The organism is Serratia silvae (genome assembly GCF_023282985.1).
GTDB lineage: Bacteria > Pseudomonadota > Gammaproteobacteria > Enterobacterales > Enterobacteriaceae > Chania > Chania silvae.
Genome location: NZ_JAGQDC010000007.1, coordinates 57,672 through 115,003, shown reverse-complemented (window position 1 = coordinate 115,003; position 57,332 = coordinate 57,672). Strand labels below are relative to the sequence as shown.

The 57,332-nt window shown below is 53.7% G+C and carries 54 protein-coding genes and 1 CRISPR repeat array (1 of these 55 only partly in view); of the genes, 26 read left to right on the top strand and 28 right to left on the bottom strand.

The features are described from left to right. Together mfd and KAJ71_RS10935 are read right to left on the bottom strand one after the other, a co-directional pair. Positions 1–1,949, bottom strand: the 5' portion of a protein-coding gene (gene mfd / locus KAJ71_RS10940) for a transcription-repair coupling factor (protein ID WP_248945740.1). It extends 1,528 nt beyond the left edge of the window; 1,949 of the gene's 3,477 nt are visible here — the first part of the coding sequence; the start codon lies at positions 1,947–1,949; its stop codon lies off the left edge, out of view. Between the two features lie 356 nt (positions 1,950–2,305). After that, complete coding sequence (locus KAJ71_RS10935; protein ID WP_248945739.1) at positions 2,306–3,286, bottom strand: threo-3-hydroxy-L-aspartate ammonia-lyase; 981 nt, start codon at positions 3,284–3,286, stop codon at positions 2,306–2,308. A gap of 233 nt (positions 3,287–3,519) precedes the next feature. Here KAJ71_RS10935 and lolC point away from each other — a divergent pair, with 233 nt between their 5' ends. Genes lolC through cobB form a run of 5 tightly spaced genes read left to right on the top strand, consistent with a single transcriptional unit; the run spans position 3,520 to position 8,485 of the window. Further along, positions 3,520–4,722 carry a lipoprotein-releasing ABC transporter permease subunit LolC gene (gene lolC / locus KAJ71_RS10930; protein WP_248945738.1) on the top strand — a complete coding sequence of 401 codons (1,203 nt, stop codon included), beginning with the start codon at positions 3,520–3,522 and terminating at the stop codon, positions 4,720–4,722. Beyond that, positions 4,715–5,419, top strand: coding sequence for a lipoprotein-releasing ABC transporter ATP-binding protein LolD (lolD, locus tag KAJ71_RS10925; RefSeq protein WP_248945737.1), 705 nt, complete (start codon positions 4,715–4,717; stop codon positions 5,417–5,419). The genes lolC and lolD overlap by 8 nt, the downstream gene beginning before the upstream one ends. Further along, on the top strand, positions 5,419–6,666 hold the full coding sequence (lolE, locus tag KAJ71_RS10920; protein WP_248945735.1) for a lipoprotein-releasing ABC transporter permease subunit LolE: 1,248 nt from the start codon (positions 5,419–5,421) through the stop codon (positions 6,664–6,666). The genes lolD and lolE overlap by 1 nt, the downstream gene beginning before the upstream one ends. 52 nt (positions 6,667–6,718) lie before the next feature. Continuing rightward, positions 6,719–7,636, top strand: a complete 918-nt coding sequence (gene nagK / locus KAJ71_RS10915; RefSeq protein ID WP_248945733.1) for an N-acetylglucosamine kinase — start codon at positions 6,719–6,721, stop codon at positions 7,634–7,636. Between the two features lie 9 nt (positions 7,637–7,645). After that, positions 7,646–8,485, top strand: coding sequence for a Sir2 family NAD+-dependent deacetylase (gene cobB / locus KAJ71_RS10910; protein WP_248945732.1), 840 nt, complete (start codon positions 7,646–7,648; stop codon positions 8,483–8,485). Between the two features lie 40 nt (positions 8,486–8,525). Here cobB and potD read toward each other — a convergent pair whose 3' ends face one another. The 4 genes from potD to potA form a co-directional block, all read right to left on the bottom strand. Beyond that, a complete protein-coding gene (potD, locus tag KAJ71_RS10905) occupies positions 8,526–9,572 on the bottom strand; it encodes a spermidine/putrescine ABC transporter substrate-binding protein PotD (RefSeq protein ID WP_248945731.1) in 1,047 nt (348 codons plus the stop codon). Positions 9,573–9,690: 118 nt separating this feature from the next. Further along, a complete protein-coding gene (potC, locus tag KAJ71_RS10900; protein ID WP_248945730.1) occupies positions 9,691–10,467 on the bottom strand; it encodes a spermidine/putrescine ABC transporter permease PotC in 777 nt (258 codons plus the stop codon). Continuing rightward, complete coding sequence (gene potB / locus KAJ71_RS10895) at positions 10,464–11,324, bottom strand: spermidine/putrescine ABC transporter permease PotB (RefSeq protein WP_248945729.1); 861 nt, start codon at positions 11,322–11,324, stop codon at positions 10,464–10,466. Before potB ends, potC begins: the two co-directional genes overlap by 4 nt. Beyond that, complete coding sequence (potA, locus tag KAJ71_RS10890) at positions 11,308–12,414, bottom strand: spermidine/putrescine ABC transporter ATP-binding protein PotA (protein WP_248945728.1); 1,107 nt, start codon at positions 12,412–12,414, stop codon at positions 11,308–11,310. The genes potB and potA overlap by 17 nt, the downstream gene beginning before the upstream one ends. Before the next feature lie 333 nt (positions 12,415–12,747). Between potA and pepT the strand changes: the two genes are divergently transcribed. Then, positions 12,748–13,980 carry a peptidase T gene (gene pepT / locus KAJ71_RS10885; protein ID WP_248945727.1) on the top strand — a complete coding sequence of 411 codons (1,233 nt, stop codon included), beginning with the start codon at positions 12,748–12,750 and terminating at the stop codon, positions 13,978–13,980. A 53-nt stretch (positions 13,981–14,033) separates the two neighbouring features. Here pepT and KAJ71_RS10880 read toward each other — a convergent pair whose 3' ends face one another. From KAJ71_RS10880 to phoP, 3 genes are all read right to left on the bottom strand, one after another. Then, positions 14,034–15,155 carry a ribosomal protein uL16 3-hydroxylase gene (locus tag KAJ71_RS10880; protein WP_248945726.1) on the bottom strand — a complete coding sequence of 374 codons (1,122 nt, stop codon included), beginning with the start codon at positions 15,153–15,155 and terminating at the stop codon, positions 14,034–14,036. 80 nt (positions 15,156–15,235) lie between these two features. Continuing rightward, complete coding sequence (gene phoQ, locus KAJ71_RS10875) at positions 15,236–16,693, bottom strand: two-component system sensor histidine kinase PhoQ (protein ID WP_248945858.1); 1,458 nt, start codon at positions 16,691–16,693, stop codon at positions 15,236–15,238. A gap of 5 nt (positions 16,694–16,698) precedes the next feature. Further along, positions 16,699–17,370: a two-component system response regulator PhoP gene (phoP, locus tag KAJ71_RS10870; protein WP_248945725.1), complete on the bottom strand. Its 672-nt coding sequence runs from the start codon at positions 17,368–17,370 to the stop codon at positions 16,699–16,701. A 481-nt stretch (positions 17,371–17,851) separates the two neighbouring features. On the opposite strand from phoP, the gene KAJ71_RS10865 reads away from it, so the two are divergent. Then, positions 17,852–18,553: a GNAT family N-acetyltransferase gene (locus KAJ71_RS10865; protein WP_248945724.1), complete on the top strand. Its 702-nt coding sequence runs from the start codon at positions 17,852–17,854 to the stop codon at positions 18,551–18,553. Positions 18,554–18,712: 159 nt separating this feature from the next. Here KAJ71_RS10865 and purB read toward each other — a convergent pair whose 3' ends face one another. The 5 genes from purB to rluE all read right to left on the bottom strand — a co-directional run bounded on the left by purB (position 18,713) and on the right by rluE (position 23,016). After that, positions 18,713–20,083: an adenylosuccinate lyase gene (gene purB, locus KAJ71_RS10860; protein ID WP_248945722.1), complete on the bottom strand. Its 1,371-nt coding sequence runs from the start codon at positions 20,081–20,083 to the stop codon at positions 18,713–18,715. A gap of 21 nt (positions 20,084–20,104) precedes the next feature. After that, positions 20,105–20,731, bottom strand: coding sequence for a high frequency lysogenization protein HflD (gene hflD / locus KAJ71_RS10855; protein ID WP_021804670.1), 627 nt, complete (start codon positions 20,729–20,731; stop codon positions 20,105–20,107). 2 nt (positions 20,732–20,733) lie between these two features. Beyond that, entirely contained in the window at positions 20,734–21,837 is a 1,104-nt protein-coding gene (gene mnmA / locus KAJ71_RS10850; protein ID WP_021178255.1) for a tRNA 2-thiouridine(34) synthase MnmA, read from the bottom strand. A 96-nt stretch (positions 21,838–21,933) separates the two neighbouring features. Continuing rightward, on the bottom strand, positions 21,934–22,380 hold the full coding sequence (locus KAJ71_RS10845) for an NUDIX hydrolase (protein ID WP_248945721.1): 447 nt from the start codon (positions 22,378–22,380) through the stop codon (positions 21,934–21,936). 9 nt (positions 22,381–22,389) lie between these two features. Further along, positions 22,390–23,016, bottom strand: coding sequence for a 23S rRNA pseudouridine(2457) synthase RluE (gene rluE / locus KAJ71_RS10840; RefSeq protein WP_248945720.1), 627 nt, complete (start codon positions 23,014–23,016; stop codon positions 22,390–22,392). Between the two features lie 139 nt (positions 23,017–23,155). Here rluE and icd point away from each other — a divergent pair, with 139 nt between their 5' ends. The 8 genes from icd (at position 23,156) to tolA (ending at position 34,765) form a co-directional block, all read left to right on the top strand. Next, positions 23,156–24,409, top strand: a complete 1,254-nt coding sequence (gene icd / locus KAJ71_RS10835) for an NADP-dependent isocitrate dehydrogenase (protein ID WP_248945719.1) — start codon at positions 23,156–23,158, stop codon at positions 24,407–24,409. Positions 24,410–24,838: 429 nt separating this feature from the next. Then, positions 24,839–25,766: a CRISPR direct-repeat array (repeat unit 28 nt; unit sequence GTTCACTGCCGTACAGGCAGCTTAGAAA). Between the two features lie 203 nt (positions 25,767–25,969). Continuing rightward, entirely contained in the window at positions 25,970–26,950 is a 981-nt protein-coding gene (cas1f, locus tag KAJ71_RS10830) for a type I-F CRISPR-associated endonuclease Cas1f (protein WP_248945718.1), read from the top strand. Continuing rightward, positions 26,947–30,213: a type I-F CRISPR-associated helicase Cas3f gene (gene cas3f / locus KAJ71_RS10825; protein ID WP_248945717.1), complete on the top strand. Its 3,267-nt coding sequence runs from the start codon at positions 26,947–26,949 to the stop codon at positions 30,211–30,213. The genes cas1f and cas3f overlap by 4 nt, the downstream gene beginning before the upstream one ends. 31 nt (positions 30,214–30,244) lie before the next feature. Continuing rightward, positions 30,245–31,594 carry a type I-F CRISPR-associated protein Csy1 gene (csy1, locus tag KAJ71_RS10820; protein WP_248945716.1) on the top strand — a complete coding sequence of 450 codons (1,350 nt, stop codon included), beginning with the start codon at positions 30,245–30,247 and terminating at the stop codon, positions 31,592–31,594. After that, entirely contained in the window at positions 31,591–32,514 is a 924-nt protein-coding gene (gene csy2 / locus KAJ71_RS10815; RefSeq protein ID WP_248945715.1) for a type I-F CRISPR-associated protein Csy2, read from the top strand. Before csy1 ends, csy2 begins: the two co-directional genes overlap by 4 nt. A gap of 11 nt (positions 32,515–32,525) precedes the next feature. Continuing rightward, complete coding sequence (csy3, locus tag KAJ71_RS10810) at positions 32,526–33,527, top strand: type I-F CRISPR-associated protein Csy3 (RefSeq protein WP_248945857.1); 1,002 nt, start codon at positions 32,526–32,528, stop codon at positions 33,525–33,527. Positions 33,528–33,538: 11 nt separating this feature from the next. Next, entirely contained in the window at positions 33,539–34,093 is a 555-nt protein-coding gene (cas6f, locus tag KAJ71_RS10805) for a type I-F CRISPR-associated endoribonuclease Cas6/Csy4 (protein ID WP_248945714.1), read from the top strand. 288 nt (positions 34,094–34,381) lie between these two features. Beyond that, the gene (gene tolA / locus KAJ71_RS10800) at positions 34,382–34,765 is read left to right on the top strand and encodes a cell envelope integrity protein TolA (RefSeq protein ID WP_248945713.1); all 384 of its coding nucleotides are present in this window, start codon (positions 34,382–34,384) and stop codon (positions 34,763–34,765) included. 225 nt (positions 34,766–34,990) lie between these two features. On the opposite strand, the gene KAJ71_RS10795 is transcribed toward tolA, so the two are convergent. Beyond that, positions 34,991–35,152, bottom strand: coding sequence for a YnfU family zinc-binding protein (locus KAJ71_RS10795; RefSeq protein WP_021178250.1), 162 nt, complete (start codon positions 35,150–35,152; stop codon positions 34,991–34,993). Next, positions 35,139–35,414: a hypothetical protein gene (locus KAJ71_RS10790; RefSeq protein ID WP_248945712.1), complete on the bottom strand. Its 276-nt coding sequence runs from the start codon at positions 35,412–35,414 to the stop codon at positions 35,139–35,141. Before KAJ71_RS10790 ends, KAJ71_RS10795 begins: the two co-directional genes overlap by 14 nt. Before the next feature lie 273 nt (positions 35,415–35,687). On the opposite strand from KAJ71_RS10790, the gene KAJ71_RS10785 reads away from it, so the two are divergent. Further along, positions 35,688–36,317, top strand: a complete 630-nt coding sequence (locus KAJ71_RS10785) for a LysE family translocator (protein WP_248945711.1) — start codon at positions 35,688–35,690, stop codon at positions 36,315–36,317. Positions 36,318–36,363: 46 nt separating this feature from the next. Here the strand turns inward: KAJ71_RS10785 and KAJ71_RS10780 are convergent, their stop codons facing one another. From KAJ71_RS10780 to puuD, 5 genes are all read right to left on the bottom strand, one after another. After that, complete coding sequence (locus KAJ71_RS10780) at positions 36,364–37,011, bottom strand: winged helix-turn-helix domain-containing protein (RefSeq protein ID WP_248945710.1); 648 nt, start codon at positions 37,009–37,011, stop codon at positions 36,364–36,366. Positions 37,012–37,351: 340 nt separating this feature from the next. Continuing rightward, a complete protein-coding gene (locus tag KAJ71_RS10775) occupies positions 37,352–38,632 on the bottom strand; it encodes an NAD(P)/FAD-dependent oxidoreductase (protein ID WP_248945856.1) in 1,281 nt (426 codons plus the stop codon). A 10-nt stretch (positions 38,633–38,642) separates the two neighbouring features. After that, on the bottom strand, positions 38,643–40,139 hold the full coding sequence (gene puuC / locus KAJ71_RS10770) for an aldehyde dehydrogenase PuuC (protein ID WP_248945709.1): 1,497 nt from the start codon (positions 40,137–40,139) through the stop codon (positions 38,643–38,645). A 15-nt stretch (positions 40,140–40,154) separates the two neighbouring features. Continuing rightward, entirely contained in the window at positions 40,155–40,712 is a 558-nt protein-coding gene (gene puuR / locus KAJ71_RS10765; RefSeq protein ID WP_024529961.1) for an HTH-type transcriptional regulator PuuR, read from the bottom strand. Continuing rightward, positions 40,709–41,470 (bottom strand): gamma-glutamyl-gamma-aminobutyrate hydrolase, encoded by a 762-nt coding sequence (gene puuD / locus KAJ71_RS10760; RefSeq protein ID WP_248945708.1) that lies wholly within the window; start codon positions 41,468–41,470, stop codon positions 40,709–40,711. Before puuD ends, puuR begins: the two co-directional genes overlap by 4 nt. 236 nt (positions 41,471–41,706) lie before the next feature. Between puuD and KAJ71_RS10755 the strand changes: the two genes are divergently transcribed. From KAJ71_RS10755 to KAJ71_RS10735, 5 genes are all read left to right on the top strand, one after another. Continuing rightward, positions 41,707–43,125: a glutamine synthetase family protein gene (locus KAJ71_RS10755; protein ID WP_248945707.1), complete on the top strand. Its 1,419-nt coding sequence runs from the start codon at positions 41,707–41,709 to the stop codon at positions 43,123–43,125. A 127-nt stretch (positions 43,126–43,252) separates the two neighbouring features. Continuing rightward, positions 43,253–44,623 carry an APC family permease gene (locus KAJ71_RS10750; RefSeq protein WP_248945705.1) on the top strand — a complete coding sequence of 457 codons (1,371 nt, stop codon included), beginning with the start codon at positions 43,253–43,255 and terminating at the stop codon, positions 44,621–44,623. Between the two features lie 93 nt (positions 44,624–44,716). Then, positions 44,717–45,610, top strand: a complete 894-nt coding sequence (gene yddG / locus KAJ71_RS10745) for an aromatic amino acid DMT transporter YddG (RefSeq protein WP_248945704.1) — start codon at positions 44,717–44,719, stop codon at positions 45,608–45,610. 85 nt (positions 45,611–45,695) lie between these two features. After that, complete coding sequence (locus KAJ71_RS10740) at positions 45,696–45,968, top strand: hypothetical protein (protein WP_248945703.1); 273 nt, start codon at positions 45,696–45,698, stop codon at positions 45,966–45,968. A 388-nt stretch (positions 45,969–46,356) separates the two neighbouring features. Next, complete coding sequence (locus KAJ71_RS10735) at positions 46,357–47,235, top strand: nucleoside-specific channel-forming protein Tsx (protein WP_248945702.1); 879 nt, start codon at positions 46,357–46,359, stop codon at positions 47,233–47,235. 54 nt (positions 47,236–47,289) lie between these two features. Here KAJ71_RS10735 and KAJ71_RS10730 read toward each other — a convergent pair whose 3' ends face one another. From KAJ71_RS10730 to hutC, 5 genes are all read right to left on the bottom strand, one after another. Then, entirely contained in the window at positions 47,290–47,472 is a 183-nt protein-coding gene (locus KAJ71_RS10730) for a hypothetical protein (protein WP_248945701.1), read from the bottom strand. Between the two features lie 487 nt (positions 47,473–47,959). Next, complete coding sequence (locus KAJ71_RS10725; RefSeq protein WP_248945700.1) at positions 47,960–49,501, bottom strand: serine hydrolase domain-containing protein; 1,542 nt, start codon at positions 49,499–49,501, stop codon at positions 47,960–47,962. A 358-nt stretch (positions 49,502–49,859) separates the two neighbouring features. After that, positions 49,860–50,660 carry an N-formylglutamate deformylase gene (gene hutG, locus KAJ71_RS10720; RefSeq protein ID WP_248945699.1) on the bottom strand — a complete coding sequence of 267 codons (801 nt, stop codon included), beginning with the start codon at positions 50,658–50,660 and terminating at the stop codon, positions 49,860–49,862. Next, positions 50,660–51,877, bottom strand: a complete 1,218-nt coding sequence (gene hutI, locus KAJ71_RS10715; RefSeq protein WP_248945698.1) for an imidazolonepropionase — start codon at positions 51,875–51,877, stop codon at positions 50,660–50,662. The genes hutG and hutI overlap by 1 nt, the downstream gene beginning before the upstream one ends. 196 nt (positions 51,878–52,073) lie before the next feature. After that, entirely contained in the window at positions 52,074–52,829 is a 756-nt protein-coding gene (gene hutC / locus KAJ71_RS10710; protein WP_248945697.1) for a histidine utilization transcriptional repressor HutC, read from the bottom strand. A gap of 183 nt (positions 52,830–53,012) precedes the next feature. On the opposite strand from hutC, the gene KAJ71_RS10705 reads away from it, so the two are divergent. From KAJ71_RS10705 to KAJ71_RS10695, 3 genes are all read left to right on the top strand, one after another. After that, positions 53,013–54,383 (top strand): formimidoylglutamate deiminase, encoded by a 1,371-nt coding sequence (locus tag KAJ71_RS10705; protein WP_248945696.1) that lies wholly within the window; start codon positions 53,013–53,015, stop codon positions 54,381–54,383. Next, complete coding sequence (locus tag KAJ71_RS10700; protein ID WP_248945695.1) at positions 54,383–54,955, top strand: HutD/Ves family protein; 573 nt, start codon at positions 54,383–54,385, stop codon at positions 54,953–54,955. Before KAJ71_RS10705 ends, KAJ71_RS10700 begins: the two co-directional genes overlap by 1 nt. Before the next feature lie 291 nt (positions 54,956–55,246). After that, a complete protein-coding gene (locus KAJ71_RS10695; protein WP_248945694.1) occupies positions 55,247–55,435 on the top strand; it encodes a hypothetical protein in 189 nt (62 codons plus the stop codon). On the opposite strand, the gene yniD is transcribed toward KAJ71_RS10695, so the two are convergent. Then, positions 55,432–55,539, bottom strand: coding sequence for a small membrane protein YniD (gene yniD, locus KAJ71_RS10690; protein WP_248945693.1), 108 nt, complete (start codon positions 55,537–55,539; stop codon positions 55,432–55,434). The genes KAJ71_RS10695 and yniD overlap by 4 nt on opposite strands. Positions 55,540–55,876: 337 nt before the next feature. Between yniD and KAJ71_RS10685 the strand changes: the two genes are divergently transcribed. Continuing rightward, entirely contained in the window at positions 55,877–56,263 is a 387-nt protein-coding gene (locus tag KAJ71_RS10685; protein WP_021178228.1) for an ASCH domain-containing protein, read from the top strand. Positions 56,264–56,266: 3 nt separating this feature from the next. Continuing rightward, positions 56,267–56,872, top strand: a complete 606-nt coding sequence (locus tag KAJ71_RS10680) for a cysteine peptidase family C39 domain-containing protein (RefSeq protein WP_248945692.1) — start codon at positions 56,267–56,269, stop codon at positions 56,870–56,872. A 53-nt stretch (positions 56,873–56,925) separates the two neighbouring features. Here the strand turns inward: KAJ71_RS10680 and KAJ71_RS10675 are convergent, their stop codons facing one another. Then, entirely contained in the window at positions 56,926–57,174 is a 249-nt protein-coding gene (locus KAJ71_RS10675) for a DUF1480 family protein (protein ID WP_248945691.1), read from the bottom strand. Positions 57,175–57,332: the final 158 nt, after the last annotated feature.

The window sequence follows — 57,332 nt, the reverse complement described above, 5'->3', positions numbered from 1 at the left end:
GCACGCATCGCGACTTCGGTTTTACCAAAGCCGACGTCGCCGCACACCAGACGATCCATTGCCAACGGTTGGCACATATCGCTCAGCACCGCGTTGATGGCCTGTTCCTGATCCGGCGTGGTCTCAAACGGGAAAGTCTGGCAGAACAGCTGATACTGATCACGATTATGCTTGAACGCAAAACCGCTCTTGGCGGCGCGTTGGGCGTAGATGTCCAACAGCTCGGCGGCCACGTCACGTACGCGTTCGGCAGCTTTCTGCCTGGCTCGCGACCACACATCCCCACCAAGACGGTGCAGCGGGGCGTTTTCATCGGCCCCCCCTGCATAGCGGCTGATCAGATGCAGGGAAGAGACCGGCACGTACAGCTTGTCTTCACCGGCGTAGGCGAGGATCAGATATTCCGCTTTGATGCCCCCGGCTTCCAGCGTCGTCAGGCCAACGTAGCGGCCAACGCCGTGTTCCAGATGTACCACCGGCTGCCCAGGGTGCAGCTCTGCCAGGTTGCGGATCAGGGTATCGGTATTGATGGTGCGGCGATTATCCTGCCGACGGCGGCTGACGCGTTCACCGAGCAGATCGCTTTCGCAGATCAACGCCCGATCACGCAGCGTATCCAGGAAGCCATGCTCGGAGGCGCCGACCATAATGTAACGTCCCGGCGATACAACCTCATCCAGATGATGGATCAGGCTGGTACTGAGCTTGATACGGCCAAGCAGGTCTTGCAGGGTTTCGCGGCGGCCTTCACTCTCTACCGAGAAGACCACGCCGCCGGTGAAGCTTTCAATAAAGCGCCGCAGATTATCCAGTGGGGCTTTCTGCTGGGCCTGGACGGCCAGATCCGGCAGGGTTTGATAACCCAGGTTGGTGCAACCGGCTTTGGCTGGCAGCTCCTCGGTTTTCAACGCCATTCGCGGCCAGGCTTTCAGTTCGGAAAATAGCGCATCGACCCGCAACCAAAGGGTATCCGGGGCCAGCAGCGGTCGCATGGGGTCGATCCGCCGGTTCTCATAGCGTTGATTGACATCGAGCCAGAAACGTTCGGCGGCGCCTTCCAGGTTACCGGTATTGACGAGCAGCGTATTGGCAGGCAGATAGCTGAACAGCGAGGGTAGCGGCTGGCTGAAGAACAGCGGTTGCCAGTATTCGATACCGGCAGGCCAGGTGCCTTTACTCACTTGCTGATAAATATGTTCGGCGTCGCGACGCACTTCAAACTGTTCACGCCACTGGCTGCGGAACAGCTCAATGGCGGCCTTATCCGTTGGGAACTCGTGCGCAGGTAGCAGATTGATGGCTTCAACTTCACTCAGCGTGCGTTGGTTATCCACATCAAAGGTGCGCAGGCTGTCGATCTCGTCGTCGAAAAAGTCGATGCGATAAGGTTCTTCGCTGCCCATGGGATACAGATCCAGCAATGCGCCGCGCGTGGCAAATTCGCCGTGCTCCATCACCTGATCGACGCTGCGGTAACCTGCCTGTTCCAACTGTGCCCGCAGCAGATCCCGCGATAGCCGCTGGCCCTTCTTCATCACCAACGCATGGCCATGCAGGAACTCATGCGGGCAGACGCGTTGCATCAGCGTATTCACCGGCAAAATGATGATGCCGCGTGCCATGTTCGGCAGGTGATACAGGCTGGAAAGCCGCGCCGAGATGATTTCCTGATGAGGCGAAAAGCTGTCGTATGGCAGCGTTTCCCAGTCGGAAAGGGTGGTCACCATCTGGTCGGTAAACTGCTGGATTTCGTCACGCAGCCGCAACGCATTTTGCATATCCGGGGCGATCAGCATCACCGGGCCGGGATGGCGTTCGGCGATTTCGGCGCATTCAACGGCACAGGCAGAACCGGTGAGCTGCCCTAGCTGGCGTAAATCGCCCGCGCGGTCAGGAAGAGAGTAACGGTAGGAGGATGCGGAGCTGCGGCTTTTATCAGAAATGCTCATTCAGTTATCTTTAATCAATGAATTGAATAACAGTTTTTGTGGTGTTCACCGTGGCGCTTGACGCGTGAATACCACAAAATCCTGTTTGCTTGTCACAAAGAATTACTCATTCCTTATACCCTATGGATTTCAAGTTGGCCGCTCTTGCGCATCCATGCGCTCGCGGCATTCCACAGCTAGGCGCCAAGCTATCTCATCCCCAGGAGCTTACTTTTGTAAGTGACTGGGGTGAGAGAGTGCAGGTAACAACGCTGCAGCTTGAAAGACGACGAGTATACCTTGGTTATACTAGCCCAGCGGCGTATAAACTAACACCGGTAAAAGCGCGAGCAAGCTTCCCGTTGGCGGTAATTTAATCAATCCTGCGCCATGGCGAGGTACTGGCCGATTTTATCGACGTCCACGTTGCCACCGCTGACGATCACCCCGACTTTTTTGCCCCGTAGATCGATGACCTGATTCATCGCCGCCGCAGCAGCCAGGCAACCGGTCGGTTCGACTACCATCTTCATCCGCTCCATAAAGAAACGCATTTGCTGGCATAGCTGTTGGTCGGTCACCGTCAGAATATCTTCCACATAGTGTTGAATGATCGGGAAGGTGAGATTGCCCACCTGCTGGGTTTGCGCGCCGTCGGCAATGGTTTTTGGTACCGGTATCCACACTTTTTCACCGCTTCGGAACGCCTGTTGCACATCGTTGCCCGCTTCGGGTTCGACGCCAAATACCCGGCAACCGGGCGACCAGTGATGTGCTGCAATGGCGCAGCCGGAGAGCAGCCCGCCGCCGCCGGTGCAAACCAGCAAAATATCCAGCGGGCCAACTTCTTCGATCAGCTCTTTAGCTGCGGTGCCTTGGCCAGCTATCACTTGCGGATAATCGTAAGGTGGGATCATCGTTAAGCCGTGTTCCGCCGCTAACCGTTGGGTGATGGCTTCCCGGTCTTCGGTTTGCCGCTGGTAGATCACCACGTTAGCTCCATAGCCGCGCGTTGCCGCTAGCTTGGCGGCAGGGGCGTCATGTGGCATTACGATGGTGACCTTCACCCCAAGCTCACGGGCCGCCAACGCCATGGCCTGCGCATGGTTTCCGGATGAGAAGGCTATCACTCCGGCCTGACGTTGGGCTGGGGTGAGCTGGCTGATGGCGTTATAGGCCCCACGGAATTTAAAGGCCCCAATACGCTGGAAGTTCTCGCACTTGAAAAAGAGTTGGGCACCGGCGATCTCATCCGCCTGACGGGAAGTCATTACCGGCGTGCGGATCGCGTGGTTTTGCAGGATTTCGGCCGCTTTGGCAATATCGGCGGCGGTGATGCTGTGGGACGTAACGGTCATGGCTACCTCATATGGTTGGCATTGATTCGTTCAGTCTATTAATTTGCCCGTTGTAAACGGATTGTCAAACGGTTAAGCGGAACAACCGTGCCATCAGGAAGGTCAAAATCCGGCATTTTCTGTAAAGCCGTGCAAACATGATGAATAAAACCGGCCGGGTGGTTCCATAAACCAGGTAGAGCCTTTATTATCCTTGATCACTTTGCTTAAGCTACGGCAACAAAACGGATTTCATGTATCAACCTGTCGCGTTATTTATTGGCCTGCGTTATATGCGCGGGCGAGCCTCAGACCGCTTTGGGCGGTTTGTTTCCTGGTTATCCACCATTGGCATTACGCTGGGGGTGATGGCGTTGGTGACGGTGCTTTCAGTGATGAATGGCTTCGAGAAAGATCTCGAAAACAACATCCTGGGGCTCATGCCGCAGGCGCTGATCACCAGCAAACAGGGCTCTATCAACCCTGAACAGCTGCCAGCCTCTGCCGTGCAAAACCTGCATGGCGTCACCCGAGTCTCCCCGCTGACTACCGGCGATGTGGTGCTGCAAAGCGCTCGCAGCGTGGCCGTTGGCGTCATGTTGGGGGTTGACCCCCAACAGCCCGATCCGCTGACGCCTTATCTGGTCAACGTTAAACAGCAACAGCTGCAACCGGGCGAGTACAACCTGATTATCGGTGAGCAGCTTGCCGGGCAGTTGGGCGTCAAGCGTGGTGATCGGCTGCGTCTGATGGTGCCGAGCGCCAGCCAGTTCACCCTGATGGGCCGCATCCCGAGCCAACGTCTGTTCACCGTGATTGGCACCTTCCACGCCAATAGCGAAGTGGACGGCTATCAACTGCTGGCGAACCAGCAAGATGCCTCACGTCTGATGCGTTACCCGGCGGGTAATATCACCGGCTGGCGTCTGTTCCTGCAACAGCCGTTGACCGTGGACACCCTAAGCCAGCAAACGCTGCCGGAAGGCACCCAGTGGAAAGACTGGCGCGAGCGCAAAGGCGAGCTGTTCCAGGCGGTGCGCATGGAGAAAAACATGATGGGGCTGCTGCTTAGCCTGATCGTGGCGGTAGCCGCATTCAATATCATTACCTCGCTGGGCCTGTTGGTGATGGAGAAGCAGGGTGAAGTGGCCATTCTACAAACCTTGGGCCTGACGCGGCGGCAGATCATGTCGGTGTTTATGGTGCAGGGGGCCAGCGCCGGGATTATCGGCTCGTTGCTGGGCACGCTGTTAGGCGTTCTGCTTGCCACCAATCTGAACAACCTGATGCCAATCCTTGGCGCGTTGATCGACGGGGCTTCTCTGCCGGTGGCGGTTGACCCTATCCAGGTGACGATCATTGCCGTAGTGGCGATGGCGGTCTCGCTGTTATCCACGCTTTACCCTTCATGGCGCGCTGCCGCCGTACAACCCGCTGAGGCTTTACGTTATGAGTAACCATCCTTTATTGCAGTGTGAGCGCCTGTGTAAAACCTATCAGGAAGGCAACCTGCATACCGACGTGCTGCGCAATGTCAGTTTTGCCATGCAACCGGGCGAGATGATGGCGATCGTCGGCAGCTCGGGTTCCGGTAAAAGTACTTTGCTGCACCTACTGGGGGGGCTGGATTCGCCTACCTCCGGTGAGGTGATCTACAAAGGGCAGTCGTTGAACAAGCTTTCTTCCACTGCCAAAGCGGAGTTGCGCAACCGCCAGCTCGGCTTTATCTATCAGTTTCACCACCTGTTACCGGATTTCACCGCACTGGAAAATGCGGCGATGCCGCTGCTGATCGGCGGCATGAAACCGGCGCTGGCGAAGGAAAAGTCGCTGGAGATGCTGGCGGCCGTGGGGTTGGATAAGCGTAGCAAACATCGCCCGTCCGAGCTTTCCGGCGGCGAGCGTCAGCGCGTGGCGATTGCTCGTGCGTTGGTGAACAACCCTTCTCTGGTATTGGCGGATGAGCCTACCGGCAACCTGGATAAACGCACCGCAGACAGCATCTTCGATCTGCTGGGCGAATTGAACGTACGCCAGGGCACCGCATTTTTGGTGGTCACCCACGATCTCCAACTTGCTAAACGCCTGAGCCGCCAGTTGGAAATGGCAGACGGCCATCTACAGGCACAGCTGACCCTGATGGGGGCCGAGTAATGAGCGCTTCGCCACTTTCATTGCTGATGGCGCTGCGCTTCAGCCGTGGCCGGCGGCGCGGCGGCATGGTTTCGCTGATTTCGGTGATCTCCACCATCGGCATCGCGCTGGGCGTTGCGGTACTGATCGTCGGGCTAAGCGCGATGAACGGCTTCGAACGTGAATTGCAAAACCGTATTCTGGCGGTGGTGCCACACGGCGAGATCGAACCGGTCAAACAACCGTTCACCGGCTGGCCAGAGATCTTGCAACGGGTCGAAAAGGTACCGGGCATTTTGGCTGCGGCGCCCTATATCAACTTTACCGGGCTGATGGAAAATGGCGCTCAGCTACGCGCTGTGCAGGTGAAAGGTGTCGATCCTGCGCAGGAGAGTGAGCTTAGCGCGTTGCCAAAATATGTGCAGGGTGATGCCTGGACCAATTTCAAAAGTGGCGAGCAGCAGGTGATCCTGGGTAAGGGCGTGGCTGAAGCGCTGGGCGTGAAGCAGGGTTCTTACGTCACTGTGATGATCCCCAACAGTGACCCTGAGATGAAACTGTTGCAGCCGAAGCGTATTCGCCTGCATGTCACCGGCATTTTGCAACTAAGCGGCCAGCTCGATCACAGCCTGGCTATGGTGCCGTTGGCGGATGCCCAGCAATATCTGGATATGAGTGACAGTGTCACTGGCATTGCCATCAAGGTCAACGACGTGTTTGCCGCCAACAAGCTGGTACGTGACGCCGGGGAAGTCGCCGATGCTACCGTCTATATCAAGAGCTGGATTGGCACCTACGGCTTTATGTATCGCGACATTCAGATGATCCGCGCCATCATGTATCTGGCGATGGTGCTGGTGATCGGTGTGGCCTGTTTCAACATCGTTTCCACCCTGGTGATGGCGGTGAAGGACAAGAGCGGCGACATTGCCGTGCTGCGTACACTGGGAGCCAAAGACGGCTTTATCCGCGCTATCTTTGTCTGGTATGGCCTGCTGGCCGGGCTGGTGGGTAGCCTTAGCGGCGTAGTGGTTGGGGTGATCGCCTCGCTACAGCTGACCAATATCATCAAGGGCATCGAAAAGCTGATGGGCCACTCTTTCCTGTCTGGCGACATCTACTTTATCGATTTCCTGCCGTCCGAGCTGCACTGGCAAGATGTAGTGATCGTACTGGCTACGGCAATCGTGCTTAGCCTGCTGGCCAGTTGGTATCCGGCCAGGCGTGCCAGCCGCATCGATCCGGCCCGCGTATTGAGCGGGCAGTAATAAAAACCTGGGGCCAGCAATGCGCCCCATTTTTTTACTCTGAGGGCGAGTTATGTACTACGGTTTCGATATGGGCGGCACCAAGATTGAACTTGGGGTGTTCGACGCCAACCTGCAACGCATCTGGCAAAAGCGAGTGCCGACGCCGCGTGACGACTATCGGCAACTGTTGACGGTATTGCGCGATCTCACCCATGAGGCTGATGCCGTTTGTGGCACGCCAGGGCGGGTGGGTATTGGCATTCCTGGGTTGCCAAATGAAGATGGCACCTTGTTTACTGCCAACGTTCCGGCCGCGATGGGGCAGCCGCTGCCGCGCGATCTGAGCGCCTTGATTGGCCGCGAGGTCAAGGTTGATAACGACGCCAACTGCTTCACGCTATCAGAGGCCTGGGACGAAGAGTTCCGCCATTACCCGACGGTGCTGGGCATTATCCTGGGCACCGGAGTTGGCGGTGGTTTTATCGTTAATGGTAAAGTAGTTTCCGGGCGTAACTTTATCACCGGAGAGTTCGGCCATTTCCGCTTGCCGGTGGATGCATTGGAGGTGCTCGGGCGTGATATTCCTCGCGTTGCCTGTGGCTGTGGCCATGACGGTTGCATCGAGAATTACATCTCGGGCCGCGGATTTGAATGGATGTACGCGCATTTTTATCAACAACAGTTGCCAGCGCAGCAAATCATTGCGCATTATCAGGTCGGTGAGCCACAGGCCGTAGCACACGTAGAACGTTTTCTGGATGTCCTGGCCATTTGCCTGGGCAACCTGCTGACCATCATCGACCCCCACCTGGTGGTGATTGGCGGCGGCTTATCGAATTTTGCCGCAATTTATCAGGCGTTGCCCCAGCGTTTGCCTGCCCATTTGTTACGGGTTGCCAAACTGCCGCGCATCGAGAAGGCACGCTATGGCGATGCTGGCGGTGTTCGTGGGGCAGCGTTCCTCAATTTGGTGGAAAGTCATAAATAAGGAGAGTTCATGCACACTCGCCATCGGTTGTGTCAGTTTCGCAAGAGTAAGCATGTGCGGCATCAGCGTTTTCGCTCGCGGATATTCCAGCGCGATACCATGGCGGCGGCAGAGCTGAAAAAGCCGTTTGTCGTGGTGCTGACGGGGGCAGGGGTATCTGCCGAGTCCGGCATCCGTACTTTCCGCGCTGCCGATGGGCTGTGGGAAGAGCACAAGGTGGAAGATGTCGCTACCTTGGACGGCTATCAGCGCGATCCTGCCTTGGTGCAGGCGTTTTATAATGCGCGTCGCCGGCAGCTACAGCAAACGGATATCGGCCCTAATGCGGCTCATCGTGCGCTGGCCGATTTGGAACAGTGGTTGGGGGAGGAGAACTTCCTGCTGGTCACGCAGAATATCGACAATCTGCACGAGCGGGCCGGTAGCAAGCAGGTGCTGCATATGCACGGCGAACTGCTGAAGGTGCGCTGCACCAGCTCTGGGCAGGTGGTGGAATGGTTGGGAGACCTGAGCGTGGATGAACGTTGCCACTGCTGCCAGTTCCCAGCGCCTCTGCGGCCCCACGTGGTGTGGTTTGGTGAAATGCCATTGGGGATGGATGAGATTTACGCCGCGTTGGCCAAGGCCGATTTCTTTATCGCGATTGGCACCTCCGGCAATGTTTACCCGGCGGCAGGGTTTGTGCACGAGGCACGGTTGGGCGGGGCTTATACCATGGAGCTGAACCTGGAGCCGAGCCTGGTGGAAAGTCAGTTCGAAGAGAAGCATTACGGCCCGGCCAGCGAAGTGGTGCCACGCTTTGTGCACAAATTCCTGATGGGTAAGGTCGAGCGGGCGGATAAGCCTTAATCGAATAGGGCGAGGGGCAATATAGTTGCCCCTCCCTAGGTCAGCGCCCGGCTTTTAGCTGCTGAAAGTAGGTTTCATACAGCGTACTGGTATCGCCCACATCGTTTTGCCACTCACCGTTCTCAATTACCGCCTCATCCGGATACAGCGACTTGTCGTTGGCGATCTCTTTCGGCAACAGCTTTCTCGCGGCCAGATTGGGGGTGGGGTAACCGATGGTTTCCGCCACCTGTACCGCGATCTCCGGGCGAAGCAGGAAGTCGATCAGCTTCAACGCTCCCTCGACATTTTTGGCGTTAGCCGGAATGGCCAGGCTATCCATCCAGAAAATGCCGCCTTCTTTCGGCCAGACGATCTCCAGTGGGGTACCAGCCTGGCGTGCGACATAGGCCGAACCATTCCACACCATGCCCAGATCGACTTCGCCTTCCATATACGGATTACCAGGGTTATCGGAGTTGAACGCCAGCACGTTTGGCATGAGCTTCTTCAACTCGTTATAGGCAGCCTCAATCTGTTTAGGGTCGGTGGTATTGCCTGAATAGCCCAACTTACGCAGCGCGACCTGGAACACTTCGCGTGCATCGTCGGTGAGCAGCACGCGGCCTTTGTATTCCGGTTTCCACAAATCGGCCCAGGCGGTTACGGTGTTGGCATCAATGGCATCCGTATTGACGCCAATGGCGGTTGCGCCCCAGATATAGGGAATGGAGTAATCGTTGTTGGGATCGAACGGCTTGTGTAACAGGTTAGGATCGAGATCGTTAAAGTGGCTGAGTTTGCTTTTATCGATTTTTTGCAGCATCCCTTCCTTGCTCATCTTGGCGATGAAATAGGTGGAGGGCACCACCAGATCGTACGCGCCGTCCCGGTAGGTTTTCAGCTTGGCGTACATGCTTTCGTTGGATTCATAGGTGGAGTAAATCACCTTGATACCGGTTTCTTTGGTGAACTGTTCCAGCAGCCCCGGCGGGACATACTCGGTCCAGTTGTAGAAATAGAGCGTTTTGCCGTCGTCTGCGGCGTTTGCCGAGCCAAGGCTCAGTGCCATCATCCCGGCTGCGAACAGATGTGACCACTTTTTCATGGTGCGGATCCTTTAGCAGTGAGTGTTTTTACAGTATAGCCTGATGCGCCATACCCCAGAGAGCGGCCATTATAGGTGGCGTGCCCGGTGGGGTAAAGACGCTTATCCCGTTGGCAAATCAGTGTTTTTGCCGATCGCGCAACAGCAGTTGGCTGGTTAGCACCAGGGCTAGCGATAACACCAGCAGAATGGTCGCCAAGGCGTTGACCTCAGGCGAAACGCCGACCTTCACCATCGAATAGATCTTCAATGGCAAAATCTCGTAGCTTGGCCCGGTCACGAACGAAGAAACCACGACATCATCCATCGACAGCGTGAAGCTCAGCAGCCAACTGGCGGCGACGGCAGGCATCGCTAACGGCAAGATGATTTTGCGCAGGATCACCATTTCGCTGGCACCCAGATCGCGTGCGGCCTCCAGCATCTTGACGTCAAAGCCCTTCAGGCGTGCATAGACGGTGACCACCACAAAGGGCAGGCAGAAGGTGATATGCGAAAATAACAGCGACCAGAAGCCTAACGAGACACCTAGCAGCATAAACAGCACCAGCAGTGAGATGGCCATGACGATATCCGGCGACATCATCACCACAAACAGCATGCCACCGACGAAGGGTTTCCCGCGAAAACGGTAGCGGTACAACGCCACCGCCGCCAACGAGCCGATCATGGTCGCAAAGCTGGCGGAAAGCACCGCCATAGTCAGCGAATGCCCAGCGGCCTGCAACAGACTGTCGTTGTTCATCAACATGCTGTACCAGTGGGTGGTAAACCCCCGCCAGTTGATGCCAAATCGTGCGGTGTTGAATGAGTTAACGATCAGGATCACGATGGGAATATAGAGATAGGCGTAAATCAGGCTCATAAAGCCACCGCGTAACAAGCGTCCGATCATTCCAGCTCCCCCTTTTTGTTCAGCAGCTTGGCGGCCCGGTAATAGATCCACAGCATCAGCCCCATCACCAGCGTCAGGCAAATACTGGTGGCGGCACCAAATGGCCAGTCACGGATATTGAGGAACTGGCTCTTGATGACGTTACCGATCAGCAGGTTTTTGGCTCCGCCCATCAGGTCGGCCACGTAGAACAGGCCCATGGCGGGCAGCAGCACCAACAGGCAACCGGCGATAATGCCTGGCATAGTCAGCGGAATGATGATGCGGATAAAGGTTTGCAGCTTGCTGGCACCGAGATCGCGGGCCGCTTCCAGGCAGGATTTATCCAGCTTTTCCAGGCTGGAGTAGAGCGGCATCACCATAAATGGCAGCAAGATGTAGACCAGCCCCAGCACCACGGCACCAGAGGTATACATAATGCGTAACGGCGTATCGATGATCCCGACCCACAGCAGGAACTCGTTCAGATAGCCGCGGGTGCTGAGAAACAGTTTCAGACCATAGATGCGGATCAGCGAGTTGGTCCAGAAGGGCACTATCAGCAGGAACAGCAGCAGCGGACGCACCCTTTGCGGCAGGCGAGCCAGAATAAAGGCGAAGGGATAACCCAGCAGCAGGCAGCACAAGGTGGCGATCGCCGCCATGTTCAGCGAGTGCAGCATCACCTGGCCATACAGGGGATCAAACAGCCGGGTGTAATTATCCAGAGTGAACACCATCTGCACCAGATTGGCGTCGTCACGGGTGAGGAAACTGGTGCCGATGATCATCAGATTCGGCAGAAAAACAAATAGCACCAGCCAGCCAACGGTGCCGCTGATCACCAGATTTTGCAGCAGATTACGCGATTTCTTCATCGGCCAGCACCACCTCCCAGCTTGCAACCCAGGTTATCGCCATCTTCTGGTTTAACGAGTGGTCAAAGTCCGGATCGTCTTCATTGAAGAACTCGCTGACCATCACCGTCTTGCCGTTTTCCAGTTCAACCACAGACTCCAGCGTCATGCCTTTATAGTTACGTTCGCGCACGTAGCCGATCAGGCCATCTATCTGCTCGCTGTCGTTCACCTCTTCGACGCGCAGATCTTCCGGACGCAGCAGAACCTTCAGGGATTGCCCTGGCTCGACCACCAAATCGGCGTAGATATCGCACTCACGGCCTTCTACACGGGCGCGCACCCGCTGCGGGTCGATGCGATGGAGTACGACTGCATCAAAGATATTGATCTCACCGATAAAGCTGGCGACAAACAGGTTCTTGGGCTCTTCGTAGATTTCCCGAGGAGTACCATCCTGTTCGATTCGTCCATCGCGCATGACCACGATGCGATCGGACATGGTCAGCGCCTCTTCCTGATCGTGCGTGACGAATACAAAGGTGATGCCTAACTGGCGCTGTAGCGCCTTCAGCTCGTTTTGCATCTGCTTGCGCAGCTTGTAATCCAGCGCCGAAAGCGACTCGTCGAGCAGTAATAGTTTAGGTTTATTCACTACCGCCCGGGCAATCGCCACCCGTTGCTGTTGCCCACCAGACAGCTGATGCGGGCGGCGCTGAGCGAATTCGTCCAATTGCACCATGCGTAGGGCTTCCTCCACGCGTGGCGTTAACTCCGCCTCTGGGGTTTTCTGCATGCGTAGGCCAAAGGCGACATTTTCAAACACGGTCATATGGGGGAACAGGGCATAGCTTTGAAACACGGTATTAACGTGCCGATGCTCGGCCGGAATGGCGGTGATATCTTGCCCGTCGAGCACGATCTGCCCGTGGTCGGCATTTTCCAACCCGGCAATCAGCCGCAGCACGGTAGTTTTCCCGCAGCCAGAAGGGCCAAGCAGGGTCAGGAATTCGCCGTCGTTAATCTCAAGGTTGAGATCGCTGATGATCTCTTTGCCGTCAAAGCTTTTACTCAGGGCGTTCAGTGTAACCAGAGAGGATTGTTCAGTCATTTTAGTGTCTCTATCCCGTACGGTGGTGCAGATAGAACCGCCGCTGGAAAAGACTGCGCGAGCTTACGGGAGTGACCCGTCAGGTACTGAAGCTCAAAGCCAGTGGCGCCGATCAAAAATTAAAGAGCGCGCATGATAGACGCTGAATCAGGTAATTGAAAGCCAAACCGCCCATAAGTCATGCTGACTGGCTGAAATTAACGTTGGTAGTTACCTCATTAAATCATCACATACTTTAATGATTTGCGTTAAATCTGATTATTAATGACCTGTCTCAATATTTGATCCGGATCGGTTCCGCATAATGTAACGCGAAATTCTGAGGGCGGAACCATGGATAAACTACTAGATCGCTTTTTTAACTACGTCTCATTTGACACACAGGCTAAAGCGAACGTCAAACATGTGCCGAGTACTGAAGGGCAACTGAAGCTGGCGCGTGCGTTGCAACAGGAAATGATTGTGCTGGGGTTTGAACGGGTATCGCTTAGCGAACATGGCTGCGTGATGGGCACGCTGCCTGGCAATGTGAGCTGGCCAGTGCCGGCCATTGGCTTTATTTCTCACCTTGATACTTCACCCGATTTTTCGGGTAAGCATGTGACACCGCAGGTAGTGGAAAACTATCGTGGTGGCGACATTGCCTTGGGCATCGGTGATGAAGTGTTATCGCCGGTGATGTTCCCGATCTTGCATCAGATGCTGGGACAAACGCTGATCACTACCGACGGCAAAACGCTGTTGGGGGCCGATGATAAAGCCGGGATTGCCGAGATCTTGACCGCGATGGTGCGGTTAAAGCAGCAAAAAATTCCTCACGGCGATATTCGCGTGGCGTTCACACCGGATGAAGAAGTAGGCAAAGGTGCGCATTTCTTTGACGTTGCCGCGTTTGACGCCGCGTGGGCTTACACCGTTGATGGCGGTGGAGTGGGTGAGCTGGAGTGTGAAAACTTCAATGCGGCGGCGGTGACGGTCAAAATCGTCGGTAATAACGTTCATCCTGGCAGTGCCAAAGGGGTAATGGTGAACGCGCTGTCGCTGGCAACCCGCTTCCAACAGGCGCTACCAGCAGAGGAAACACCGGAGCATACCGAGGGGTATCAGGGCTTTTACCATCTCAACAGCATCAAGGGGAACGTCGAGCGTGCCGAGATGCACTACATTTTGCGGGATTTTGAGCGTGAAGGTTTTGAGGCACGCAAGCGCAAGATGATTGAAGTCGCGCAACAGGTTGGCCGTGGGTTGCCACGGGATTGTTACATTGAGGTGGCGATCGAGGATAATTACTACAACATGCGTGAGCAGGTGGCTGAGCATCCTCATGTGATCCAGCTGGCACAGCAGGCGATGCGGGATTGCGATATTGAGCCGGTGATGAAGCCGATCCGCGGCGGCACCGATGGCGCACAACTGTCCTTCAAGGGGCTGCCTTGTCCAAACCTGTTTACCGGCGGCTATAACTTCCATGGCAAGCATGAGTTTATTACGCTGGAAGGGATGGAGCAGGCGGTGGCGGTGATTATGCGCATTGCCACTCTGAGCGCCGAGCGTGCTAAACGGTAGTTTTTGCTTTAATTGATTGAGTGAGGGGCTAGTTTGCCCCCCACTCAATATGATTAGTCGTTAAAATACCAGTAACCGCTGTTGATCAATGTTGTCAGCAGGGCAAGGAAGGACGGATCGTCCACAGCGTCCCCCAGCAAGGCAGCATCAACGCTGGCGTGTTGGCACAGCGCATCGGCGGCTTGCAGATGCTCGGTGTCGATTAGCTCACCGTTGACAAAGCATTGATCGCCAACGCGTAGCACGCGTAACCCACCCAAACGCTGTAATGGCTCACCTTGTTGTAGCAGCTCATAGATTTCACCGGCCTGATAAGGCGGCTCTGGTGGCGCGATGTCCAGCTCGTGGCGCGACTGTGAAATAAACTCGCCAAACCAGTTCTGGAAGTGCTCCGGCTGTTGCACCAGATCCAGGATCATCCCACGTAGCGCATCGATCTCATGTGGGAGAATCATCGCCGGGTGGTCGCGCAGCGCGATATCCGGGTCGGTGTAACGTTTGCCGCCCAACTCGCGGGCCAGCACATAGTCAGCATAGCCGCTCACCATCTCACGGCCATTCGGTGCGCGGAAACCGACGGAGTAGTTAAGCGAATTTTCCAGCGAGTAGCCTTCATGCGGGAATCCTGGTGGGATATATAAAATATCGCCAGGCTCCATCTCTTCGTCGATGATGGCGTCAAACGGCTCTACTTGTAGCAGGTCAGGGTGCGGGCAGTGCTGCTTCATCGGCACTTTTTCACCCACGCGCCAACGGCGGCGGCCAGTGCCCTGGATGATGAACACGTCGTATTGATCGAGATGTGGGCCTACGCCGCCGCCTGGCACCGAGAATGAAATCATCAGGTCGTCCATGCGCCAGTCCGGCAGCTTACGGAACGGTTGCATCAAGGCACCTGAAGGCTGATGCCAGTGATCAACGGCCTGTACCAGCAATGACCAGTTGTTCTCGCCCAGATGGTCGAAACTTTCGAACGGGCCGTGGCCAACCTGCCAGTGGCCTTCCTGATGGCTCACCAGGCGGCTGTCCACCTCGTTTTCCATGGCCAATCCGGCCAGCTCATCCGGGGAAATCGGATCGATAAAATTGTTAAAACCGCGCTTGATAATCACCGGGCGCTTTTGCCAATAACGTTGCAAAAAGTCGTTCCAGTCGAGATCTAATTGGTAATCCATGTTCTATTCCAGGATAGAGTGAGCCTGCAGGGATTATAACGGAAGTTAGGCCCCGTGGATCGGGGCCTGAGCGATAGAATTTAATCGTGATGGTGGGAGTCGTGCTGGCGAGAGAAGGTGACCTCCATCCGTGCACCGCCAAGCGGACTGTCACTGATGGTAATTTTCCCGTCATATTGCTCGATGATCTCGGCAGCGACCGACAGGCCAATCCCCTGGCCGGGGCGCAGAGTATCGACGCGTTGGCCGCGCTGGAAGATCAACTCACGTTTGCTTTCCGGGATGCCGGGGCCGTCGTCATCAATCACGATCGTCAGGTATTTGTCCGAGTGCAGCGAGGAAATCTCCACAAACTCCAGGCAATATTTACAGGCGTTCTCCAGCACGTTGCCCATCACTTCCATAAAGTCATTTTTCTCGCCCATAAAGGTGACTTCTGGTGAGATATCAAGGGTGATCACCACCCCTTTGCGCTGATAGACCTTGTTCAACGCCACGCTCAGGCCATCGAGCAGGGCAGAAACCGAATGGATCTCGCGGGTCAGCACGGTTTGACCAGAGTTGATGCTGGCCCGGTGCAGGTAATAACCAATCTGCTGCGAGATACGGCCAATCTGCTCGAGCATGATCGGCTCAACCTCTTCGATGGTGGTCTGCTTGCTGGAACGCAGCGAGCGCAGGGTGGTCTGCAATACCGCTAGCGGAGTTTTCAGGCTGTGGGTGAGATCGGACAGCGTAGTGCGGTATTTGGTATAGCGCTGGCGTTCGTTACGCACCAGGATATTCAAGTTTCGTACCAAGCCGCGCAGTTCACTGGGGGGATTTTCATCCAGTTGCTCCCGCTCGCCGTTTTCCAATTCACCGACCTGGGCTATCAGCGCCTTGATCGGCCGTAAACTCCAATAGGCGGCCAGCCACAGCAGAGGTACCACCAACAGCAGGTTGGCCAGCAGCACATAGCTGAACCATTCCCACACCACGTCTGAGCGTTGCAGCTCCTGCGGAATGCTGTCGACCACCACAATGCTCAAGGCGGGCAGGCGCGGGGTGGCGGCATAGGTATTGACGGCCACCGAGTGGGTCAACGCGTTATGGTCGGTATCGTCATAGTCTTTCAACTGATCCTGGGCTTTGGGATTATCGCCGAGGACTTCGCTACTGACGCGGGTGTCGGTGTCGATCTCATAGAAACCGGGCTCTTGCAGCCACTCTTTCTGGATCAGTTTTTCCAGCTCCGGCACCGAGCGCTGGCTCCACAGCAGGTTGCCTTTATCGTCGTAGATAAACACCAGCGTTGGGGAGTTGAGATCGAGATCGGGCGGGATAGCAATGGTCAGCTTCTGGTCTTTCCACTGTGCCAGGCTGAAAAACAGATTGCTCTCACCGCGCAGCAGACGGAAAGCGGTTTTATCAAAGCTTACGATATAGCCAACGACTGCAACCAGCCCATAGGACAGCGACAGCGCCAGGATCACCCCGGCGGTGGCCATCAGAAAGCGGGCGCGCAGCGAGAAGGGCTTTTTATCTTTGTTGAACATCATGCTCACTTGGCATCGAAACGATAACCCTGACCACGCACGGTGGTGATCACTTCCTGTGTGTATTCGGCCTGCAACTTTTTACGCAGGCGGCCCATTAATACGTCGATGGTGTGGCTTTCGCGTAGCTCGGCATCCGGGTAGAGTTGCAACATCAACGAATCTTTGCTGACCACTTTACCTGCGTTACGGATCAGCGTTTCGATAATGGTGTACTCAAATGCCGTCAGTTTGATTTGCTGTTCGTTGACGCTCAGCTCACGGCGTGAGAGGTCGATCTGGAATGGCGGCAGCACTATCACCTGCGAGGCCAAGCCGCTATTGCGACGCATCAGAGCTTGCATGCGGGCAATCACTTCTTCCAGGTGGAAGGGTTTGGTGACGTAATCATCGGCACCGGCTTCCAGCACCGCTACCTTATCCTGCCAGCTTTCACGAGCGGTCAGCACCAGGATCGGCAACTTCATCTGGTTGGCACGCCAACGGCGGATCAGGCTCAGCCCATCTTCACCCGGCAACCCGAGGTCGACAATAGCGATATCAGGCGCATGTTCCTGCAGAAAATAGTCGGCCTCTTTGGCATCTTCTGCGGCATCGACCTGATGCCCCATTTCACGCATTTGCACACTAAGATGGTGGCGCAATAGGCCATTGTCTTCAACAACCAGTACTCGCATGGCACAGACTCCTGTGGTTAGGCGGGTGAAACACCAGGCACCCACACTGAAAGGTTACACGCAGTTGCCCACGTTGTGGAAACGCACGCTAGCTGACCATTCCCTGAACGTTTCATTATGTCATTGATTGATTATCGATAATGACTGATAAACGCAGGATAAACAGCGCAGGGTCAAAGGTAAACAAAACTTAAACAAAGCCTGACTGAATGAAGTGTGAGCGGGGTCGCTGCAAACCATCAAAGGTATCACGCGGCGTCAGTTTGGACTGATAACCCAGCTCGGGGGCCGAAGGGACAAACGGCGGGTGTATATACCACAGGCCGCCGTGGCCATTGCTATCCTTGATTATTGCGCCTAACGAGCGGCTGCTGATTGGTCTGGTGGCTGTGTGTGGTTAATTGGTCTGTATGATGCGATCTGTTATCGATATATGCTGCTGAGAGAACCTACTTTTGCAGCAACCAGATGGAAAATTTTTATGGCGATAAATCAATATGGTCAGCTGGTGGGTGAACCCATGGCGCAATGGCATGCCTTGCCACGGCCGCAGGAAGTGATGCTGACGGGCAAATTCTGCCGCCTCACGATGTTGGACGCCGAGCGGGACTGTGCCGCGCTGTTTGCGGCTTACCAGCTAGCGCCAGATGGACGCGATTGGACTTACCTGATGGGGGAGCGACCGGATAGCCCGCAGGAGATGCGTGCGCATCTGGAGAAACTACAGGCCAACCCGGCGCTGGTGAATCTGGTGGTGTTTGATTTAGCCACCGATCTGCCCGTCGGCACGGTGTCCTTTATGCGCATTGAAGAGGCCAGCGGCGTGTTGGAAATTGGCCACGTCTGCTGGTCACCGCTGATGAAGCAGCGCACCTGCGCCACTGAGGCGATTTACCTGATGCTGCGCCACACCTTTGACGAGTTGGGCTACCGCCGCTGTGAATGGAAATGCGATAGCCTGAATGCGCCCTCCAGGCAAGCGGCTCAACGCTTTGGTTTCCAATACGAAGGGCGTTTTTTGCAGGCGTTGGTCACCAAGGGCCGCAACCGGGATACCGACTGGTTCGCCATGACCGACCAAAACTGGCCACCAATGCGTAGTGCGTTCGAAGGTTGGTTAGCTGACGAGAACTTTGGCACCGATGGCCAACAGATAAAGCGTTTGCAGGTGTTTATGCCGTAATCGTGGGATTAAAAAAGATGGCAGAGAGACTTTGCTCTCTGCCATGGTGGGAACTTACTGCTCGGTCAGCGCCGGTTGGGTTATCTGTCGGCATGACAGGCACATCGATCGAAGCTGCTGATATAAAGCTGAGATCGGAGAGGGGGCACTCTGCTTTGTTTACTTCAGCTCATCAACCATGGTGGTTGCACGGCCAATATAGTTAGCTGGTGTCATGGCTTTCAGGCGGGTTTTCTCGTCTTCCGGCAGTTCCAGGCTATCGATAAAGGTTTGCATACCGGCGGCATCCACGCGTTTGCCACGGGTCAGCTCTTTCAGCTTCTCATACGGCTTTTCGATGCCGTAGCGGCGCATCACGGTCTGGATCGGCTCGGCCAGCACTTCCCAGTTGTGATCCAGCTCGTCCAGCAGGTGCGCACGGTTCACTTCCAGCTTGCTGATGCCTTTCATGGTGGACTGATAGGCAATCAGCGCATAGCCCAGGCCTACGCCCAGGTTACGCAGCACCGTGGAGTCCGTGAGGTCACGCTGCCAGCGGGAAACCGGCAGTTTGCTCGCCAGATGGCCCAGCACCGCGTTAGCCAGGCCCAGGTTGCCTTCGGAGTTCTCGAAGTCGATTGGGTTAACCTTGTGCGGCATGGTGGAAGAACCGATCTCACCGGCAATGGTTTTTTGCTTGAAGTGGTTCAGGGCAATGTAACCCCAGATATCACGGTCGAAGTCGATCAGGATAGTATTGAAACGCGCCACGCAGTCGAACAGTTCGGCGATATAGTCATGCGGCTCGATCTGGGTGGTGTACGGGTTCCAGGTCACTCCCAGCGAGGTGACAAACTCTTCGCTGAAACGGTGCCAGTCCACTTCCGGATAGGCCACGATGTGGGCATTGTAGTTACCCACCGCGCCGTTGATTTTGCCGAGGATCTCAACGCGCTCTAACTGGCGATATTGACGCTCCATCCGATAGGCCACATTAGCAAACTCTTTACCCACGGTGGACGGGGTAGCAGGTTGGCCATGGGTACGGGACAGCAGCGGGATATCGCGATATTCCAGCGCCAGCCCTTTGATGGATTCGATAATCTTGCGCCAGTGTGGCAACACCACATCCTGGCGCGCGGTGTGCAACATCAGCGCGTGAGACAGGTTGTTGATGTCTTCAGAGGTACAGGCGAAGTGGATAAACTCGGACACGGCGTGCAGAGCGGGTACTGCTGCCACTTTCTCTTTCAGGAAGTATTCCACCGCTTTCACGTCGTGATTGGTGGTGCGCTCGATGGTCTTGATGCGCTGGGCGTCTTCTTCACTGAATTCTGCAACGATCTTATCAAGGTAAGCGTTTGCGTCGGCGTCAAAAGCGGGAACTTCTTTGATCTCTGCGCAAGCGGCCAGTTTTTGCAGCCAACGTACTTCAACCTGCACGCGGAATTTCAGCAAGCCATACTCGCTGAAAATGGTGCGCAGTGCGCTGACTTTATCACCGTAGCGTCCATCAATGGGGGAAACGGCGGTCAGTGAGGATAATTCCATCGGTAGCAACTCCTGGGAAGTTTAACAATGAGCAACGATATTTTGCGCCTGCTTGAGCAGACGATTACGGGAAAACATTAACTGCAGGCGGCTACCGCCAACCTGCTGCCACAGCACGGCGGCACGGATACCGGCGAGTAGGGTGGCACGAACTTTGGCCTGCACCTGCGGATTTTGCAGGATGGCGGGCGAACCTGTTACCTGGATACGCGGCCCCAGTGGCGCCACAACATCGACATAAATACCGGCCAGGGCGCTGATGATGGTATCTGAGCCCAGCTCGTAATGCGCCAACTGACGTTCCAACTGACTCAACCGCTCGCCTAGCGTATTCATCGCCGTTTTGTTGGCGTTCAGCTTGCGCTCCAGCACCATCAGGCTGATGGTATAGCGGGTCAGCTCGGCGGCTGGGCCTTTGTTATTGGCGTTGAGTACGCCAATCAAGGTTTCCAGGCCCATCTTCAGGTTACGCTCTTCACCGCCGAACACCGCCAGGGTAGAAGGCGGATCCATCTGCAACAGGCTGTTGAGAGAGGTATGGAAGGCTTCGCCATCCATTTGCCCTTCGTGCGCCAGCTGCTGTACCAGACGGGCCGCTTGGCTAATCCCGGCCATGGCCAGCGTGATGTCGTAATAATTCTTCGCCACGATTACTCCTGTATACGCTGTTCAATAATGCCGCCGCCCAGGCAGATATCGCCCTGATAAAACACGGCGGACTGGCCTGGGGTGACGGCTGCGACCGGTTCGTCGAAGCGAACTTCGATGCGTTCGGCGTCTAGCGGTGTCACGGTGCAGGGAATATCCTGCTGGCGATAACGGGTTTTAACCGTACAGCGCAGAGGTTGTGTCAACGGCAGGCGATCCACCCAATGTAACTGCTGGGCGATCAGGCCGATAGACATCAGGCGCGGATGTTCGTGGCCTTGGGCGACCACCAGAATATTGTTGGCGACGTCTTTATCCACCACGTACCACGGATCTTCGCTGCTGTCTTTCATACCGCCGATGCCCAAGCCTTTGCGTTGGCCGAGGGTGTGGTACATCAAGCCCTGGTGCTCGCCGATGGTTTGGCCGTCGACGCTAACTATTGGGCCTGGCTGTGCTGGCAGATAGCGGCCCAGGAAGTCGCGGAATTTACGTTCGCCGATAAAGCAGATGCCGGTAGAGTCTTTTTTCTTGGCGGTAACCAGTTCCAGTTGCTCCGCAATGCGGCGCACCTCTGGCTTTTCCAGTTCACCGACCGGGAACAGGCTTTGCGCGACCTGCTCGTGGCTCAGGGTATACAGGAAATAGCTCTGGTCTTTGTTACCGTCGACGCCGCGCAGCAGGCGGCTTTTGCCGTCCACGTCCTGGCGGCGGACATAGTGACCGGTAGCGATAAAATCCGCCCCCAGATCTTCAGCCGCAAATTCCAGGAACGCTTTGAATTTGATCTCTTTATTGCACAGGATATCCGGGTTAGGGGTGCGGCCCGCCTTGTACTCTTCAAGGAACAGCTCGAACACGTTGTCCCAGTATTCTGCCGCGAAGTTCACCGTATGCAGTTCGATGCCCAGCTTGTCGCAAACGGCTTGCGCATCGGCCAAATCGGTGGCGGCCGAGCAGTATTCTTCGTCGTCGTCTTCTTCCCAGTTCTTCATGAACAACCCAGCGACCTGATAGCCCTGTTGTTGTAACAGATAGGCAGTAACGGAAGAGTCGACGCCGCCGGACATTCCGACGATCACTTTTTTCTGGCTGTTGTCTGACATGGGGATCTCACGAACTTGAACACGTACTGTGCGATAAAAAACAAGCGCAGGATTTTACCACGTTGGCCGCCTGCGCGCACGGCCCTTATTTGCCGCTCAAAGCGGCCAATTAAAGCTGGCAACCAGCGACAACGGGTAGCGTTCCTGCTGCTGATAACAACGGATAGTCTCGGCCACCAGCGGTGAACGCAGGTTTTCAGCTTCCAGGATCTGCTCGGCGGTCAGCCACAGGCAGCGATCGATATCATCGTCTTGCGGCTCGGTGGGTAGCGGCTGTTCCAGCTCAATCACAAAGCTGAAGCGCAGAAACGGCGTGCGGTCTGGCGCAATCCACTGATGCATCCGCAGAAAAGACTGCGGCGTGGCGCGGATGCCGGTTTCTTCCCACAGCTCGCGTTCGGCGGCCTGGACCAGCGTTTCATCCGCCTCAAGATGGCCAGCCGGTTGATTCCACAGGGTTTTACCGTTGATGGTTTCTTCAACCACCAAAAATTTACCGGCGGCATGAACCACGCAGGCGACAGTGACGTGCGGCTTAAACATGGTGGCTCCTTATAGTGAATCGATGTTCTGCCATTCACCAGGTTGCAAGCTCCCCAGGGAAAGGTTGCCCATACTGTAACGAATCAGGCGCAGGGTAGGGAAGCCGATATGTGCCGTCATGCGACGTACCTGGCGGTTTCGGCCCTCGTAGAGCGTGATTTTCAGCCAACTGGTAGGGATGGTCTTGCGTTCCCGGATCGGTGGATTGCGTGGCCATAGCCATTCTGGTTCTTCAACCCGTTCCGCTCCGGCGGGCAGGGTTGGTCCGTCGGTCAGCGTGACGCCAAGGCGCAGAGCGGCCAGATCGCTTTCCAGTGGTTCGCCTTCCACCTGCACATAATAAACCTTACCGGTGCGTTTGCCGGGCTGAGTTAGCTGCGCCTGTAGCTTGCCGTCGTTGGTTAGCACCAGTAAGCCTTCGCTGTCACGATCGAGCCGCCCGGCGGCATAGACATCGCTGAAAGGGATGAATTTTTTCAGGGTGGCGCGGCCGGCTTCGTCGGTAAACTGCGGTAGCACATCAAAGGGTTTGTTGAATATAACCACTCGCCGTGGCGCCTGGGATTTCGGGCGTGCTGCGGGTTTACTGCGGCTGAATCGTTTAACTTTGTGATTTTTAACAGAGAATTTAGTCATGGTCTTTTAGATTTCGAATGATAAGCGCATTATAGCCTAATCCGTTTCGGATTGGCGCGAGCTGAATATTCAAGTAGTATTGACACGCATCTTACAAAGCATTAACAAAATTGCGCTTGAAGACAGAAAGGAGAGGTTGATGGAAAGCAAAGTAGTTGTTCCGGCAGAAGGTAAAAAGATTACGGTTGATGCCCAGGGTAAACTGGTTGTTCCGCATAACCCTATCATCCCGTTCATCGAAGGTGACGGTATTGGCGTTGACGTTACTCCTGCCATGATCCACGTGGTAGATGCAGCGGTTAAAAAGGCCTACCACGGCGAACGTAAAATCTCCTGGATGGAAATCTATACCGGTGAAAAATCCACCCACGTTTACGGGAAAGACGTGTGGCTGCCGGAAGAAACACTGGAACTTATTCGCGATTACCGCGTAGCGATCAAAGGCCCGCTGACTACGCCAGTGGGTGGCGGTATTCGTTCTCTGAACGTGGCTCTGCGCCAACAGCTCGATCTGTACGTGTGCCTGCGCCCGGTGCGTTATTACCAGGGCACACCAAGCCCGGTTAAGCAGCCAGAACTGACCGATATGGTGATCTTCCGTGAAAACGCCGAAGACATCTACGCCGGTATTGAATGGAAAGCGGGTTCTGCAGAAGCTGATAAAGTGATCAAATTCCTGCGTGACGAAATGGGCGTGAAGAAGATCCGTTTCCCAGAGCAGTGCGGTATTGGCGTTAAACCTTGTTCCGAAGAAGGCACCAAGCGCCTGGTTCGTGCGGCTATCGAATATGCGATCGCTAACGATCGTGATTCAGTGACGCTGGTTCACAAAGGCAACATCATGAAGTTCACCGAAGGTGCCTTCAAGGATTGGGGCTACGAGTTGGCACGTGAAGAGTTCGGTGGTGAACTGATCGACGGTGGCCCATGGCTGAAAATCAAGAACCCGAACACTGGCAAAGAGATCGTGGTTAAAGACGTGATCGCCGATGCCTTCCTGCAGCAAATCCTGCTGCGCCCGGCTGAATATGACGTGATCGCCTGTATGAACCTGAACGGTGACTACATCTCCGACGCCCTGGCTGCCCAGGTTGGTGGTATCGGTATCGCCCCAGGTGCCAACATCGGTTCCGACTGTGCGCTGTTTGAAGCCACCCACGGCACGGCACCTAAGTATGCTGGCCAGGACAAAGTGAACCCAGGCTCCATCATCCTGTCCGCTGAGATGATGCTGCGTCACATGGGTTGGTTCGAAGCTGCTGACCTGATCGTTAAGGGCATGGAAGGCGCTATCGCTGCCAAAACCGTGACTTACGACTTCGAACGCCTGATGGAAGGCGCTAACTTGTTGAAATGTTCAGAGTTTGGCGACGCTATCGTTAAACACATGTAAGTGTGATTTAGCGTTGGATGATAACGGGAGCCTGATGGTTCCCGTTTGTTTTTCTTCCTCCCAAGAACGCTCCTGCAAAACTGTACGTAGAATGATCCGCCCTCATTCTTAGTTGACCCGCCATCATTACGATAAGCTGTATCTGCTGACAATCCCTCAAGGGCTAACAATGTCGATACTGCACGTCTAAATAATCAATAGGTTAGCAAGGAGGCGGCAGTTCTATTTCTACAAACTCAGTAACATTGCCACTTTGTCATTAATCTGATCTGCTTCAAGTATCGATAGCGTTCTGCCAGACCCTAATTTTTGAGCTATTTATAACTTATTGATTTTATAGATGAGTTATTGAGGGCGCTAAAAAAGGGTTTTATGGCAATTCTAAAGGTTATTGTTTAATTAACAGACTATTAGCGATAAGATATAACAGTTCACTGCCGTACAGGCAGCTTAGAAAGCAAAGCGTTTGAGGCAAAGGGCGATACCGAGGTTCACTGCCGTACAGGCAGCTTAGAAAAGTTAATGCCATGCGGGCCAAACACCTTGGTAGTTCACTGCCGTACAGGCAGCTTAGAAATGTAACCCAGACTGGCCGTAATTTACTTGCTGGTTCACTGCCGTACAGGCAGCTTAGAAATGGAAGTCTGTCACATCCTGTTACCGGGGAATGTTCACTGCCGTACAGGCAGCTTAGAAAGCTGCCGGTACCCATGGCCGGTGCTGAAGGTGGTTCACTGCCGTACAGGCAGCTTAGAAACCTGGGGGCGAACGTCTACCAAGTAACTACCGGTTCACTGCCGTACAGGCAGCTTAGAAAAGAAGATTAAGGGCGGCCAGCTTTGGCTTGTTGTTCACTGCCGTACAGGCAGCTTAGAAAATACTCGCGGGCCTGGTGAATCATGCAGTTCGGTTCACTGCCGTACAGGCAGCTTAGAAAAGTTCGTCAGCCCATTCGGATTCGATAATTGTGTTCACTGCCGTACAGGCAGCTTAGAAAGTATCCAGCGTGGTTTGATGAAAGTCGAAGATGTTCACTGCCGTACAGGCAGCTTAGAAATCGCTAAATGCGGGGCTTTTTTATGCCTGGAGGTTCACTGCCGTACAGGCAGCTTAGAAAATGTATCACGCATTGCCATGCACGTTGCAGATGTTCACTGCCGTACAGGCAGCTTAGAAATCAAAAATCACAGCCGCCAGCTGTTTGTTGATGTTCACTGCCGTACAGGCAGCTTAGAAATTATATAAAATATTTCCGCGCTCAGGTTGCACGTTCACTGCCGTACAGGCAGCTTAGAAAATAACCGGCATAGGCTCGACCACCCTGTGAGGGTTCACTGCCGTACAGACAGTCTGTAAAGATAAAAATAGTTTATGTAAATCATTCACGCCCTGTATCTATCCTTATGATTCATAATCGATAAAAATTAAATAAAAATCCAACACCAATCACTCCATCTAATGGATAAATTATGCTAAAACAACAATATCGCGTTGGCATTCTGTCATAGATAGTCACGAGCTGGGTGGTCTATGGCATAAAAACAGGGAAGTTTTCATTTCGTGCAAAATCAATTTTCGCCATCAGATCTAAAAACCATTCTGCATTCCAAACGTGCGAATCTCTACTACCTGCAGCATTGCCGGATCCTGGTCAATGGTGGCAGGGTGGAGTACGTCACGGATGAAGGTAAGCAATCTTTATACTGGAACATTCCGATCGCCAATACCACCGCGGTGATGCTGGGGACGGGAACTTCCGTTACTCAGGCGGCAATGCGTGAGTTTGCAAAAGCGGGGGTTTTAGTTGGGTTCTGTGGTGGCGGTGGCACCCCTTTGTTTTCTGCCAATGAAGTTGAGGTGGATGTCTCTTGGCTAACCTCGCAAAGCGAATACCGGCCTACCGAATATTTACAGCACTGGGTCAGCTTCTGGTTTGATGATGATAAGCGTCTGGCGGCTGCGATTGCTTTTCAGCAACAGCGTATCGTTCAAATTCGTACTCATTGGCTTTCTGCACGCATGCAGCGCGAGCAAGGATTCGATATCGATGCGGCACGGCTTAATCCGGTTTTGGACAGTTTTATGCAGCGTTTAGCCACTTGTCAGAATAGTAACGACGTTCTGGCACAAGAGGCTGTTATGACTAAGGCACTCTATAAACTGGCGGCAAATGGTGTGAAATACGGCGAATTCAGCAGAGCCAAGCGTGGTGGCGGGATAGATATCGCTAACCGATTTTTGGATCACGGTAACTACCTGGCCTATGGCCTTGGTGCCACAGCGGCTTGGGTCATTGGTTTACCACATGGATTGTCGATACTGCATGGCAAAACCCGACGCGGTGGCCTGGTATTTGATATCGCTGATCTGATTAAGGACGCTTTGATTCTGCCGCAGGCCTTTATTGCCGCCATGGCCGGGGAAGACGAGCAGGAATTTCGCCAGCGCTGCCTGCGTGGATTTCAGCAAGCGGATGCGCTGGATGTAATGATCGATACGGTAAAGGCAACGGCAGAAAGCCTATCACAGGTGGGTAAATGAATATTTTGCTGATTGCCCAGTGTAATAAAAAGGCATTGGTAGAAACGCGCCGCATCTTGGATCAGTTCGCCGAACGTAAAGGTGATAGAACTTGGCAGACGGCGATAACCCTGGAAGGGCTGAATACGCTGAGAAAACTGCTGCGTAAAACCGCGAGGCGCAATACTGCGGTGGCTTGTCACTGGATAAAAGGCGGTAATCAGACCGAACTGCTATGGATCGTGGGCAATCTACGGCGTTTTAACTCGGAGGGGTCTGTACCGACCAATACTACCGAACGCGATGTGCTCCGCAGCCAGGATGAAAATAGCTGGCATAGCGTAGAAGCGATTGCGTTGATGGTGGGGATCGCCGGGCTTTTTCATGATTTTGGCAAGGCCAATCTTTTATTCCAGAATGGATTACGCGGCAAAGGGAAACATTTCCAACCCTATCGGCATGAATGGGTTTCATTGAGGTTGTTTTGTGCCTGGGTAGGGGAACGTAGCGATAAACAATGGCTAACGGCGCTGGCGGCGATCGACGAGAGCGATGAAAGCCGGATGATAACTGCTCTGGTAAAGGACTCCGTTGACGTTTTTACTAATCCATTTCTTTCTTTGCCTCCGCTGGCAACAACCATTGCCTGGTTGATTGTCTCTCATCACCGTTTGCCTGCTTACCCTCAAAGGGTGCAGGAAAGTGGGAACCCGCCAGCGTTAAAGGATATGGACGGCTGGTTAACAACACAATTGGTTGCAGAGTGGAACTCCACAAATAGCCTAATTGAAGGTTGGACAGCCGAAGAACATCGTGCGGTATGGGGGTTCCCGCATGGCACACCAATGCGCAGTGCTATCTGGCGGGAAAAAGCGCGAAAATTTGCCCAACGTGCGTTGCAATTCCCCTCATTGATGCAATTTGGCGTATTGGGTCAACGTTTCACCAGCCATATGGCGCGTTTAGTGCTGATGTTGGCAGATCATCATTATTCATCCTTAGCGCCGACCGAAGGTTGGCAAGATGCCGATTATCAAGCGTATGCCAATATCGATCGCCAAACCGGTGGGTTGAAGCAACAACTGGATGAGCACAATATCGGTGTGGGGCAGAACGCGTTGTTGTTAGGGCGTAGCTTGCCGCATATCCGAACTACACTACCGGCAATCACACGTCATAAAGGTTTCAAACAGCGCAGTAAGACAGAGCAATTCCGTTGGCAGGATAAAGCTTATGATCTTGCGTGTGCCGCGCGTGAACGCTCGGTCAAGCAAGGTTTCTTTGGCGTAAATATGGCTTCTACGGGCTGTGGCAAAACGTTTGCTAATGCGCGAATTATGTATGGCTTGGCCGATGAAAAATCAGGCTGCCGCTTTTCCGTTGCTTTGGGGCTTCGTACTTTAACCTTGCAAACCGGCGATGCGCTTAAAGCCAGATTAATGTTGGATGATGACGATCTGGCCGTATTGGTGGGTTCCGCTGCGGTGCGGGAGCTGCATCAACTCAATAATGATAAAGCTGAGCCGCGTGGTACAGGCAGTGCCTCGGCAGAGGAGCTGTTCGCCGAACATCACTATGTCAGCTATGGTGGCAGTCTGGACGATGGGCGCTTAAGCCGTTGGCTGCAAGGTAGTGGCAACTTGCACAAGCTGTTGAGTGCGCCAGTATTAGTGACCACCATCGACCATTTGATTGGTGCGACCGAGGGTGTGCGCGGTGGCAAGCAAATTGCACCGATGTTGCGCCTTCTGACTGCCGATCTGGTGTTGGATGAACCGGACGATTTTGATATTGCCGATCTGCCCGCGTTATGCCGCCTGGTCAACTGGGCTGGAATGTTAGGTTCCCGCGTGCTGCTCTCTTCCGCCACTTTACCACCTGCGCTGGTTCAGGCGTTGTTTAATGCCTATAAAGCGGGCCGGGCGGATTATCAGCAAGTGTGCGGCCAGCCAGATACGCCATTAAATATCTGTTGTGCCTGGTTTGATGAGAACGATGCCGTACCGCACGATATACAAGGTGCGAAAGATTTTAAAGCTGCGCATGAGGCGTTTGTCGCCCAGCGGGTGGCAAAACTGCAAAACGTCGCGGTATTGCGCCGTGCACAGTTGATTACGGTGCAACCGGCAAACCAACGGAAAAGTACGGTACTGGATAGCGTGGCGGAAACACTATCGGTTGCCATGCGGCAGTTGCATACGCTTCATCATCAAGAAAATCCAGAGGGTAAAACCGTGTCTCTGGGGGTGATCCGCATGGCAAATATTAATCCTTTGGTGGCGGTAGCTCAGCGGTTATTACGCATGCCAGCGCCAGAGAATGCTCGAATCCATTATTGTGTTTATCACAGCCAACATCCATTGGCGATGCGTTCGCATATCGAGCGGCGGTTAGACGAAACCCTGACGCGCTATTGTGAAACGGCACTGTGGCAAATCACAGAAATCAAACATGCATTGGCGAATTATCCTGAACAGCATCACCTGTTTGTGGTGCTGGCGACATCCGTTGCCGAGGTGGGGAGAGATCATGATTACGATTGGGCGATTGCCGAACCGAGTTCAATGCGTTCGTTGATCCAATTGGCTGGGCGTATTCAGCGCCACCGGCAGAAGCCTTGTACGTCACCAAATCTGCATATTCTGCAAAAAAACGTGAGAGCGTTGCAGGGTAATAAACCGGCTTATTATCGACCAGGGTTTGAGTCTGATAGATACCAACTTCAGCTTAACAGTCACGATCTGGTGGAGATTTTGCAACCAGAGCAATATGAAACGATCAGTGCAATTCCCCGAGTACAGGAATCTTTGAAACTGAAAGCTCACGACAATTTGGTCGATCTGGAACATGTCTGTTTACGCAGCGTGTTGCAGGGGCGACAGGATCTTGAGGATAAATACTACGCCGCTATTTGGTGGCGCAAGCAGGCCACCTGGTGCGCCGAACAGCAACGATTGAGTCCATTTCGGCAATCTACTGAGGAAGAACCGCATTATCTGTGGATGGAAGATGAAATGGATAGGCCGCGCTTTAAATTCCCAGATATTGTCCCTGGCCAGTGGAAGCCTAGTGATAACTTCCGCGAAATTGAAGTGGCTTTCGCCGAGGGAGTTGGTGCCTGGATCACGGAGGATTACCCCACCATTTACCAAGGTCTGGCCGATAAGCTGGGCATGGAATTATCAGAGATAAGTCAGAAGTTCGGTGAGATCAACCTACGAAAAAACAAGGCAGATCAATGGCATTTCCACCCGTTGTTAGGGGTGTTTGGCGCACTCGAATAAATAATCTAATAACATTGAGGTAAGGAGGCGTATGGACGAAAATAAACTGAGCCGGTTTATCGTCAACTATATCGAAGGCCGCAAGCAGCCCAAGCTTGAAGCCTTCGATAAAGTAGCAGAAAAGAAACTGTCGGCGTTAACTGATGCTGATGAGATCGCCGTTAATCGGCAGACTTTCACAGAGCAACGGCGGGAGCTAGAAAAACGATATGAAGTACGTGATTGGCTGAGTGATGCTGCTAATCGCGTATGGCAGATAAAACTTGCAACTCACGCACCTAAATATACCCATGGAGATTCGAAAAGTAGTGGTGTTTTGTATGTTACGCCGCCATCTGAGAACTCAACTTACTTATCGAGTTCAAGCTTGGCTAGCCCAGCAATAGACGTCATTGGCAATGCGGCGATATTTGATGTTGCTAAGTTATTACAACAGGAAGTGGATGGGGAATCATTAATTAACTGCTTGGTTTACGGCGATAATTCCCCTTTGATGCCATTTTCTGATGATTTAAATATTATCAACGATTGGGCCAGTAAATTTACCAGTGTCATACAGATGCGACCCAGTTCACATAAACTGGCCAAGCAACTTTATTTCCCCGTGGGTGATGATGAATATCACCTGTTAAGCCCATTGTTCTCTTCATCGCTGGCTCATGCAATGCACAGCCGAATCAGCGAAGCGCGTTTTAGCGATGCCTCCAAAGAGATCTACCAAGCCTTCAAAACGGGTGATTGGCACCCTGAACCCCGTGTGATTTACCCCAAAACGGCCGTGGTAAATATGGGGGGGACCAAGCCGCAAAATATTTCCTATCTTAACAGCGTACGTGGTGGCCGAGTTTGGTTACTCCCTTGCGCTGCACCGGTATGGCAAAGCCAAAATAAGCCACCGTTGAACCAGAACTCTATTTTCCAAGAGCGTAAAGCCTTTTCGGCTATGGCGAGAGACGCTGTGTGGCAGTTGAAGCAGTACCTGCGCAGCCTTGACCCACAGGCTCGCAATGCGGAGATCCGCCAGCAGCGCGCTGCTTACGTTGATGAGATTATCGATACTTTGTTCAGCTACGTAGCCGGCATTCAAAACAGGGAAGATTGGCAACGTTGGAGCATGGAAGAAGATTGCCAGCTGTCGCGTGCACAGCAGTTGTGGCTCGACCCATGGCGGATGAAACAGGATAAAGATTTCCAGTTTGAGCGTGAAGGTGGGGATTGGAAAAAGGAAATCGCTATCGACTTCGGCGTCTGGCTCAATCACCAGTTAAAAACCGAAGAGATGAAGTTTAGCGAGGTTGAACGCCGTGAATGGTCAACCACGTCTTTGTTTAAACGTCGCCTGCGTGAGTTTGAGCAAGAGTTTAAGGAGGGCTTCGCATGAGCACTTTGATCGTATTACGTCATGTTCGGGTGGAGAACGCCAATGCCATTGCCGGGCTGACCTATGGTTTTCCTGCCATCACTCATTTTCTCGGCTATAGCCATGCATTATCCCGCAAATTGCAGCAGAGCCACGGTTTAACCTTGGCAAACTGCGGTGTGGTTTGCCATCAGCAACAGCTCCATGCGTATTCCTCCGGGCGTGATTATGCCTTTGCCTTGACGCGCAACCCCTTGACGAAAGAGGCGAAAACGGCAGCGTTCAACGAAGAAGGGCGGATGCATATCACGGTTTCGTTATTGATAGAGTGCCACGGCACCATCGTTAACGGCGATCAAGGCGCTAAAGCGTTAGAAGCGCACCTTGTCGAACTGTGCCCAACCCAGCGCTTGGCCGGTGGTGTGATCACCGACATTGGCGCGATTAAGGTGATGGGAACTCCTGAAAAACCAGAGGATCTACGTAAGCTGATGCGCCGTTTGTTACCTGGGTTTGCCTTGCTCGATCGTTCCGAATTACTGACCAGTCATTATCAAACGCTGCGTGAGAGTAACCCACAGGCGGAGCTAATTGACGCATGGCTAGACTTTGCGGCGCTGAAATATCAGGCGCAGGACGAACAAAATCCTCAATGGTGTTATCAACCAAAACCTGCTGCTGGTTATCTGGTGCCGCTTCAGACTGGATATCGTGCGATTTCTCAACTCTATGCACCGGGTGAAGTCGAGAAATCGCGTGATCCAACAACGCCTTTTCGTTTTGCCGAACCTGTCTATGGCATTGGCGAGTGGCGCAGCCTGCACCGCATTACCGATCTGAATCAGTTGTTATGGCAATACCATCATCAAGGCGATGACTACCTCTGCCGCAGTGCGGTGCCGGTCATCACGGAAGACTATCAATTTAACGAAGAAGATTAACTTAAAGGATTATTCATATGGCTACTGTAAAGACTGCATCTGTCCTGGCTTTCGAGCGTAAATTGGCAAACTCCGATGCCATTATGTTTGCCGGTAACTGGCAACAACCGGAATGGACGCCGATTGCAATCCAAGAGAAAGCGGTGCGTGGCACGATTTCCAATCGTTTGAAAAATGCGATTGCCAGCGATCCGGCAAAACTGGATGCCGAGATCCAAAAACCCAACTTGCAGCGTGTGGATGTTGCAGCATTGCCGTTCGACACTGATACCTTAAAAGTCAGCTTTACCCTGCGTGTGTTGGGTAATCTGTCGCAGCCTTCGGTATGTAACGATCAGGATTACCAAGCCGAATTGGCGAAGGTGATCCAAGGTTATATCAAAGAGCATGGGTTCAAAGAACTGGCCGGACGTTATGCTGAGAACCTGGCAAATGGTCGCTTCCTATGGCGCAACCGCGTCGGTGCCGATGAGATTGCTATTACTGTAAAGGGGAAAGAGAAAACCTGGCAATTTAACGCCAGTGATTACAGCCTGCGTACGTTTAGCCAACCGAAAGGTGATTTAGCTGAGTTGGCCAAGGAAATTGAGCAAGGCCTGGCAGGGGATGGCTTTGCTTTCTTTAGCGTGGAAGCCTGTGTGCGATTGGGCAAAGGACAAGAGATTTTCCCATCGCAGGAACTGGTGTTGGATAGCAACAGTAAGAAAAGTAAGGTGTTGTACCAGGTGGGTGATATTGCCGCCATGCACTCGCAGAAAATCGGCAATGCGTTGCGTACCGTCGATAGTTGGTACCCTGACGCGAGTGAGTTGGCGTTAGGGCCAATTGCGGTGGAACCCTATGGCTCAGTAACCAGCCGGGGACAAGCCTATCGCCAGCCGAAACAAAAAATGGATTTTTATACGCTGCTGGATAACTGGGTGACTAAAGGGAAAGTGCCAGAAGTGGATCAACAGCACTATGTCATGGCCATTCTGATCCGTGGCGGCGTATTTGGCGAGAAAGGCGAATAAAGGGGCGACGTATGGATCATTACCTCGAGATTCGCGTGCTGCCGGATCCAGAGTTCACGACGACGGTATTACTGGAAGCACTCTTTGCCAAGCTGCATAGGGCATTGGGCAACGAAGGGCAGGGAAAAATAGGCGTCAGTTTTCCCTCTGCCGGTAAAACACTGGGCGATCGATTACGGCTACATGGCCCTCTAGCGGTGCTCACGGCCTTTGAGACTTTACCTTGGCGTAAAGGGTTACGGGATTACACGGAATGTGGCGAAATTCTGCCAGTACCCGCCAATGTAAAATACCGTACAGTGCGACGCGTGCAGATCAAAAGCAGCGCTGAGAGATTACGCCGCCGTTCTGTTCGCAAGGGATGGGTAACTGAAGAAGAGGCGCGACTGCGTATTCCTGACTCCGTTGAGGAACGCTCAGCGTTGCCATTTATCCGTTTAAAAAGTCTATCCAGCGAGCAGACCTTTTTGTTGTTTATCGAACAGGGCAAGATTTGCGATAACGCAACAGAGGGGGTATTTAGTGCTTATGGTTTAAGCGCAACGGCAACCATCCCGTGGTTTTAACCCTAATTTAATGGCTGATTCTAACCTATTGATTTAAAAGGTTAGGATCAGTGATGTTTAGTAAAGGTTTTTTTGGGGTGGGGGACGGGATTCTATTTTATTAACAGTTAGTTACTGTTGGCATGTAACAGTTCACTGCCGTACAGGCAGTCCAAAAAACCCCGAGCTGGTTCGGGCGTTTGCAAAAGTCGTTCACTGCCGTACAGGCAGTCCAAAAATCAACCTTGAATGTTAACGCGAGGGCTTCTTCTGTTACATTCAATGCAAACACTAAAAAGGAATTTAGACATGAAAAAACTTGCCTCTGTTTGTCTACTCAGCCTGTTGTTTGCCTCGGCCTGTAGCCCCCACAAAAGTACCAGCACCAAACCCATTGAGCTAAGGCCAAAGGAAGTGGCACCGTTGGTTGATAAACCGACCAGATATGTGCGTGAGGTTCAGGCAGCCATTCAATGGAAGTTTTTTATCGAGGATGACTATCGCGGTAAAACCTGTGATGTAAGTATCAAGATGTCTAAAGACGGGCTGGTATATGATCTGCAGGGCAACGGCTATCCCCCGCTGTGTGAAGCTGCGATAAAAGCCATCAAAAATGCCGATATCCCAGCGCCGTATGACGACGAAACGTACCAGCAATTCAAGAAAACAGTTCTTACGTTCAAACCAATTTGAGCTTCAGGGTCTGAGTGTAGATAGCTACGGGGTAGGCCAGGATAAAAGTTCGGGGTAAATTCCTAAATGAAGGCACCTGGCATTACCCACTCATTTATCATGGGTATAATGACCATGTTTGCCATATCCATTCCAATAATGTTCCGAAGTGCTGTGTGGTCTTTGCCGCTATTGAGTCCTATTGATAGCGGTTTTTTCGCAACGCTATCAGCCAGCCAGGCGCTCTCAATCTTCGCGTTTACGAAAGTAATGCCCACAGTGGGGGCAGATCAGCGTGACGTTTTTTTTCACCTTGCTGCGATTTTGCGGCGAACTTTTTGCACATTCAGGGCAGGTGACATCAACAGGGGCATCACCGAATAGCTTAAAGGCATCAAAGAAAGACATCTTTTTCACCGGGTAAGAGGTAGGAGGAGTTCAGTGTACCCTTATCGCCCGCTGATAGCTCCACATAGATTGGTAAACCATTCGTTGGGAAGTAGGGTCGTGCGCTAAAAAGGGGGGAACCCGTGACGGAAGGGCGAGGGGAAGAAAAAAGCCCCACAAAAGATTGAGGGGCAAACACAACAACACCAGGGAAATCGTTGATGACTAATCTGCTATTACTATATGTTTTTTGAAACGAGAGTTCATCAATAAATTGCTGCATTATTGCAACATTATAGTTAACTAATTTGTATGTATTTATATTTATTCATACGCCGTGTGAATTTGTTCGCTGTTTGTGAGCAATAAGTCAGCATGGTGGTTGTTTTTTGTTGAATTGATGGCTTGGGGGATGATTTCTTGTTCCATCACTCCGTTCCAAACAGAATGTGACTTGAATCACATCGTGCAGATCCCCTATATTCCCCACCCATAACGATGTTGTCGTATTGAGATGCAGCGGCGCAGAGAGTTTTACATTTATTCGGAGTTGTTGATGGAGTTAACTACGCTTTTGCTTTACGTGATTGCCGTCAGTGCGGTGATGGTGACGCCAGGCCCTTCCATGCTATTGGCGTTAAACAATGGTGCAATCCACGGTATGCGTATTGCCAGTTACGGTTTCCTGGGGGCGGTATTGGCCGATTTGTTGCTCATCGGCGCCGTCGGTTGCGGACTAGGGGCGCTGTTGCAAGCTTCTGAGCAGCTGTTTGCCGTGGTGAAGTGGGGTGGTGCGTTATATCTGGTCTACCTTGCCTGGGTGCTTTGGCGGGCGCCGGTAAAGGCTTTGGCAGTAAGCGCTAGCGCCGCCGCTGCGACCGGGAAAACGGCATTCCTGCGTGCCCTGATGGTCGGTTTGTCCAATCCTAAGGGTTTGCTGTTTTTCTCGGCCTTTCTACCGCAGTTTATTCAGCCAGAAAAACCGATTGCCATGCAATACCTGATCCTGGCACTGGTCAGCGCAATGATCGACTGCGTGATGATGACGGTCTATGCCTACGGCGGCCGCCATGCGATGCGTAAGTTCTCGGCGAACGTGATGCGTTGGGTAAACCGTAGCTGTGCCGGCATGCTTGGCGTACTGGCCGTAGGTGTTGCGCTTTATCGGCGTAGCGATGTGAGCTAGAGATATCAGCGGGCGCACATGCAGCGCCCCTACTTGGCGAGAATGTCTACAGTTTCAGAGAGCTGATAAGCTCTCTTTTTAATAGGTGACTGCCTGTGTTAACAAAAGAGGAAAACTTAGGCATATTACCTCTTGACGGATCCGTAGTTACCCCGCAGACCACCGTGTTCCTCATCATTGCGGTATAGTTCACATCTGATTGGTAGTAGTGCTGATAGATGTGAAATATGTGCACCGCGGTAGTCACGGCCAATATAATCACTAACGCAATTAAAACGTAGGTAATTTTAACCTTGTTAAGAGAATTCTTTTTACTTTTACAGGGTGATTCAGGTTTACACTGATTAATTGAGATCTCTTCAATAGCCACATCATTGGCTATTCTTAACCCTACTTTTGGTATGGTTTCTATGATGTTTTTATCAATGCCCATATTCTTGATTATCCGCCGTAGCGTGCTCAGGCATTGATTGAGATTGTTATTGCTGGCCTGTAGACCGTAATCATCCCACACCCTTTGCAGAAGTACTTCTCTCTCAACAATTTCTCCTTTATTTTTTATCAGAAAGGAGAAAAGTCGAGCTGCAGAAGAGGAAATGGTGACGATTTCTTCCTGAAGTTCCTGATGATAAAAACCGACGCTATTGGGGCAGAAAAGGACATCTCCTTCGATGAGATATTGGGATTTAGTCATGCTGGTTCGCTCCATGTCAGACAGTTTGATTAACTTAAATAACGTTAATCTTAAGTCTTATAATATTATTTTATTGGCATCTGAGCAATAACTGAATGGTATAAAATACAGTAAAAACAGGAAAATACAGTTTAAAATCCGCCCTAATTAACTACGGCAGTTATTAATGTTAAGTAAATGGTCTGTAAAATATTAAACAGTATTTAATAAAAATTAAGAAAGCTAACTTACTGATATTTTTGCTAAATAAACAGTACTAACTAGTCCGACCGGCAAGAATCGGTCTAGTTAGAAAAATGTATCAATTTAAGCTGCAAATCTGCGTTAAGACAGCGCTAATTTAAACCCCAATTCGATCTCTCAGAGTGTAGTAGGCAGCGCCGATGGCGGTGAAGGGAATTTGCAGGTTACGGCCGCCAAAGAACGGCAGGTGTGGCAGTTTGGCAAATGCGTCAAAGCGCTCCGCATCGCCACGCATCAACTCTGCTATCAACTTGCCTGCCAGATGGGTGCAGGTCACGCCGTGTCCGCTGTAGCCTTGCATGTAGTAGACATTGTTTTCCAGCCGGCCAAACTGCGGCATACGCGACAGCGTCAGCAAGAAATTCCCGGTCCAACGGTAATCAATGCGTACACCTTTCAGCTGTGGGAAGGTTTTCAGCAGCTTGGGGCGGATCAGGTTATCGATATCATCCGGATCGCGGGCACCATAGACCACTCCACCGCCGTACAACAGCCGGTTATCGCCGGTTAAACGGTAATAATCCAGCAGGTAATTACAATCTTCCACGCAGTAGTTTTGTGGGATCAGCGAGGCGGCCACTTCTGGAGATAATGGCTCGGTGGTGACCACTTGAGTCCCGCACGGCATACTGCGTTTGGCCAGCCTTGGCTCCAGTTTATCGCCCAGGTAAGCATTCCCAGCCACGATCACGTAGCGAGCGGTGACCTGACCATTAGCGGTACTGACCAACGCTGGCTCCCCGTGGCGGATATTGGTGACAGCAGACTGTTCGAAGATCCGCCCCCCTTGCAGGCGAATGGCTTCGGCCTCGCCCAAAGCCAGGTTGAGCGGGTGAATATGGCCGCCGCTGTGATCGAGTAACGCGCCAACATAGCGATCGCTGCTGACCTCCTGGCGGATACGGTCGGCATCCAGCAGTTCAAGTTGCGTATTGCCGTAACGCTCCCAGTGCTGCTTTTGTTCGATCAGCGCGTGATACTGCTTATTGTTGAGCGCGGCGAAGATCCCGCCGGGGCGATAGTCACAGTCAATGGCATAGCGTTTGATACGGCTGCGGATAATCTCTGCGCCTTCAAACATCATGCTACCAAGCAGCTTGGCACTTTCTGCACCGTAACGGCTTTCGATTACGTCGATGTCGCGACTGTAGGAGTTGACCAGTTGGCCACCGTTGCGGCCGCTGGCACCAAAGCCGATGCGGGCAGACTCTAGCACCACCACGTTATAACCGGCTTCAACCAGAAACAGCGCCGATGACAGGCCGGTGTAACCGCCCCCCACGATACAGACGTCACAGTCGATCGATTCATTCAACTGCGGATAAGGCTGATGGTTATTGGCCGTTGCCGCATAGTAGCTTTTTACGTGTTCAGTCATCATCAAATCCTTATTCCAGAGAAATCCAGGTGGTTTTCAGTTCGGTAAATTTATCCAGCGCATGCAGCGATTTATCACGGCCGTTGCCGCTTTGCTTATAGCCGCCGAATGGCACGGTCATATCGCCGTCGTTGTAGTTGTTGACGAACACGGTGCCCGCTTTCAATTGACGAGCCATACGGTGTGCCCGTGACAGATCGCGGGTCCAGACGGCCGCGCCCAACCCGTACTCGCTGTCGTTCGCCAATGCTAGCGCCTGTTGTTCACCGTTGAAGGTCGTGACGGCCAATACCGGGCCAAAAATCTCGTCCCGCGCGACGTTCATCGCATTATCTACCTGAGTAAGAATGGTGGGGCCGAGATAGCCGTGATGATCGCCTTGCGGATGAGCTCGCCCATCAAGGAACAGCGAGGCTCCCTGGCTCAAGCCCTGCTCAATATAGCTGGTGACTTTTTCACAGTGTTGTTGGTCGATCAGCGTGCCCATAAGCGTTTGCGGATCGAGCGGGTTGCCCGGTGCGAAGGCCGCCGCGTGTTGATGCAATGCCTGTAAAAAGGCCTGCTGAATACCTTCCTCTACCAGCAGGCGCGTACCGGCAATGCACACCTGGCCCTGGTTATAGAAGATGCCTGCCGCCGCACTCTGCGCCGCCTTATCCAGGTCTGGGCAGTCGGCGAAGATAATGTTGGCGCTCTTGCCACCAGCCTCCAGCCACACGCGTTTCATGTTGGATTCACCAGCGTACTTCATCAACTGCTTGGCTACCTGGGTCGAGCCGGTAAAGGCGAGGGCATCAACGTCGGTATGCAGTGCCAACGCCTTACCCGCGTCGTGGCCGAAACCAGGAATAATGTTCAGTACGCCATCTGGCAACCCTGCCTGCTGCGCCAAAGCGCCAAGATAAACCGCTGTGAGCGGTGATTTTTCCGAAGGTTTCAGCACCACGCTATTACCGGCTGCCAGCGCCGGGCCTAACTTCCAGCAGGCTAACAGCAGCGGAAAGTTCCACGGCACAATGGCACCCACCACGCCAATCGGTTCCCGCTGGATCAAAGCGAGCGCATCATGGCCGGTTGGGGCAATTTCGCCATACACCTTGTCGATAGCTTCGGCGTACCAGCGGATACAGCGGATCGCCCCTGGAATATCATCGCGCAGGCTGTGGCGGATGGGCTTGCCGGTATCCAGCGTTTCCAACAGCGCTAACTGCTCGCTGTGCTCTTCCATCAGGTTGGCGAGTTTGAACAGCGTCGCCTTGCGTTTGGCGGGGGAGGCCTGTGACCAGTCGCCGCGTTCAAACACCTCGCGAGCTGCCTTGACGGCCAAATCGATATCGATGTCGCTGCCACGAGCCATCTGCACCAGTTCACGAACCCCGGCAGGATCCTGTACGCTAAAAGTTTTTCCTTCGGCCACCGGGAGGTAGCGACCATTGATAAACAACCGGTTCTCAATCTTCAGGGCCTGTGCCCTTTGTTGCCAATATTCCAGGTGGTGGAAGTCCATACCTTGCTCCGTTAATCAGAATGTTGTCGGCGTATGTGCGCTGATAATTCGGCAAATGCGCGCCGAGGTGTTGCTGAAACTATGTGGGATAGCAGTGTTGATGGCGTAGCTCTGGCCTGCCCGTAGGTGATAGCTTTGCCCGTTTACCTGCAGCATCACTTCGCCTTCCAGCAGGGTGCCGATCTCTTCCCCCTGATGTTTAAGCCGCTCACCGGTGGTGGTGCCTGGATCGTAAGTTTCGATCATCATTGCCAGGGTGCGGTTGGGATCGCCGTTGTGGATCAGCTTCATCGAAACCCCCTGGCTGCCGATTTCGATCAGATGGTCATGGTCGATCACGATCTGCGGTTCATGCGGCTGTTCCGGCTCGGTAAAGAAAGCCGATAGCGACAGCCCATAGACCGTCAGCAGCTTTTGCAGCGTACTGATCGCCGGGCTGACCTTGTCCTGTTCAATGGTGCTGATGGCGCTGTGCGTTAAGCCAGACAGTTCGGCTACCCGGCGCTGTGATAGCCCTAACTGCTGGCGGATCTGCGATAAGCGTTTCCCCGGTGCCAAGCTGACGTCGCTCATAGGCGTTTTTCCTTTTGGTAGTGCTGGCAGGCGTTAATAAATCCCTCAAACAACAGGCGGGACAGGGCATATTCATCGCTGTTCCATTCAGGATGCCACTGCACCCCTAAGGCAAAGGGCTGATCGCGAATGCTGAGGGCTTCCACCAGGCCGTCGGCGGCATAGGCTTCAACACGTACGCTGGGGCCGAGGGTTTTGGCTCCTTGGCCGTGCAGTGAATTCACCCAGAATCGGTGGCAATCCGGCAGCAATTGCGTCAGCAATCCTCCGTCTTGGACGGTCACTTCGTGAGCAGGGGCATATTGCTGCTCCAGCGGCAGGTCGTGATCTTCACGGTGTTCGAGCAGCTCGGGTTGTTCATATAAACGACGGTGTAGCGTGCCCTGAGTCGCGACCACCAGCTCTTGCATACCGCGGCAAATGGCGAAAAGGGGGATGCGCCTGCTCAGTGCCAGGCCGATCAGCGCCAGGCTCAATTCATCGCGCCCAGGATCGGCGTCAGGCTCATCGCCGTTTTCACCATAAAGGTGCGGCTGCACATTACTGGGGCTGCCCGGCAGCAGGATGCCGTCGAGGTGGGGCAGCAACTCTGCCAGCATTTCCGGCTCTGCGAGCGCGTGTGGCAGGGCGATCGGTAATCCTCCGGCAGCCAACACCGCATTCAGGTACTTTTCTTGCAAGGTCTGGGTGAGGTGCTGGTTTAACCTATACCTGCACATCACGACGCCGACGATTGGTCTGTTAAATATATTGCCCATGCTATCCCCTACAGGTTGTTCGAAATTATGACCGACAAGCCGTTTAATCGCCTTTTTTGTTCAATATTCACTAAATCTAGCAGTCGAATGGCCAATATTCAAACCAAAATTAACACTTGCAAAACATTTTTGTTGCATCTATGTTTCATTGGTGGACATTATATTGAGCAAGATGGTCAAAACATCGAAGCCAGTAAGTGTGAGAACCACAGACCAAACACAACGGCGGGTGAAACATGCAAACCAACATCGTAGAAGTCGAAAACTTTGTGCAACACAATGAAGAAAGGCGAAGTAGCACGTTCCAGCGCGAAGTGAAGAAGTATCTGGAACGTTATCCGTTAACCCAGCATATCGACGTGCTGCTGACCGATCTCAACGGCAGCTTCCGTGGCAAGCGCATACCGGTGAGCGGGCTGGGTAAATTGGAGAAGGGCTGTTACTTCCCGGCCTCGGTGTTCGCGATGGATATTCTTGGTAACGTGGTGGAAGAGGCGGGTTTGGGGCAGGAATTGGGTGAGCCGGACCATATTTGTGTGCCGGTAGCCGGAACCCTGACGCCATCGGCGGCCGATCCGCAATATCTGGGCCAGGTACTGCTCACCATGCTGGATGAAGATGGTACTCCCTTTGACGTTGAACCGCGCAATGTGCTGAACCGAGTGTGGCAGCGTTTGCGTCAGCGCGGGTTATTCCCCGTAGTAGCGGTAGAGTTGGAGTTCTATCTCATCGATCGCCAGCGCGATCCGGAAGGTTATTTGCAACCCCCTTGCGCCCCCGGCACCCAGGAGCGTAACACCCAGAGCCAGGTCTATTCGGTGGACAACCTCAACCACTTTGCCGATGTGCTGAGCGAAATCGATGAACTGGCCCGCTTGCAAGGGCTTCCGGCCGACGGTGCGGTAGCGGAAGCGTCACCGGGCCAGTTTGAGGTTAACCTGCATCACACCAATGATGTATTGCAGGCTTGTGACCATGCCCTGGCGTTAAAGCGGCTGATACGCATGGTGGCCGAGAAGCACCAGATGCATGCGACCTTTATGGCCAAGCCTTACGAGGAACATGCAGGCAGTGGTATGCATGTGCATATCAGCATGCTGGACAAACAAGGTAACAACGTCTTTGCCGATGCGGATGGTGAAGACTCCACGCTGTTGAAGCAGGCGCTGGCTGGCATGATCGCCTTGATGCCTGCCTCTATGGCGCTGCTGGCACCCAACGTCAACGCTTACCGCCGCTTCCAGGCGGGGATGTACGTTCCCACCCAGGCATCCTGGGGCCATAACAACCGCACCGTAGCGCTGCGTATTCCCTGTGGCGATCGCGACAGCCACCGCGTGGAGTACCGCGTGGCGGGGGCCGATGCCAACCCTTATCTGGTAATGGCGACCATTCTGGCCGGGATTATCTATGGCCTCGACACTCAGTTACCGCTGCTTGAGCCAGTCACCGGCAACGGGCTGGAGCAAGAGGGCCTACCGTTCCCGATCCGCCAGAGCGATGCGCTGTACGAATTCGAACACCAGCCGGTGCTCAATGCGCTGCTGGGCGAACGTTTCAGCCACGTCTATCTGGCCTGTAAGACCGATGAGCTGGAGCAGTTTGAGCGGCTGATCACCGAAACCGAAATCGAGTGGATGCTGAAAAACGCCTGACGTCCTCAGCCCGATCCTACCGCGCGCCGGCGCATTCCCGCGGGCTACCTGTGGCCTGGCGAAGCCGTGCGCGACGGTGATGACTTCTTCCAACTTGGCGTACAGGACGCCGGTGAGGAATAACCCAATGACGATAAGTGCCATCGACGATAATGGCGCGGGCAAACCGCAACTGCGCAAGACATTGAAACTGTGGCAAGTGGTGATGATGGGCCTGGCCTATCTGACGCCAATGACGGTGTTTGACACCTTCGGTATCGTTTCTGGCGTGACGGACGGGCACGTTCCGGCGTCCTACCTGTTGGCATTGGCCGGGGTGCTGTTTACCGCCATCAGCTATGGCAAGCTGGTGCGCCAGTTCCCGACCTCGGGCTCGGCTTATACCTACGCGCAAAAGGCTATCAACCCGCACGTGGGTTTCCTCGTTGGTTGGTCATCGCTGCTGGATTACCTGTTTTTGCCGATGATCAATACGCTATTGGCCAAAATCTATCTTACGGCCCTGTTCCCAGAGGTCCCACCGTGGATCTGGGTGGTCGGGTTTGTGATCCTGATCACCGCCATCAACCTGAAAAGCGTCAGTCTGGTGGCAAACTTCAACACCCTGTTTGTGGTGGCGCAGGTGGCGATTATCGTGGTGTTTATCTTCCTGGTGATACGAGGGTTGCACAATGGCGAAGGGGTTGGCCAGGTGTGGAGTCTGCAACCCTTTATCAGTGAAAATGCTCATCTATTGCCTATCATTACCGGCGCTACCATCCTGTGCTTTTCGTTTCTGGGTTTTGATGCCGTTACCACGCTGTGTGAAGAAACGCCTGATGCCGCCCGTGTGATCCCGCGCGCTATCTTCCTTACCGCACTCTATGGTGGGGTGATCTTCATCACCGTGTCGTTCTTTATTCAGCTGTTCTTCCCGACGCTGGAGCGTTTCAAACAACCTGATGCGGCACTGCCGGAAATTGCGCTGTATGTGGGCGGCAAGCTGTTCCAGTCCATCTTCCTGTGTATTACCTGTATTAACACCTTGGCTTCTGGCCTGGCTTCCCACGCTAGCGTGTCCAGGCTGCTGTATGTCATGGGGCGCGACAATGTGTTCCCGGAAAAATTCTTTGGTTACGTGCACCCTAAATGGCGCACGCCAGCGCTTAACGTGTTGCTGGTTGGCTTGGTGGCGTTATCGGCATTATCCTTCGATTTGGTGACGGCGACCGCCCTGATCAACTTTGGTGCGCTGGTGGCCTTTACCTTCGTCAACCTTTCGGTGATCAGTCACTTTTATATTCGTCAAGGGCGCAACAAGAGCTGGAAAGACCGCTTCCATTACCTGATTTTGCCGCTGGTGGGAGCGCTGACGGTAGGGATTTTGTGGCTGAACCTGGAAAAAAGCTCCTTGACCATAGGGCTGCTGTGGGCGGCGCTTGGGTTTGGCTATCTGGCCTATCTTACTCGTCGTTTCCGCCAGCCGCCGCCGCAGTTGGAGCGACAACCTCAGCAGTAAAGGTATGGGCGCAGCGCAGCGCCCTTTCTTTTTCCCCGGTAGGGCAGTAGAGTAAAAAAACCGTATAAAAATAACTAATTGGATCCTACGCTAATGCTTCCGTTGTCCGCTTCCCATAAAGCCACCTTGCTCGGCCTGCTGGCCATTGTGTTATGGAGTAGCGTGGTTGGCCTGATCCGCAGCGTCAGTGAAGGGCTGGGGCCGGTAGGCGGGGCGGCGATGATCTATAGCGTGGGCACGCTGTTTCTGCTGGTGGTGATGGGCATTCCCAAGCTGCGCGAGTTCCGCCGTTCTTATCTGATCCTCGGCAGTCTGCTGTTTGTGCTGTATGAGATCTGTCTCTCATTATCACTGGGCTATGCCAGCAACCGCATGCAGGCCATTGAGCTGGGGATGATCAACTATCTTTGGCCCTGTTTTACCGTGTTGATGGCCATCCTGTTTAATGGGCAAAAGGCCAAATGGTGGGTGGTGCCAGGCTTGTTGCTCTCCCTGTTTGGTATCGGATGGATCATGAGTGGCAGCGGCGGTTGGTCGCCAGCGCAAATGCTGGCCAACGTGCACAGCAATCCGTTGAGTTACGGGCTGGCGTTCAGCGGTGCGGTGATTTGGGCCATTTATTGTAACGTGACCAAGAGGATCGCCCAGGGTAAAAACGCGGTGGTGCTGTTTATCACTTTGACCGCACTGGCACTGTGGCTGATCTATCCTTTCAGCAATGAAAGCGACATGCACTTTAATCTGCCGGTTGTGCTGGCGTTGTTGTGTGTGGGGACGGCGATGGGAGCTGGCTATGCCGCTTGGAACGTCGGGATCCTGCATGGCAATATGACGTTGCTGGCGACCGTATCTTACTTTACTCCGGTGTTGTCATCGGTTTTTGCCGCCGTGGTACTCAGCACTGCGCTGACCCTTAACTTCTGGCAGGGGGTGATGATGGTGACGCTGGGATCGTTGATTTGCTGGCGGGCCACCCGCGTCGACTGAGGTCTATTTTTTACCTGCGCAGGCGGCAGAATAATGAATTGCGAGCTAATCTCAAGGTAAGTGTTATGCCAGAAGGAACGGGAAAATGAGAAAAGATATTCAATTTATTCAGCAGCCAGCGCTTAATGGTCACAGCTTTAGCACCGGCGATATTGTTCGCCTGACCACCGCTAACCTGCCGCATGAATACCAGTTGGATGTGATGATCCTGCGCCGTGACGACAAGCTGATCCATGGCTCGGTAGTCGTGGCCTCGCCGAAAACCGATATCCCGGTCAGCCAATGGGAAATTGCCACAGGTGATGAGGTGGTGTTCCGGCAAGAGAACATTGCCAAGGCCGTACCCGGAGCCCGCTGAAAAAACCAACCAGTTCGCCATGTAGGGGCCGCACGCTGAGCCTATCTACCACTAAGCCGACATAAGCGTCGGCTTTTTTACGTGCTTCTTAACTCCAGGTTAAAATTTACTGTCGAACACAAACACACCAAAAATCGCCTTTTGAAATTTATCGATATGATGAAAATCACATCAAAAATGTTTTGCACTGCAATTTATTTTATAAAATGAGAACGCAATCGATTACTCGATGGTAAAATGCCTGACTGGATCACAGATTATTACAGTGAGAGCTTTCTATAATGCGCACGGCAACCAGCAAAAGGTAACCGTTTGTTTACAGCAGGCGTCGCCAGACTCATATCATTCTAACGGGCAGGGAATGGCCCACTCAGCATGTGGTAATAAAATGAAGAAAATAGCTCTCGCAGCAGGTGTGCTTCTCTCCGCGTCTTTCAGCCCCGCTTCCATGGCGGCAGAAAGCAAAGACAGCCAGTATCTTTCAGACTGGTGGCATCAGAGTGTCAACGTAGTCGGCAGCTACCATACCCGCTTCGGGCCGCAGCTGAACAATGACGTGTATCTGGAGTATGAAGCCTTCGCCAAGAAAGACTGGCTGGATTTCTATGGTTATGTGGACGTGCCAAAATTCTTCGGCACCGGTAACACACCAAACCGTGGTATCTGGGACAAAGGCTCACCGCTGTTTATGGAGATCGAACCGCGTTTCTCCATCGACAAACTGACCGGCACCAACCTGGGCTTCGGGCCGTTCAAAGAGTGGTATTTTGCCAACAACTATATTTACGACATGGGGCGTAACGACGCCTCCCGTCAAAGTACCTGGTACATGGGGCTGGGCACCGATATCGAAACCGGTCTGCCGATGAGCCTGTCGATGAACATTTATGCCAAATACCAATGGCAGAACTATGGTGCGTCCAACGAGAACAGCTGGGACGGCTATCGCTTCAAGGTGAAATACTTTGTGCCGTTGACCGAAATGTGGGGCGGCAACCTGAGCTATATCGGTTTCACCAACTTTGACTTTGATTCCGATCTGGGCAGCGACGACTTCGTGGTGAATGGCCGCCAAGCGCGTACCAGCAACTCTATCGCCTCCAGCCACATTTTGGCGCTGAACTACGATCACTGGCATTACTCCTTCGTAGCGCGTTACTTCCATAACGGTGGTCAATGGCAAGATGGGGCGGATATCGGTACGCCGCAGGGGCCAATCAAGTCTACCGGCTGGGGTTACTACCTGGTTGCCGGTTATAACTTCTGATTTTCCGTGGTATCAGAAACAGGAAACCCCGCGCTGGCGGGGTTTTTTTTATCATTATCTCAGGTAACTTTCTGTGGGAAAATGTTTAACCGGCATAACCAATTTGCCCTTGATAACGTAGCACTCATTATCGATCCACTTGAGGATTTGCTCATGGCTGACACCTTCAAATTGCGCATAGCGATAAATATCACCATTAAAGTGCAGCTGGATGTACTCCATCAGCGTCATGTACATGGGTATAACTCCTAAACGCCCAGAGATAGCGGTTTCGCCCCGCTGAGTGATTGAGGTTTTCAAGGTCTGAATGTAAATTATTGGCAACAAAACAGCAACAAAAAGCACTAAGAAGAGGCGTGTTGGTAGTGAAAAGTAGTAAAAGAATTCCCGCACAGCTCGGCGGGAAATTGAGTAGTATCATTTATCGATGACATAAGATGGGTTTTGAGGTGCAACGAAAAAGAGCAGGTTTACTCATTTTTGTGGCTCATTCAAATTACTGGATGGCTTATTTCGCTGCAAGAAAAATCTACGCTGTTTGTTCGGTTATCGTGAGTAGTTTTGAGCGTGAACAAATTTTTGTCTTTTGACCCTATTCTGTTTTTAAATAACTGGCGTGAATGATAGGTCGAGCCGTGGCCTGCTGGTTGGGCAAAGAGGTTAAACGGGGCTGCATGCGGCGCCCCTACAAATACACGGTGAACCTGTCAGCAGCAGTTCCAATTCACGCGCGGGCGCTGATGTTCTTTTTGAACGTGAGTACCCGGCTACGGCTGGCGATCAGATCGACCTGGTAACCGCGGAAATAAAGACAAAACCGATTCAAGCTGGGCCCATCGTTGCTTTCAACCAATATCCTCCCATCCCCCAGCGAACTCAGGGTGCCGGTTTGCATCGCCGGGCCGACCCCGATGTGGATCTGGTTACCGCAAATTTCGAACGCGGTGCGGTATTGTGGATGATACCAGTGCCCCTGAACCTGCTTGAGACAAATCGCTTCACTTGCCACCGGTACCGGTAGAAAGCGGCGTGCAACGTGGCCAACTTCACCTTCTACGGCTTCCCCCGTCCACTTTAGGCGCATTGGCTGATGGGCTGAGAGCGATACCGCATAACCATCTGCACTTTGATATAACGGTTCGTTGGTTCCCAGATATGCCACGTTGCCCCCTTTAACTTCCAACCAGTAAGGTTCCGCCCGAGTGGCGTAGATCCCATCAGGGATCGCCGTGCTGCGTTGGGGCAGAGGTTCATTCAGCAGCTTTGCCATCACCTGTAAAATGATGGCAAAGCTGTCACAATCTTCACGATTGGCGACCAGTAGGGCACCGGCTTGGCGGTCTGGCGCTAGCAGAAAATAGGTCTTATAACCTGCATGAGAGCCGCCATGGCCCAACAATGTCTGGCTGCCAAGGGGCGTTTGCGCCAGCCCTAGCCCGTAACGGCTGATTTGGCCCTGGCTGAGCCGACGTGGGGTACTTAACTGCGTCAGAATCCCTTTGCCAGGGCCGCTATTGGCCAGCAGGCACTGCAACCAGCGGGTGAGGGCATTGGCGCTCCCTGCCAGGCTGCCAGAGGCGGAGAGATGCAAACCTGCGCTGGTCTGCTGCCAACCTTTGGCCGTGTGCCAATAGCCAGGAGCCAGCCCTGGCACGACATCAAACCAGCTTTCTGGGGCTTGTAGCTGCACGTCCAGAGGGCGAGCCAGATGTTGCTGTACCAGCGCATCGAAACCGTATCCTTTAGCCTTCAGCGCCGCCTCTACCAAACGGTAGCCGGTATTGGTGTAAGTGATCTCAGTGCCTGCCGGATAGTTGAGCCTGGTTAAACCATGGATAAACTCCATCACCGGCTGGGCCTCACTCACGGTGTTGAGCGAGACGCCAAGCAGCCCCAGCGTTTGTCGAATATCTGGCAGCCCGCTGGTCATGTCTAAAGCCTGGCCTACGGTGACCTCCGCCAGTTGTCCCTGCATTTTCGGCAGTAGATTGCCAAGGCGATCATCAAGATGCAGGGCGTTGTCGGTGGCATTGAGGGCTAGCGCGGCAAAAATATGTTTGGTGATGGAGGCATAGCGCACCACGCTATCGGCGGTAAAGGGATCGCGCCGTGCCAGATCGGCCAGCCCAGCGCATACCACCGCCTGGGTTTTATCTCTGTCAAACAAGGTGATAGCCCCACCGGGTTGGCCTTCGGTTTGCCAGCTTGCCAACAGTTGAGTGGCGGCTGCCTGTGCGGCGCGCCAGTTTAGCGGGGTGTCAGACATAGTTTCCTCCTGAGATAATGAACGCCACACATCATTGTGGTCTGGCACATACAAATGTCTACCACAGCCACGGTGCATAAGTGGTTGGCGGGTATGGTAAGGGTGGTCTTTCAATCCCTGATTTCTGCCGTATGGCAGCTTGTAACGGGTGGGCATGGGATAAAAGTGGCCCAATTGTGGCGCAAGGAAAAAGTCACGGGCCGCTGTTTTGTGCGCAGTTCAGACCAGTGGGCAACCTTTCCATCAAAATTGGGATGCAGTACTCAAATTGCCATGGAAAGGGCTAGCAAGGCCGGAGGAGGATAAGACGAAAACAAGGTCAACTCCGGCGCGATAGCGGCACCGGAGTGGGAACGGATTAACGTTGCTGCTCACCCCAGGCCAGCATGCTTTCGATCATCTGCTGCAACAGACGCTGTAAAGGCGCGGCTCGGGCGGCATCAAATTCGAATGTTTGCTCGGACATATAGTTCACCTGCGCCAACTCCAACTGCACCGCGTGCTGGTTTTTCTGGGGTTGACCATAGGCACGGGTAATGTAGCCCCCTTTAAAGCGTCCGTTGAGCACGTGACTGAACTGTTGTTGCTGCTGACAACAGGTGACCAGTCTGTCACTCAGTGAGGCGGGGCAGCTTTCACCACCATTGGTGCCCAGGTTGAGATCGGGTAGTTTGCCGTCGAACAGGCGCGGTATCACGGAAGCGATCGAGTGGGCGTCAAACAGTAAGGCATAACCGTGTTGGGCTTTTAGCCGCATCAGTTCGTTTTGTAATTGCTGATGGTAGGGCTGCCAAATATTCTGCAGGTATCCGGCCCGTTCTTGGTTAGAAGGAGCGGCGTCCGGCAGGAAACTGGGGCGGCCATCGAACAGCACATCCGGGAACAGACCGGTGGTGGCGGTCGTATAGAGCGGTTTGTCATCAGCCGGGCGGTTGAGGTCGATCACCAGACGCGAATAGTTACCCACCAGGATGCTGGCACCCATTGCACGGGCAAAATCGTACAGCCGTGGGATATGCCAATCGGTGTCTTGCAGGGGGCGGGCCTCATCGGTTAGCCCTTTCTCAACCGCTGGCGTTAAGCGGGTACCGGCATGGGGAATACTGATCAACAGCGGCAGATGGCCGCTCTGGAACTCGAAAGGATCGCAAATCTTCATTAACGGACTTCTCCTCGGAAAATCACCGTGCAGGGCAGTTGTCCGCCCAGCCAGTAAGCCAGCTCTGCCGGGCGTGCCAGCGGCCAGTGAACGAAATCAGCTACTTTGCCCACTTCCAGTGAGCCGTGGGTTTCTTGCAGGCCCAAAGCCTTGGCGGCATGCAGTGTTACGCCTGCCAGTGCTTCTTCCGGCGTAAGGCGGAACAGGGTGCAGGCCATATTAATCATCAGACGCAGCGATAGCGCGGGCGAGGTGCCTGGGTTGGCATCGCTGGCAATGGCCATCGCCACGCCGTGTTTGCGGAACAGCTCAACTGGCGGGCACTGCGTTTCGCGTAACAGGTAGTAGGCACCGGGTAACAGCACCGCCACGGTTCCGGCTGCCGCCATCGCTATCGCGTCTTGTTCGGTGGCATATTCCAGGTGATCGGCGGAAAGGGCATGATGCCGTGCTGCCAAAGCGCTGCCTCCAAGCGCCGAAAGCTGCTCTGCGTGTAGTTTGACCGGCAAGCCAGCTTGCTCTGCGGCCGCGAAAACTCTCTCAACCTGTTCAGGGGAGAATGCCAAATGTTCGCAAAACGCATCTACTGCATCTGCCAGACCTGCTGCTGCGGCTTCAGGGATGATGGTATTGCACACCAGGTCGATATAGTCGTCACTGCGTCCGGCATATTCTGGTGGCAAGGCATGAGCGGCCAGGCAGGTGGTTTTTACTTCGACCGGTAATATTTCTGCCAGGCGACGCGCCACGCGTAACATTTTCAGCTCGCTTGCCAGCGTTAAGCCGTAGCCGGATTTGATTTCTATGCAGGTGACACCCTCGGCCAGCAAAGGTCGCAGGCGGAACAGTGCTTGTTCCAGCAACAACTCTTCTTCCGCATCGCGCGTGGCCTTGACCGTGGAGATAATGCCACCGCCCTGAGCGGCGATCTCTGCGTAGCTCACCCCGTTCAAGCGTTGTTCAAACTCACCGCTGCGGTTGCCGCCAAATACCAGATGGGTATGGCAATCCACCAGGCCGGGGGTGATGATGCCACCATCAAGCTTCACCGTTTTGGTTGCGGTCAAGGCTGGCATGGCGGCCTGTTCACCCATCCAGACAATCTTGCCTGCGCGCACGGCAATCGCGCCGTTGCTGATGATGTGATACTTGCCGTCACGCATGGTGACGATATCGGCCCCGTGCCACAGGCTGTCGCAGTGGATCTCAGACGTCATGGTGTTCCCGCTCCCACATGGTTGTATATACAATTAAAAACAACCTAGCGCATTCGCTGAGCGGGGACAAGAGAGGGGATAAATATTTGTTACCAAGATGTGATGACACGCGAAAAAGGCAGGGTTTAGCGGTACAGGAACCGGCCGTAGGGGCGCTGCATATACTGCGCCCACTTGGTAGCACGCTCTGTCTAACTCAAACCTGATTGGTAAAACGGCCAAACAGCTGATAGCGGCTGCCTGGATAGAGCAGGCGCGCAGAGGTCACCACCATTTTGCCAGACCAGGTGCGACGATGGATCAGCAGGCCCGGCTCGTGGTCTTCCAATTGCAGCAGTTCTCGCTCCTGTTTGGTTGGCACCACGGCTTCGACAATATGTTCACCTGCGGTCAGCGGAGCGGATTGGGTCAGGTAAATATAGGGCGTGACCCGATCGAAATCCTGCTTCATATAATCAGGGGCGGCCAGCGGGTTGACGCAGCGATCTTCCACCTGCACCGGCACGTCATTTTCATAATGCACAATCTGCGAGTAGAACAGCTGCTGGCCCGGCAGGACCCCCAATGCCGTCGCCTCCTCTGCGCTGGCTGGGCGGGCGGTCAGCTGCAAAATTTTACTGCTGTGGCGGTGCCCACGGGCGGCGATCTCATCGGCGATATTATGCACTTCCAACAGCGCGGTATGTGCCTTGGCCTCGGCCACGAAGGTGCCAACCCCCTGCATACGGATCAAAAAGCCTTCGCTGGTCAATTCACGCAAGGCCCGGTTGATGGTCATGCGGCTGACGCCCAGCTCGCTGACCAGTTCACTTTCCGAGGGAACGCGTTGATGCGGCTGCCAGTGGCCCGCACGGATTTGGCTTACGATGGCCTGCTTGACCCGTTGATAGATCGGGGCGGGGGTTTCGCTCATTGCTGCAGCCAATTGCAACACGGTCTGTTGATCTACCACGACGTTAACCTCGTCAAATAAAAAAATAATAACACCAGTTTACTGTTGATGTTGAAGATACGTATATGTATATACAAGTAAGCATCCGTTCACCAGATGAATGAAACTGGTTTACAAATATTTTACCTGCACGGCGTGATAGCCGTGCGTTCTTAGCCGTTACACCTACTTTGGAATACTGCTATGTCTGCTTATTTTGCCTCTCGCGCGCTGCTTCCGACCGGTTGGGCCCACAACGTACGGCTCGAAGTTGATGAGCTCGGCCAATTGACCCAAGTGACCACCAATGCTGACCCTGACGGTTGCCTGCGCCTGCACGGTGATGTGGTTCCGGGCATGCCGAACCTACACTCTCATGCCTTCCAGCGCGCGATGGCCGGGCTGGCTGAGGTAGCGGGTGATCCGCAAGACAGTTTCTGGACCTGGCGCGATCTGATGTATCGCCTGGTTCAGCGCTTAACTCCGGAGCAGGTTGGGGTTATTGCCCGTCAACTGTATATCGAAATGCTCAAAGGCGGCTACACCCAGGTTGCCGAGTTCCATTATCTGCATCACACGCCGGAAGGAAAAGCCTATGCCGACCGGGGTGAAATGACCGGGCGCCTCAGTGAGGCAGCGCTTCAGGCAGGCATTGGCATGACGCTATTGCCGGTGCTCTACAGCTATGCCGGGTTTGGTGCCCAGCCTGCGCAAGCGGGGCAACGGCGCTTTATTCAGAGTGCGGAGAGCTACCTCGAACAGCAACAGGTGATAGCTCGTCAACTTGCTGGCCAACCCTTGCAGAATCAGGGGTTATGCTTCCATTCGCTGCGGGCGGTTGAGTTGGGGCAGATGCAGCAGATCCTGGCGGCCTCTGACCAGAGCTTACCGGTGCATATACATATTGCGGAGCAGCAAAAAGAGGTCAACGACTGCCTGGCCTGGAGTGGTCAACGCCCGGTGGCCTGGCTGTATGAACATTTACCGGTGGATAGCCGCTGGTGTCTGGTGCATGCCACTCATCTGGATCGTGAAGAGCTTGAGCAACTGGCGCGCAGCAAAGCGGTAGCCGGATTATGCCCGACCACCGAGGCCAATCTGGGTGACGGCATTTTCCCTGGCGACAGTTATCTGCATCACCAGGGGCGCTGGGGGATTGGTTCGGACAGCCACGTTTCCTTAAACGTGGTGGAGGAGTTGCGCTGGTTTGAGTATGGGCAGCGGTTGCGCGATCAGCGCCGTAACCGACTGACCACGCCAGAGCAGCCCGCCGTGGCAGACGTGCTGTATCAGCAGGCATTACAGGGTGGAGCTCAGGCTTGTGGTACGGCAATCGGCAAGCTGGCTGTTGGCTACCGTGCAGACTGGCTGGTGTTGGATGGCGACGATCCTTATCTGGCGTCTGCGCCCGATGTTTCTATCCTCAACCGCTGGCTGTTTGCCGGAGGCAAAGAGCAGATCCGCGATGTGTTTGTTGCCGGTCGGCAGGTGATTGAGCAGGGGCGCCACGCGTTGCAACAGCAAAGCAGCGCTGAGTTCCTACAGGTGTTGAAAACGTTCCAACAGGAGGCGTGATGAAACTGAACCGTTTCGATTTTGCCGATCTGCCAGTCAGCCCTTGGCGCAATGGCGGCGGTGAAACCCGCGAAATTACCTGCCAACCGCCGGGTAACGCCGAATTCGGCTGGCGTGCCAGCATTGCCACTATCGCGCAGGATGGGCCTTTCTCGGCCTTTAACGGCATTGACCGTTCCATCACTTTGCTGGAAGGTGACGGCGTGTATTTGTACAGCGAAGGCCAGATTGATCACCGGCTGCAGCGTATCGGTGAGCCGTTTGCCTTTTCCGGGGATGTGGTGCTAGAGGCCAGATTATTAGGCAGCAGTAGCCAGGACTTCAACATCATGACACGACGTGGCCACTATCAGGCGCAGGTACAACGCATTGTCGAGACCATCGGGCTATCGTTACAACATGCCGGTGTGTTGTATGTGTTGCGGGGGGAATGGCAGTTACCAGACGGCAGCTTGCTGGCCGCACGCCAGGGTTGCTGGTGGCTCCCGGGGGATGGCCCGCTGCGGCTGGTGGCTCAGGGCAATGATGCGCAGGCCTTATGGGCCGATATCGTGCCTGCCACGCTGGTGTAGGGGCGCAGCATGATGTGTCTCTACGGTTTGTAAACAATCTGGACTATTCCTGTTACTCTCCCAAGACTGACGTGAGAATATAACGCCAGAGAGGCCGGGCTTGCATACCTTGGGCTCTTACAGGATCGCCAACCACTTCGGTTGGCGATTCACTTTCCATCTTTCAGCATGTTGGCCACCCGTCAGACCACAGAGAAAATAAAACCGGAAGTATAAAAATTACCCCATCAGTGTTTCTTCTGGTTTTTATATTCAATACTGGTTTGGTCAAATCAATGGGAGGGCGAAACCATGAAACTGGTCGAACAATTAGCGGCTTATTATCAAGTTAGCCGGCATGCCGAAGTTAAAAATCGCTGGTGCCGCTGGTGGCTACCACAAGGGGAGGCCCGGATCGCCTATTTGCGTGAACTGCTGGAGCCGATGGCCAAAACGCCTGCTGCCCGAGCGGGAGAGGTGGCCAAAAACACGCAGGATTAACCGAAGGCGATAGCCGCCCAGCGCAATAACAGCAGGGCGAGACAAATCAGCACCAGGATCACAAACATTTTCCAGTGTTTGGTACGCATACGCTTGGTTGGCAATTCGGGGTTCCTTTTTTCCTTTAGATGTAGAGATACCCACCACTCAGACCGATAAGGGTGATGGCCATAAATGTGATGATTCTCAGTAAATCACTGAAGGTGTCATCGGGATCTTGCTCTTTTTTGTTCATTCTACTGTCCTGGCTGGTTGACTGCCATTGAGTACATCTTGATCCACAGTATGAATGCTGTACTGCGATACGCACAGAACTTTACCGTAAAGTCAGGTAAAAAGCAGGGACTGCGAGCCAGCGCGGTAACGTGATGGATGCGGACATGAGGGGATACGGTGTAATATTGCCTGAACACCTGTGACTCAATCAATAAAGGTAAAGCAATGGCCATTCCTGAAAAGTATGAAAATGTAGAACGTTGGGCGTTTGGTGATACAGAACAGCAGGCGGATGAGTTGGTGAAGTTGGTGCTGGATGGCGTCAAGACCGCCACTTGCTCCAATCTGGATGGTGAAGGTATTCCGCAACCTGGCGATGTCTTTGTGGTGGTGGACGGCAAAAATGAGCCAGTGTGTGCCATTGAGCTGACGACGGTAGATATGAGTACCTATGAGCAGGTGGATGCGGCTCATGCCCTGGCGGAAGGCGAAGGCGACCGCTCGCTGGATTACTGGCGCAAAGAGCACAAACGCTTCTTTGAAGAGTATGAACTGTTCTCACCGGACATGACGCTGGTGTTGATGCACTTCAAGGTTATTGAGAAGTTCTGAGTAATGTCACAGTCTGAAGTGCCCTACGTGTGCCAATGGGCGACGCCAGAGCTGGCCGCCGATCTGATCGCCGGGCGTGCCACGTTGGCGGAGGATGCCAACTGGGTGCAGAGCGGGGCGGCCAGTCGGGCGGAATATGTTGAGTGGGCTAACCACGTGTGCGGCATGGCCTGCCTGAAGATGGTACTGACGCACCGGGACGGCGCAGCACCGCCATTGCTGGAACTGGTTCGTCGCAGCTTGCCTTACGGGGCTTATCTTCGTGATGGCGAGCGGATCAAGGGGCTGATTTATGCGCCCTTTGTGGTGTTTGTGCGTGAACAGTTCGCGCTAACGGCAGAGGTGCGAGTCGATCTTGATGTACATCAGTTGCCGCCGCTGCTGGAGCAACACCGCTATTTTATCGCCTCGGTGCACCCGAGTATCCGGCAACCAGCGACACAGCCGCCAGCGCGGGGTGGGCATCTGGTGCTGGTGTTCGCTGCAGATCGTCATAGCGTCACCTTTCATAATCCTTCCGGTGATAGCTTCGCCAGTCGCCAGAAAGTGACAATGTCATTGGCAGATTTCGGCCGTTTCTTTGCCGGGCGTGGTATCTCCATCGCATAAAATAACGTGCCGTGCCCAGTGGGAACACGGCGCGTCCTTCCTCCCAAAAACCTCTACTCCAGCCGCATCACCCAGGCATCCGCATGTCGATCGTAATGCTGTTTGTACAGCAGCGATTGCTGACCATCCAGCATGGCCGGGATACTGGTGTGCTCGTCCCAACCGTCCAGCTGCATGCACAGGTCGGGGTCTGATTTGCAGGGGATCGCCAGGGTGATTTTCCCTTCGGCGTGTTCAGATGCTGGCGTTAAATGCGCGTCATCAACCTCGAAGCTGCCTATTTTTACGACGGTTTTGCCCATTGGAACTCCTTGCTGAAGCTAGTGGTATGAGGTGTGACCAGTTGTAATCACCCAATAAGCATAGACAAACGGGCGAAAAAGTCACAAAAAAAGTACTCATGGGCCCGCTGGCCGCCGCTCGTATCACTAAATCCAACCATTAGTGCTTGCTTAATAAT

Bases quoted from the DNA above. Each gene is read 5' to 3' on its own strand.
- KAJ71_RS10880 (WP_248945726.1), bottom strand. From the start codon at position 15,155: ATGGATTACCAATTAGATCTCGACTGGAACGACTTTTTGCAACGTTAT.
- yddG (WP_248945704.1), top strand. From the start codon at position 44,717: ATGCTTCCGTTGTCCGCTTCCCATAAAGCCACCTTGCTCGGCCTGCTG.
- potB (WP_248945729.1), bottom strand. From the start codon at position 11,324: ATGAAGAAATCGCGTAATCTGCTGCAAAATCTGGTGATCAGCGGCACC.
- KAJ71_RS10755 (WP_248945707.1), top strand. From the start codon at position 41,707: ATGCAAACCAACATCGTAGAAGTCGAAAACTTTGTGCAACACAATGAA.
- potD (WP_248945731.1), bottom strand. From the start codon at position 9,572: ATGAAAAAGTGGTCACATCTGTTCGCAGCCGGGATGATGGCACTGAGC.
- hutG (WP_248945699.1), bottom strand. From the start codon at position 50,660: ATGAAGATTTGCGATCCTTTCGAGTTCCAGAGCGGCCATCTGCCGCTG.
- KAJ71_RS10775 (WP_248945856.1), bottom strand. From the start codon at position 38,632: ATGACTGAACACGTAAAAAGCTACTATGCGGCAACGGCCAATAACCAT.
- puuD (WP_248945708.1), bottom strand. From the start codon at position 41,470: ATGGGCAATATATTTAACAGACCAATCGTCGGCGTCGTGATGTGCAGG.
- mnmA (WP_021178255.1), bottom strand. From the start codon at position 21,837: ATGTCAGACAACAGCCAGAAAAAAGTGATCGTCGGAATGTCCGGCGGC.
- KAJ71_RS10685 (WP_021178228.1), top strand. From the start codon at position 55,877: ATGGCCATTCCTGAAAAGTATGAAAATGTAGAACGTTGGGCGTTTGGT.
- hutI (WP_248945698.1), bottom strand. From the start codon at position 51,877: ATGACGTCTGAGATCCACTGCGACAGCCTGTGGCACGGGGCCGATATC.
- KAJ71_RS10785 (WP_248945711.1), top strand. From the start codon at position 35,688: ATGGAGTTAACTACGCTTTTGCTTTACGTGATTGCCGTCAGTGCGGTG.
- cas6f (WP_248945714.1), top strand. From the start codon at position 33,539: ATGGATCATTACCTCGAGATTCGCGTGCTGCCGGATCCAGAGTTCACG.
- csy1 (WP_248945716.1), top strand. From the start codon at position 30,245: ATGGACGAAAATAAACTGAGCCGGTTTATCGTCAACTATATCGAAGGC.
- potA (WP_248945728.1), bottom strand. From the start codon at position 12,414: ATGACTGAACAATCCTCTCTGGTTACACTGAACGCCCTGAGTAAAAGC.
- KAJ71_RS10725 (WP_248945700.1), bottom strand. From the start codon at position 49,501: ATGTCTGACACCCCGCTAAACTGGCGCGCCGCACAGGCAGCCGCCACT.
- nagK (WP_248945733.1), top strand. From the start codon at position 6,719: ATGTACTACGGTTTCGATATGGGCGGCACCAAGATTGAACTTGGGGTG.
- KAJ71_RS10705 (WP_248945696.1), top strand. From the start codon at position 53,013: ATGTCTGCTTATTTTGCCTCTCGCGCGCTGCTTCCGACCGGTTGGGCC.
- lolE (WP_248945735.1), top strand. From the start codon at position 5,419: ATGAGCGCTTCGCCACTTTCATTGCTGATGGCGCTGCGCTTCAGCCGT.
- puuC (WP_248945709.1), bottom strand. From the start codon at position 40,139: ATGGACTTCCACCACCTGGAATATTGGCAACAAAGGGCACAGGCCCTG.
- KAJ71_RS10735 (WP_248945702.1), top strand. From the start codon at position 46,357: ATGAAGAAAATAGCTCTCGCAGCAGGTGTGCTTCTCTCCGCGTCTTTC.
- potC (WP_248945730.1), bottom strand. From the start codon at position 10,467: ATGATCGGACGCTTGTTACGCGGTGGCTTTATGAGCCTGATTTACGCC.
- cobB (WP_248945732.1), top strand. From the start codon at position 7,646: ATGCACACTCGCCATCGGTTGTGTCAGTTTCGCAAGAGTAAGCATGTG.
- KAJ71_RS10740 (WP_248945703.1), top strand. From the start codon at position 45,696: ATGAGAAAAGATATTCAATTTATTCAGCAGCCAGCGCTTAATGGTCAC.
- KAJ71_RS10700 (WP_248945695.1), top strand. From the start codon at position 54,383: ATGAAACTGAACCGTTTCGATTTTGCCGATCTGCCAGTCAGCCCTTGG.
- rluE (WP_248945720.1), bottom strand. From the start codon at position 23,016: ATGACTAAATTCTCTGTTAAAAATCACAAAGTTAAACGATTCAGCCGC.
- lolC (WP_248945738.1), top strand. From the start codon at position 3,520: ATGTATCAACCTGTCGCGTTATTTATTGGCCTGCGTTATATGCGCGGG.
- pepT (WP_248945727.1), top strand. From the start codon at position 12,748: ATGGATAAACTACTAGATCGCTTTTTTAACTACGTCTCATTTGACACA.
- phoQ (WP_248945858.1), bottom strand. From the start codon at position 16,693: ATGTTCAACAAAGATAAAAAGCCCTTCTCGCTGCGCGCCCGCTTTCTG.
- lolD (WP_248945737.1), top strand. From the start codon at position 4,715: ATGAGTAACCATCCTTTATTGCAGTGTGAGCGCCTGTGTAAAACCTAT.
- purB (WP_248945722.1), bottom strand. From the start codon at position 20,083: ATGGAATTATCCTCACTGACCGCCGTTTCCCCCATTGATGGACGCTAC.
- KAJ71_RS10790 (WP_248945712.1), bottom strand. From the start codon at position 35,414: ATGCAGCAATTTATTGATGAACTCTCGTTTCAAAAAACATATAGTAAT.
- KAJ71_RS10730 (WP_248945701.1), bottom strand. From the start codon at position 47,472: ATGTACATGACGCTGATGGAGTACATCCAGCTGCACTTTAATGGTGAT.
- icd (WP_248945719.1), top strand. From the start codon at position 23,156: ATGGAAAGCAAAGTAGTTGTTCCGGCAGAAGGTAAAAAGATTACGGTT.
- KAJ71_RS10750 (WP_248945705.1), top strand. From the start codon at position 43,253: ATGACGATAAGTGCCATCGACGATAATGGCGCGGGCAAACCGCAACTG.
- phoP (WP_248945725.1), bottom strand. From the start codon at position 17,370: ATGCGAGTACTGGTTGTTGAAGACAATGGCCTATTGCGCCACCATCTT.
- KAJ71_RS10695 (WP_248945694.1), top strand. From the start codon at position 55,247: ATGAAACTGGTCGAACAATTAGCGGCTTATTATCAAGTTAGCCGGCAT.
- tolA (WP_248945713.1), top strand. From the start codon at position 34,382: ATGAAAAAACTTGCCTCTGTTTGTCTACTCAGCCTGTTGTTTGCCTCG.
- KAJ71_RS10865 (WP_248945724.1), top strand. From the start codon at position 17,852: ATGGCGATAAATCAATATGGTCAGCTGGTGGGTGAACCCATGGCGCAA.
- KAJ71_RS10845 (WP_248945721.1), bottom strand. From the start codon at position 22,380: ATGTTTAAGCCGCACGTCACTGTCGCCTGCGTGGTTCATGCCGCCGGT.
- puuR (WP_024529961.1), bottom strand. From the start codon at position 40,712: ATGAGCGACGTCAGCTTGGCACCGGGGAAACGCTTATCGCAGATCCGC.
- KAJ71_RS10675 (WP_248945691.1), bottom strand. From the start codon at position 57,174: ATGGGCAAAACCGTCGTAAAAATAGGCAGCTTCGAGGTTGATGACGCG.
- KAJ71_RS10795 (WP_021178250.1), bottom strand. From the start codon at position 35,152: ATGTCTTTCTTTGATGCCTTTAAGCTATTCGGTGATGCCCCTGTTGAT.
- KAJ71_RS10680 (WP_248945692.1), top strand. From the start codon at position 56,267: ATGTCACAGTCTGAAGTGCCCTACGTGTGCCAATGGGCGACGCCAGAG.
- KAJ71_RS10780 (WP_248945710.1), bottom strand. From the start codon at position 37,011: ATGACTAAATCCCAATATCTCATCGAAGGAGATGTCCTTTTCTGCCCC.
- csy2 (WP_248945715.1), top strand. From the start codon at position 31,591: ATGAGCACTTTGATCGTATTACGTCATGTTCGGGTGGAGAACGCCAAT.
- KAJ71_RS10935 (WP_248945739.1), bottom strand. From the start codon at position 3,286: ATGACCGTTACGTCCCACAGCATCACCGCCGCCGATATTGCCAAAGCG.
- cas3f (WP_248945717.1), top strand. From the start codon at position 26,947: ATGAATATTTTGCTGATTGCCCAGTGTAATAAAAAGGCATTGGTAGAA.